Origin of the sequence: Megasphaera sp. ASD88, from assembly GCF_002287425.1 — a bacterium.
GTDB classification, from domain to species: Bacteria; Bacillota; Negativicutes; order Veillonellales; family Megasphaeraceae; genus Megasphaera; species Megasphaera stantonii.
Window position 1 is genome coordinate 1 of record NZ_NQXW01000010.1, and the last position, 57,671, is coordinate 57,671.

Genomic DNA, 57,671 nt, shown 5'->3' on the forward strand with positions numbered 1-57,671 from the left:
GAATTCACAGGAACTGACGCGGCAATGCCGACGCCAGCGGCTGCCGTACTGCGTGTATGATGCAGAGCACAGCTGCCGTATGCCGGGGAGCGAAGGCGCATTACACGGAAGATGGATGAAAGATATCCAAAACAGTGGATATCACCATATACATTAGATACTAAAAGGCCGGATTTACATGCCAAGATGTTTCTGTCAAATATATACCCACAACAACTTGACACTGTCGTTATACAGCGCCGGATTTGACAAAGAAAGGGCCGTATGAGTAAGATGTATATATACGTATGCAACAAGGAGGCATGAAGTATGAAAGCAATGGTACTGTATTACTCTAAAACGGGCCACACGCAGAAGATGGCCGAAATCATCGCCCAGGGCATGGAACGGGTACAGGGCGTCCAGGCCAAAGCCTGCTCTATCGACGATTTGGACGAAGCGTGGGCTGCCGAAAGCAAATGCATCGTCCTGGGCTCGCCTATTTATTTCGCCAGCGTCTGCGCCGACGTCAAGTCCTGGCTCGAAGGGCCATGCAAGAAATGCCAGCTCGCCGGCAAGCTGGGCGGAGCCTTCGCGACGATGGATTATCTCCACGGCGGCGGCGACCTGGGCATCCGCCTCATCCTCGACCACATGATGGTCCACGGCATGATGACTTATTCCGGCGGCGGCTCCTGCGGCGCGCCGGTCATTCACCTGGGGCCTGTAGCCCTGAGCAAGGATCTGGATGGCAGCCGGGAAACCTTCCTGACCTACGGCGAACGCATGGCCGCCAAGGCCGTCGAATTATTCGGAGCCTGATTTCCTGCGTCGCCCGCAAAAAGATTCACGGCGTACAAAACAACATATCCGTCAAAAAGCTGCTGGAAGACGCAATACTTGCGTTTCCCAGCAGCTTTTTTCATCTCTTACAATAGAAAGGTTTGCATGCCGTATTTACAGCAGCAAATCCAACCGACCGGCTTGTATATTCTTTATATTTCGTTGAATCTGCTCTGCCGGCCAGTCCCACCATTTGAGTTCCAGTAGCCGGGCAATCACATCATCTGAAAACCGCCGGCGAATTTCCCTGGCCGGAACGCCGCCGACAATCGTATACGACGGCACGTCCTTCGTCACGACAGCCCGCGCGCCGATAATGGCGCCGTTGCCAATCGTCACGCCGGCCATGACGACGGCCTCATAGCCAATCCACACGTCGTTGCCTATGACAATGTCTCCCTTATGGTCCCAAGCCGACATCACATCGCCTATATCCAAATCCCATTCTTCAAAAAAGATAGGAAAAGGATACGTAGATACAGACGTCTGCGTATGGTTGGCGCTGGCAAATAAAAACTTAGCTCCACAGGCAATAGAACAAAACTTGCCTATCCGCAGCGAATCTCCGTTTATCGGATACTGATATAAGACGTTGTTTTTTTCAAACTGCCGCGGATCGTGAACGAAATCGTTATACATCGTGTAATCGCCGATTTGTATGTTGGGATTCGTTACGACATGCTTTAAGTAGACAGTCTCCTTATCTCCCGTACGGGGATAGATTTTCTCCGGGTTCATACGCGTACTCCTTCTTTCTTCTGCCATAAACCTTTCTTCTGAGTCACAGGGCTTCCAGCTTTACGCGGAACGAAATCATCCGCGCCGTGTCCATGGCGTCGAACTGTACGACATAGGCTTGCCGGTCCATATCGGCGTCGATGACGGTCCCTTCGCCGAAGACGGCGTGCCGTACCCGCTGTCCTGACGCAAAGGTCCTTTCGCCCTCCCGGTCAGGCCAGTATTTGCTGCTGTACTCGATGTAGTCCCGAGTCGCCCGGACGAGGCTGTCCGGCAGCGGATTGTCATACGCCAGCACGTCCGGGCCCATATCCAAGATAAACCGCGACGGATAGCGGACTGCGCCGTCGAAGTGCTGCCCGTCTGCTTCGGACAAATACAAGCCCCTTTCGGCCCGCGTCAGGGCTACGAAGGCCAGACGCCGTTCTTCTTCCATGGCCTGCATCGTCCGCACCTTCCGCGACGGGAAAATGCCTTCGTTCAGGCCGCACAGGAACACGTAGGGGAATTCCAGCCCCTTGGCGGCGTGAACCGTCATGAGCTTGACCTTGTCGTCATCCGGCGCGGCGTCGGCGTTGGTAAGCAAGGCCACGTGGGACAAATAATGCTCCAGCGTGACTTCCTCGCCGCATGTCGTTTCATACTCGTACACGGCCTGCTTGAGCTCGGCCAGGTTGTCCAGCCGCTCCTGGCTGCCTTCGGTACGAAGGACTTTCTCGTAGCCGCTGGCGTCGAGGATTGCCGACAGGACCTCCGACACGGGCCGGCCCTCGTACTCGGCGGCAAAGGACTCGACGAGCTCTGCGAATTGACGGGCCTTCGTCCCCTTAAACAGGCCGTCGTCCATCGTTTCGACCAAGGCTTCGTACAGGGAGCAGCCGCAGACGTCGGCATATTCCTGCAGAAAGGCCATGCGCCGCTTGCCCAAATTGCGCTTCGGCACGTTGGCGATCCGTCGGAAGGACAGGTCGTCTTTATAGGCGATGATGCGCAAATAGCTGAGGGCGTCCTTAATTTCCTTGCGGTTGAAAAACTGGACGCCGCTGTATATGACGTAGGGTATGTGTTCCTTCAGCAGCGCTTCTTCCACAGTCCGCGTCACGTAGTGGGCCCGGTACAGGACGGCCACGTCCTTGTAAGGCACGCCGCGTTCGCGCAAGGCCTTCATGCGCCCGGCCATCCACTGCCCTTCGGCCTGGGGGCTTTCGGCAAAATGGCAGACCACGGCGTCGCCGTCGGGCAAGGTCGGCCGGAGCGATTTGGCCATGCGGCACACGTTGTTGTCGATGAGGGCATTGGCCGCCGCCAAAATCTGAGGCGTTGAGCGGTAGTTATCCATCATCACGATGGTCTTCGTCCCCGGGAAGGCCTTATCGAACTCGAGGAGATACTTCACGTTGGCGCCGCGCCACGTATAAATCGTCTGGTCCGGGTCGCCGACGATGAATAAATTCTTGTGATAGCCCCACAATACGCTCATGAGCTCGTATTGGAGCAGGTCAATATCCTGAAATTCGTCGATCATGATATATTCCAGCCGCCGCTGCCATTTCAGCCGGATGTCGTCGTGTTCCTTGAAAATATACAGGGAAAACTTGATGAGGTCGTTGTAATCGAGGCCGAAGCATTTCTTTTCCTGGTACAAGTAGCCGTAGAAGATGATATCCGCAGCCGACGCGGCTTCGTCGTACTTCCGTTTCAGCCGCTCCAGGGACATCGTAATCATGTCGGCGTAATACTCCGGCTCATGGACGAGCTTACGCATTTCGATCATATCCCGGGCAGCGGAAAAGGTCATATTGCGCAGCGTGAGCCCCCGTTCCTCGTAAATCATCTGGAGCATGGCGTCGATATCGGCATTATCGAGGACGAGAAAATTCTTGGGATACTGGACGGCGTGGCAGTCTTCCTGCAGGACCGATACGCAGAAGCCGTGGAACGTATTGACGTAGCCCGTGTCGTTGTCGCCGGTCAGGTTGTGAATGCGCCGACGCATTTCCGCCGCCGACTTGTTGGTAAAGGTGACGCAGAGGATATGGCCCGGCAAGATGCCCAGCTCGTTGACTAAAAAGGCAAACCGATGAGACAAGGCCCGCGTCTTGCCTGAGCCGGCGCCGGCGATGACCCGCACGCAGCCCTCCGTCGTCGTCACAGCCTGACGCTGGGCGTCGTTCAGCCCCTGCAGCAAATCCATTATCGTATCCTCCCTTTCTGCGAACATTCGTTTTTCTCATTATAACAGGAATTCCGCCGCCGCTCAATACGAAATCCAGCCATTCTCCTTCCGCAAAAACGCAGCCCCCCTCTATTCTTTTAATCTATCTAATGATATAATAAATAAGTTATACAAAAGGAGGCATACATGTTAGAAAAATTTCAAACCTTACAAATTAGCGACGTCATTCTCAACGCCTTAAACGAAATGGGCTTTGAAGAACCGACGCCGATTCAGGCAAACGCCATCCCCGTCGCCATGTCGGGCTGCGATATGATCGGCCAGGCACAGACCGGTACGGGCAAAACGGCAGCCTACGGCATTCCCGTATTAGAAAAAATATTAGCGTCCGAGCCGTCGAAGGAAATACAGGCCGTCGTCCTGTCGCCGACGCGCGAGTTGGCCATGCAGGTCGCCGAAGAGCTTAACCACCTGGCCCAGTTCACCCACATCCAGGCCCTGCCGATTTACGGCGGTCAGGATATGGAACGGCAGCTGCGCCGCCTGCGCAAATCGCCGCAGATCGTCGTCGCCACGCCGGGCCGCCTCATCGACCACATGAAGCGCGGCACCATCAGCCTGAGCCATATTTCGACGATCGTCCTCGACGAAGCCGACGAAATGCTGGACATGGGCTTCATCGAAGACATCAACCTCATCATGGCCGCCACGCCCAGCACCCGTCAGACCCTGCTGTTCTCGGCTACCATGCCCAAGCCCATTCAGCAGCTGGCGGAAACCTTCCTCCATGACCCGCAGATCGTCCGCATGAAGGCCAAGGAAGTGACTATCGACCTCATCGAGCAGTCCTACATCGAAGTGCCGGACCGCCAGAAATTCGACATCCTCTGCCGCCTTCTCGACCTGCAGGAGCCGGATTTGGCCATCATCTTCGTCCGTACCAAGCGCCGCGTCGACGAGCTGTCCGAAGCCCTGAAAAAGCGTGGCTATTCCGCCGAAGGCATTCACGGCGACCTGACCCAAGCTAAACGGGACACGGTCATCCGCCAATTCCGGGAAAAGACCATCGATATCCTCGTCGCCACCGACGTCGCCGCCCGCGGCCTCGACATCAGCGGCGTCACCCACGTATTCAACTACGATTTGCCCCAGGACCCGGAAAGCTATGTCCACCGTGTCGGCCGTACAGGCCGGGCCGGCCAGAGCGGCGAAGCGACGACCTTCGTCATTCCCCGCGAAATCGACCACCTGCGGGCCATCGAACGGCTCATCAAACGGCGCATCGCCCGCCGCAAGGCCCCGACCTTCTCGGAAGCCCTGGAAGGAGCCCAGCAGGCGGCTATCCGCCGTCTCGTCGCCGCGACAGAAGACGACAACTACAGCATCTACCGGGCCAACGCCGAAGAGCTCCTCACCCACTTCGACTCCGTCGCCCTCTTGTCGGCAGCCATCAAGCTGCTCACGAAGGAACCGGACACGACGCCGGTCAATATTACGGAAGAAGCGCCTCTGCGCGTCCACCGCTCCCGCCGTCCCTACGGCGACAAAAACCGCCGCCGCGACTATCGTCACGACCGCAGCGACCGGAACGATCGTTCCGAACGAAACGACCGAAGCGAACGCAGCGGAGACTATCGAAGCGGCAATACGAAACGCCGTCACTTCGCGCCGCGGAAGCAAAACGACAACGCGTCGGGAACGTTCCGCCGCAGCGGCGAAAAGAAGGTCCGTAAGGAGCCGAACCGCTCCGTGTTCAAGCCCTATTTTAAAGACTAATTCGCCTATCAAAAAAACCGTACCCTCTGACGAGGATACGGTTTTTTCTTATTCATATGGCAATATCAAGGATATTATTTGCCTGTGAACGTAGCTTTACGTTTTTCAACGAAAGCGCCCATGCCTTCTTTCTGGTCTTCCGTAGCGAAGCAAAGGCCGAATACTTCGTCTTCATAAGCAATACCAGTGATAACGTCGCAGTTGATACCGCGGTTGATAGCTGCTTTGGAGAGCTGTACGGCGATCGGAGCGTTTTTCGCGATCTTCTTAGCCAATGCATATACGGTATCCATCAGTTCTTCCTGAGGAACAACTTTGTTTACGAGGCCGATACGATATGCTTCCTGAGCGTCGATCATGCCAGCCGTGAAAATCAGTTCTTTGCCGTAGCCGCGGCCAACGACACGGGGCAGACGCTGCGTGCCGCCGAAGCCCGGCGTAATGCCGAGGCCAACTTCGGGCTGACCGAATTTAGCGTTTTCAGAAGCATAACGGATGTCGCAAGCGCAGGACAGTTCGCAGCCGCCGCCCAAAGCGAAGCCGTTAATAGCAGCGATAACCGGCTGCGGCATGTTTTCGATTTCCGTAAACGTATCCTGACCGATTTTGCCGAATGCGCGACCTTCAACTGCATTCTTCGTGGACATTTCAACGATATCTGCGCCGGCTACGAAGGATTTGCTGCCGGAACCCGTGATAACGACGACTTTAATTTCGGAATCAGCGGCGATTTTGCCGACGAGGTCTCTTAATTCCGAAACCGTTTCCGTGTTCAGGGCGTTCAGAGCTTTCGGACGATTGATCGTAATCGTTGCAATACCGTTTTCTGCCGAGTAAAGAATGTTTTTGTAGTCCATAATTAGAACCCTCCCAAAATAATATATTCACACGTAGGACGTGCAAACAAGGGGCGTGAATACTCACGCCCACTGCCTGACAAATATAAATCGCTTGAGTTTACATTGCTTGCTTATAGAGTTGTGTTTGTACTGCTCGCCTATTATTTCGTGTAGTCGTAGAAGCCTTTGCCCGTCTTGCGGCCGAGGTAACCAGCGTTGACGTACGTTTTGAGGAGCGGGCACGGACGATATTTCGGATCGCCGAAGCCTTCATAGAGAACTTCCATGATGTGAAGGACAACGTCGTTGCCGATCAAGTCGCTCAAAGCCAAGGGGCCCATCGGATGGTTGAAGCCCAGTTTGCATACGGAGTCGATATCTTCTTTGGATGCTACGCCTTCCATCAAAGCCTGGATAGCTTCGTTGATCATGGGGATAACGACGCGGTTGCCTACGAAGCCCGGGAAGTCTGCAACTTTAACCGGGGATTTGCCGATTTCTTCGGATACTTCTTTGATTTTTGCGAACGTATCTTCAGAAGTAGCGATGCCGTTGATGAGTTCGATCAATTTCATGACCGGAGCCGGGTTGAAGAAGTGCATGCCGATAACTTTGTCCGGACGTTTTGTAGCTGCGCCGATCTGCGTGATGGACAAAGAGGACGTGTTGCTGGCCAGGATCGTGTGTTCCGGGCAGAGTTCGTCTAATTCTTTGAAGATAGCCGATTTGATTTTCAGATCTTCGATAGCAGCTTCAACAACGAGGTCGATGTCTTTCATGTTGTCGGCCGTGCGGGTAACGAAACCGGAAATGCGGCCCATTACGGCGTCTTTTTCTTCCTGCGTCATTTTTTCCTTGCTGACCAATTTCGTTAAGGCTTTATCAATTTTAGCTTTGCCGCCGGCGATGAATTCGTCTTTAATATCATTCAAAACGACTTCGCAACCGTTAACAGCAAATACCTGAGCGATACCGGAACCCATGGTGCCTGCGCCAATAACCATTACCTTTTTACAAAACATGTTAAACTCCTCCTTATTTCGCGTGATTTTTTTCACGATTCTCTTTCGAAAACTCACGCGCGATATTAAAATAAGTTTCACTGCTTACACTCATAGTATATCACGTTTTCCAAAAAAATCTACCGAAAAAACGCGATTTTTCCAAAAAACTGCATATTATGTATACGTTTTTTTAATACATAAACCATGTCCAATACTTTTATTTCATCATTCGATACCAAAAGCGCCGTTTACTACGTTATATTATGAACGTTGGTCATACCAGATTATGTAATTTTTCACAATTCATTTTTTTGCCCTTCGCCGACGTTTAAGGCCTGCAAGATACGGCGTCTTTGTTCGTATTGCCGCCGGTACATGGCCGTGTTGTCCTTGTTCGGCCCAAAGGTCTTGTGGACAGCGAGCTGCCGCTGGAGGGCCTGCTTGAGGTCGGCAATGTCGCCGGCTCCATAGGCCGCTACAATGCAGTTCGTCGGCACGGCGCCGCCGGCGACGCGCAGCGTTGATACCTGCGTGTCCAGCATGTCAGCCTTGATCTGGTTCCACAAATCGTCGCGGCTGCCCCCTTCCGTAATGGTCAGCGTCGTCAAGTCGATGCCTGCCGCCCGGTACCGGTCGGTGACCTCCATGTAATCGTAGCCGATGCCTTCGAGGACGCAGCGCCACATCGCCCCCTGGTCCGAGTCGAGGGTCAGGCCCGTGAAGGTACCGCGCACATGGGGGAAATCGCCGTTGCCGCCCGTCAGGTAGGGAATGAACATCGCCCCGTCGCAGCCCGCTGGATGGCGTTCCGCTAACTTATCCAGCTCGGCGTAGTATTCGTCGTCTTCGCGGCGGCAGACAGAGTCCTTAAACCAGCGCAGGGCCAGGCCGCCGGTCCGCACCATGCCCCAATAGAAATACGTCCCCGGCAAGGTGCCCGAATTGAAGATGAGGCCGCTTCCCGGTACGGACAATTCGGGGATGATGCCGTCCGTAGCGGCGCAGAACATAGCGCACGTGCCGGCTACGTCGACGGCCTTGCCCGCTTCCAGAATGCCGCTGCCCATCATGGATTCCATCGTATCGCCGGCGCCGGCGCAGATGGGAATGCCGGCGGGAAAGCCCGTTTCCAGGGCGTCGGCTTCGCAGAGACGGCCAATAATGTCCCAGGGCTTGACGATGCGCGGCATGTATTTCTTGTCGATGCCCAGGATGCGCAGCTGCTCATCGGACCACTCCTTGGTCACGACGTTGTAACCCAGGCCCCAGCCGGACATAGCGCCCCAGTCGATAAAGGCGTCTTCTCCCTGCAATCCGGCCAGATGCATGAGGACGTACGGGCAGTTGTGGACGAACTTGACGCCCTTTTCCTTAAAGGCCGGAATATGCTTCATGAACCAGCGGGCAAACATGGCCGGGAACATGACGTTCGGCTCGGCGTTGCCCGTTTCGGCCGCCCAGATATCCAGCTTCAAGGCCTTCAGCCCTTCTACGTCGTCGGCCGTGCGGCTGTCCAGATAATTGACGTACGGCGTCACGGCGTTTCCTTCGGCGTCGATGCCGGCGATGCCGCAGATGATGCCGTCGCCCATGATAGCCCGCACCGCCGCCGGGGAAATCCCCTTTTCTTCCAGCTGGCGGCTGCACGACGCCATGCACTGCTTGATGAGGCGGTAATATTCATCTACGTCCATCTGCACCCAGCCGGGATGAGGATAATACAGCGTCGTCTTAGCCGTATCCATAGCTACGCATTCCATGTCCTCGCTGTACACGGCGACCTTTACGCTCTGCGTCCCGGCGTCAAATCCCAAATAATATTTCTTTTCCATATCCATTACCTGCCCTTCTATCTTGCGGCAAATCAAAAAAAGGCCGGAATACATCCAGCCTTTTCGCACTTGAGAACGGCACGGCAAACACACCTGTGCCACGCCCGAAGTCTTTTCTCATCCAGACTATACTGTCGGTCCCGGAATTTCGCCGGGTCAGCTCCCTCAGGAGGTTGCGGACTATCACCGCCGGTCAGGACTCTGAAAGGATTTCCCTTTCTCACCTTGCCTCAAAGACTAAATATATTAATGTAAATATATTATGTATTTTTTACATATATATCATACTACGATGGAATGGAAAAAACAAGTAAGACGACGGCAAAAGCAAAGCCCGCCCGGTGAAACGCCTTTGTCCAGACGCCGGTGCCCTATTCACCGCGCTGCGCTCCATAGTGCTCCTGCAGATATACTTCCGTAAACTCGATGAACCGTTCCAGCAGCGGCGACAAGAACTGGTTCTTTTTCCAGACCATGTAGCTGCCGTTTTCGATGAACGGCTTCATAGGGCGCATGCACAAGCCCGGCAAGACCGTGTCGAAGTCCAGCCCCAAGGCCAGGCCGACGCCGTTGTCCGTCAGGACCATCTTGTTGTATGCCGACAGATTCATGTACACGGCCAGGCGCACGTCGGACTGCCATCGCCCCAGCCAGGCTTCGACCTGATTTTTTACGGACAAGCGGGCCGGCATGATGAGGCGCTGCCCGGCCAGATCCTGCGGCTCGACGGCCTCCTTCGCCGCCATGGGATGATCCTGCCGCATCAGCACGGTCCAGCGGTCCTTGAGAGGCATGCGCAGGTAGCTGTACTTGCTCACGTCTACGGGCTCAATGAGTAGTCCGAAATCGAGGGTTCCCTGCTCGATGCGCTCCTTCACGTCGTCGGCAATGCCCGTATACAAGGTAAACTGCACCTCTCCATAGGCCTGCTGAAAGGCCGCCATGACCTTGGCCATAGGCTCCAGATTCTTCGTCTCGCCGCAGCCGATGGCGATTTCGCCGGAAATGACCTCGTCCTGCCGCGACACTTCCTTCGCCGTCTTTTCGGCCAGGTCGACGAGCTCCTGGGCCCGGCGGCGCAGTATCATGCCCTCCTCAGTCAGTATGATGCTGTGCTTGCTGCGCTTGAACAGGGACACGCCGAACTCTTCCTCCATCTGCATGAGCTGGCGCGACAAGGTAGGCTGCGTGATGTGCAGCATCTTGGCCGCCTTCGTAATATTCTCTTCTCTGGCAACGACTAAAAAATACTTCAGCACGCGCAGTTCCATGTCCCATTCCCCTTTCGGCAAACATCCCTCGAACCTTGAAGGCCATTCTTAAAATATATACGTAATCGTATCATTTTTCCCCATAAAATTCAATCTTGGAGCTGCTGCAAGGAAAAAGGGCCTTCTCCTCTGCGGGAAAAAGCCCTCTCTCGTTTATTTATTGATGATCTTTCCGATATTCTTCAATTCGATGGAAATGGTGCCGTCGGGATTATTGATAAACTGGATATAGTCCGTGTTTTCGATGTATTCCGACGGGAAAATGATTTCAATGCCCGTGTCGGTCTTGATCTTGTGGCTGCGGCCGGCCCGTTCGGCAAAGGCCTTGGCGATAGGCACGTCGGCAGGCAGCTTGGCCTCCTCCAGCTGTGCGGCAAATTCATTCCGCATAGCCTGCGAACCGGCGAACACCTCGGCCCCCAGATCCTGCGGCGAAAAGGCTTCGGCCGTCTCGGCGTTTTCGACGAGGTAATTCTTGGCCTTCGATAAGACCTCCACCGTATTTCCGCCGTGATCCTCAGCGACCTTGGCGGCAATCTTGCTGACCAGCTTGACGGCATCCCTGGCCGAAATGACTGACGTGCACTGCAGGAGCCGTTCCGGCAGGATATAGACGTCTTCCCCGTCCATCTGCCGCTTCTTGTCGACAAAGCGGATGGAGAAATCGCCGCAGTGTATGAGGGCGTAGGCCTCTATCTTCTGAGACGCGCCGGGCAGGATAGCGTAATGCTTGATAAGCTTGTTGTACACCGCCCCGTCGTCGTCCAATATCTGATGGGTGTAGGCCGTCTTGTTGTCCAGCAGGAGCACGCCGATGCAGCGCACGTCGGCGTCGTCATTGAAATCGACGACGAGGACGTCCAGCGACGACGGCCCGTCACAGTGCGACAAGATGTCGTAGAGCTGCCGCGCCGTCTGCGCGGCGAACTCGTCGAAGCTGATTTCTCCACCGATGAGCTGCTGCAGCAGGGCCTGATAATTACTCGTCGCGTAAAATACGCCCGTCTGCTGGCCTGCGTCCTGCAGGATGCGGTTCATGCGCTTGTCCACGTATTCGTACACGACGTCGCTGCTGAAATCGAGGTCCTTCTGCGACAAGATGCACATGTTCGTATTGAAATCCAATATATGTAAAATCGCTTTTTGTATCATCATACGTATCTGTTGTTTCCTCCTGTTTATCCTTTATGCAGGGTAAAGACCGTCGCCTCGCGGGAGCAGAATACCCGGAAGGGCAGCCAATGGCCCGTGCCGCGGTTGACGTAGCCGTATGAGCCGCCCTGGCGGTACATGCCGCGCAGGTACTTGAAGCCGACGGACTCGACGACAGGCCCGATAAGGGCGAACTGGGCGCCGTGGGTGTGGCCGCACATCGTCAAGGGAATGCGCCGTTCAAAGCCTTCGTCGATGAAATCGGAATGATGCGCCAGCATGACGACGAAGGCCGATTCGGGCACGCCGTCCAAAGCATGAGCCACGTACTCCCGCCGCTGGGCCGTAAAGGCTTCGTCGCCGCGGGCAAAGCTGTAGTCTACGCCGGCAACGTAAAAGGGAGCGGCATCCTGGCCGGACCGTTCGGCCAAGCCCTCTCCCCGCCCGGCCGACGCCTCTACGGCGCTGTTGCGCAAAATGCGTACCGGTGTCGTTTCCAGCAAGGCCGTAATGGCCTCAAGGCCGCGGTAATACTCGTGATTGCCGTAGCAGTAATCTATGCCGTCGGGAAATTTCGCCGCCATCTCCCGCAGCACGTCGCCGCACTGCGGCAGGAGGGACAGCTCGTCGATGAGGTCGCCCGTAATTTCCACGCGGTTTACCCTCTCCGCCGCCAGCGCCTCCAAAGCCTCGCGGAGCCGCTCGGGACTGACGAACAGCCCCAGGTGGACGTCGGAAATCTGGCCGATTTTATAGCCGTCGAGGTAGTCCGGCAGGTCAGGATAGTGCAAGTCGTGACGTGTTACGGCCAGATAGCTCTCGCCAACGAAATTCCCCAATACGCTCGTGCCGGCCGCCGCCACGGGGATGACCGCCGCGACGCCGCGCAGGAAGGAACGCCGCGTAATCCCCCGCCCCTTCTCCGGCGGTACAGGCGGCATAGTCGTCACGCCGCGCCGTTTCTGCTTCCACCGCCGCAGACGCCGCTCGATAAAAACAGCGGCAGAGGCGACGACCAAGACGGGAAAGGCCAGGAAAAACAGGAAAAACCAGCTGATAGCCCCCAAGGATCCGTACATGAGGAGCATCCCCTCGACAGTTCCCTGCACAGCCGGAAACACTCGCCCGTAGTAAGACAGGCCTGCGCCGGCAATAACCGTCGCTGCCGCCACGAAGACGACCAGCGCCAGCCAGCGGCTGCGGCGGTAGATGTAGTTCCACAGCACGGCGGAGCATACGCAGATGCACGACATGATGATCATGAAATTGATAAAAAAGGGTCCCTTCATCTCGCCATCGCAGTGATTTTACCGTGAGGCCCCGCCCAGGGGACCGACGTCACGTCGCGCCTCGGCAGCCACTGCCAATCCTCCTTTTCCATAAGCTCTCCGCCAATCCGGCGGCCTTCGTAAATAGTCATCTGCCATATTTTATGGGAAAAGACGTGCTTCAGCGTCCCTATGGGCTCGTCGTCGACGGCAATCGTCACGCCGACGCCTTCCGTCAGCTGCCGCACGCCGTCCAAACCATCCGTCCCGTTGGGAAATTCCCACATCGACGCCAGCAAGCCCTGCGGCGGCCGGCGGTGGATGAGCCAGCGTCCATTGTCCTCTACGACGACGACCGTCACCGGCTCTGTCGGCACCTTTTTCTTTACGATGCGCACGGGCAGCTCCTGCTCCCGGCCGGCCCGCTTCGCCATGCATATATCTGCCAAGGGGCATTCGCCGCAGCGGGGATGCTTGGGAATGCAGATCATGGCCCCGAAATCCATCAGCGCTTCGTTGAACGCCCCGGCCCGGCCTTGGGGAATCTGAGCCTGCACCAAGGCCGTGATTTCTTTTTTCACCGGCCCCGACAAGATGTTGCCGTCTATATTGTACAGGCGTGCGAAGACCCGCAGGACGTTGCCGTCTACAGCGGCTTCGGCCTCGCCGTAGGCGATGCTCAGGATAGCCCCGGCCGTGTAGTCTCCGACGCCCTTCAAGGCCAGTATATCCTTCTTATTCTTCGGCACCTTTCCGCCGTACGACGCCGCGACCTCGCGCACGGCCTCGTGGAGATTGCGGGCCCGCGAGTAGTACCCCAACCCCTGCCATTGGCGCAGCACGTCGTCCTGCGAGGCCGCCGCCAGCGTGGGAATATCGGGAAAGCGGTCCATCCAGCTGTCGTAATAGGGCCGCACCGCTTCGACCTTCGTCTGCTGCAGCATGATTTCCGACACCCATACCTTATACGGGTCCCGCGGCACGTCGCGCCGCCACGGCAGGTCCCGCCCGTAGGCGTCGAACCATTGCAGCAGCACCGGCGACCACAAGGCCCCGTCCTTCATATCGTTATCCTTCATATATCTACCATCCTTTCGCAGCTTCCCCGTCGCCGGAAAAGCTGTATCTATAATTATATCGCATCATGTTTAAAAAAGGCAGTCCGTATGCTACAATATATAATGAATAAAAAAGGAGCATACACTATGGAACAGAATCCATTGCACCATATTCTTGAATACAATTTAGACATAGGGAAAACGAAGCCCGATACGGTCCACCGCGACGAATCGTACTGCCCCTTCTGCGACGTAGGCCATTTGAAGAACATCATGGATACCAGAGGCCATATGATTTGGCTGGAAAACGCCTACCCCGTCCTGAAGGACTCCTGGCAGACCCTGATTATCGAAACGGACGACTGCGACGGCGACTTTTCCACCTACGACGCCGCCTACGCCGTCGACCTCATCCGCTTCGGACTGGAAAAATGGCGTCAGGTCAAGGCCATGGAACGCTTCCGCCGCGGCTCCGTCGTATTCTACCGCAACCACGGCTACATGTCGGGCGGGACGATTCACCATCCCCACTCGCAGATCGTCGGCTTCGAGCACTACGACTACCACGACGACATTCAGGCCTGCCACTTTGCCGGCACGCCCATCCTCTGCGAAGAAGGCATAGAAGTCAACCTGTCCCTGCGGCCCATCATCGGATTTTATGAAATTAACCTCATCCTTTCCGACGAAGAAAAGCTCCCCCAGTTCGTACGCTATATGCAGCGCACGGCGGACTATTTCATGTTCAAATTCATCCGCAGCAACGACAGCTACAACATCTTCTTCTACGACTTTCCCGGCGACGACAAGCTGTACGTCAAGATCATGCCCCGCTTCCTGACCAACCCCCTGTTCGTCGGCTACATGATCCCCCAAATATCCAATCCGGGCCATCGAGCCCAGTTCATCGAAGCGATGAAACGTCAGCTCGCCCAGCCTTAACTCACCCACTCCCTATAGAAAGGAAAGATACATGCGTTTATTTGCAATCGGAGACTTACACTTATCAGGCCATCCGCCTAAAAAGCCTATGGAAATATTCGGCCCCCGCTGGAAAGACCACTGGAGCCGCATCCAGGAAGACTGGAACAGCCGCGTCACCGACGACGACACAGTACTCATCGCCGGCGACACGTCGTGGGCCATGCACCTCAAGGACGCCCAGGAAGACCTGGACGAAATCCGCGCCCTGCCGGGACGGAAGCTCATCATCCGCGGCAACCACGACTTTTGGTGGGAAAGCGCCGGCAAGCTCAACCGCATGGACGCCGAGAATAACATGCAGTACCTTTACGGCACGACAGTCACCCTCGACGAAGGGCGCATCGCCGTCTGCGGCACCCACGGCTGGGTCTGCCCCGGCGACATCCACTACAAGGAAGAACGGGACGCCAAGCCCTACCGCCGCGAGCTCCTGCGCGTCGAGCGCACTTTGCAGGAAGCGGAAAAACTCGGCTGCGAGCACACCATCCTGCTCCTCCACTATCCACCGGTCTGCGACCTGACCAAGCCCAGCGGCTTTACGGAGCTCCTGGAAAAATACAAGGTGCCCCTATGCATCTTCGGCCACCTCCACGGCATGCAGCCCAATACGATGTTCCCCCGCCGCTACAACGGCACCCTGCTCCACCTCGTATCGGCAGACTATCGGGACTGCAAGCTCCTGGAAATCACCTTTGACGAGGAGGAAGGAACATGAGCCAAATCGCCCAGAAACACCTCCTGGCCGGCATCATCTTCGGCGATGCCGAAACGGGAGAATACATCTACCTGCCCGGCGGCGAAGTCGGGACGGACAATCCCCTTTGCGTCTTCGAACACGACGGCACGAAGGAAGACGTCCCCCTGGAAGAAGCAGGCTATCTCGTCGACCACCTGACCCTGAAACCCTGCGCCCATCCCGCCTTGGGAAGGCGGTCGTTTTAATACAAAAAATATAAACCCAGCATCATAAAGCGCATACACCTTTCATGATGCTGGGTTTTCGTATATGACAGAACCTTCTTCTGCAGCTGTTTCTTCGGCATCGTTGCCGACAACAAGTCCTGTATCAAGGCAGTTTCTTCCTCAGCAGCTCAACCTCTGTTTCAGCCAAGCCTGTCGCCTTGGCAATCAGGGAGATATCCATACCCATGCGCAGCATGTTAACGGCTATGAAAGATTTTTCTTCACGTCGAGCCTCGGCCATGTCGCTGCGGTAATCCCGCAGGGCTTTTTCCCGCTGCGCGTACTGACGCCGCATGATTTCGTCTTCTGTAAAAGCCATTTCGGCATTGACGACTTCCTTCATGATCGGGTCGCTCATGGCTAATTCCTCCGTTTCTTCGGCGCTGCAATTGGAAACATAGGCATTCCATTTTCCTAAGCAGCATTTTTTGAAAAAACAGACGCCCGCAGCGCGAGCGCCTGTTTTACTAAATGCATATATTACCTCTTAAAAAATCCCTTAACCATTAATGCAATAAAACCTAATCCACTTAATCCTGCAAACGTAATATTTCCTAGGTACAAACTATACAATACGATTAAAAGAACAGCTATACATATCACAAATGCCATCCATTGACCACGTCTATCTATATTCCCTTGTATTTCTAATATTTCTCGCTGACGAATATGCTTAGAGTTTTCTTCAAATTCCCGCAATATAATTTCTGGTGCTTGCGTATAAATCCGCTTGTATTGTTCTAACATTGCTGGCGTAGGAATCGGCCCTTGATACGATTCTTGATGAACAACAGAAACTCCAGATGGATGTTCTGTTGTTTTTCCATTCACTGTCTCTTCTGGAACGGAATGATTTGAAATGGGTTGCTTATGAATTTCCGTTTCTTTTTTGCTCAGTCTTCCCTCCTGCCTCTCCTATGACATTCCATAATATTTGTCCGGTCTTATGCCAACTGTCATTGGTAATAGACTGTGCATCTTCATGCATCCCTTTTGAGTAATCCGTTTGTGGAAAAAGAGAAAATGTCGAGAGGCCGCACATGATCATAGCAAACAATGCTTTCATTTTCATATTGAATGTTTTTGCCATATGGCTACCTCCTGTTTCATATTATATGTCCATAAATTCCCTTATTTTATGACCATAAATTCCCTCATTTTATGGCCATATATTTTATAATTGTATTATACAGCATTTTATCATATTTGCCAGTGCAAAAATAATATAGCCAAACATATATCTACGTACTATAAACAAGACGCCCGCACTGCGAGCGCCTGTTTGTACTTTCCATATGAGATTAGAGTTCCATGCCGCCGTCGACGAAGTTGATTTCCGCTTTCCGTTCGCGGAAGTCGCGATTGCGGTCGAATGGCGCGTCGCTGTAGAGGTAATCCCAACGGCCGCCGGGGAATTCCCAAGCAGGGATATCGGGCATGGCTACTAAGTCATAGCCTAGCCAGTTCGGATTTCCATTGCCAAACCTAATCTGCTCAGACCATAAGTAGTTTGACTCTGTACCCATGCCGGAGAAAATTAAACCTCCTTCAGCATTGTAATGAGCGTTAAACCCATCAGCCGCGCTAACAAGCTGGCCTGTAGCAGGGTCATAGAATGCCTTTGTCAGGAACACCTTCAGCAGCGGCGTGCCATAGCCGTCATAATTCTTCCAAATTCTGCCGCCGTCGTTGTCAAAATCAAATCCATCATACGATCCATGGTTTTTCCATTCCTGAGTATCTTCTGCGACATAACCATTCTGCGCCAGAGAACCATTACCAATCAACTTTCCTGTAACAGTAGCATATACATTCTTCACAGCATTATCATTTTGTCCGACCAGATTTCCCACGGTGTTCGTGCCGCTGACTTGACTCGTATTATACGCATTACTCAATACGCCTGCATTCCAACCGACTAACCCACCGACGTTCGTACCGCCGTTAACCATACCATCCTTGCCGTTACTATCAAAAATGGTATTGAACACCTGGTCTATCGTGCCGCGGTTCGTACCGGCAATGCCGCCGACATTCGTGCTGCCATTGCCGTTGACAACGCCCGTGTTATACGCCGCCGTGATTGCGCCATTGTTTGTGCCGACGAGACCGCCGATGTTCTGCCCATTTTGAACTACAGCAAATTCGCCTTCGTCGACGATGCCGTCGCCGTCACTATCATGCCACGTTCCAGCATTGACGACGCCGTTGTTGTAGACCTGATACTTATAGTAGCTGTCTGCTGCGTCGCGGCCGCCGCTGACCTTACCTGTGTTGATACCGATGAGGCCGCCGACGTTCTGCGTGCCCATGACCTGGCCGGAAAGTTCGTTCGTCAAGCTGGAATGGATGATGTCGCCGTTGTTGACGCCGACCAGGCCGCCTGTACCGGCAGTAGCGCTGTCCTTAGAATCTGTGCCGGAAACGATGCCTGTATTGGAAATGTGGGCATATTCGATTTTTCCTGCATTGACGCCGAAGATGCCACCGGCTCCGCCGCCATGGGCGATGACGACGCCGGAGTTGGTAATGCCGACCATTTCTTCAGCCGTCCCCGTAATCGCCGCATCATTTAAGCCGGCTACGCCGCCGACGTAGGTGTTCCCTTCGACACGGCCTTCATTGCTGTTGCCCATGCCCGTAAGGACGCCTTTTGCCGTATTCCAGCCGACAATACCGCCAACGTAATCAGCGTTTTCAGCAATGACGTCGCCGCGGTTCGTCGCGTTAGTAATCGTCCCTGTTGCTGCTTCATTCTCACGAGTACTAGGATCATCTACACGGCCGTTGATACCGGCAACACCGCCGAAAAACTGGGCGTCTTGGTTTTCATCGGCTACATGAAGGGTGACGTCGTTTTTGACGTATTCAATAGTACCGATATTTTCACCGGCTACGCCGCCGACGTAGTTTTGTCCCGTAATATCGCCGCGGTTAACCAGCGTTTCCTGTTCGTCAGCCGTAATCTTGCCGGCGTTCGTCCCGGCAATGCCGCCGACGAAATTTTCGCCCGTAATGGACGCGGAGCTGTCGTTGACGAGATTGGTCAAAACAGAATCTGCGCTGGCATTGCTGCCGACAAGGCCGCCAACGTAGTCGTGGCCATTAATTTCGCCGTTGTTTCGGCCGTTGGTCACGCTGCCACCGTTAGAGCCGACGAGGCCGCCGACGTAGTCGTTGCCGTCGACGCTCGTAGCATTGACGACATTTTCAACAGTATTCGCATCACCTTCAACAGTATTTGTATCACCATTTTTGCCGATGATGCCGCCGACGTTGTCCTGGCCGCTGACGATGCTTTCGTTGTAGCCACTGTACATCTTGCCTTCATTGATGCCGATAATGCCGCCGACGTTGCTGCTTCCCGTCGCACCACCGTTGGTCACGCCGAGACTGTCAACAAACTGCACATCTCCTGTATTGCTGCCGACGACGCCACCGAGGCCACTAGAAGTAGTAATCCCAGTAGTAACTGTTACGGCGCTGTCACTATAGCTATTACCCAGAGAGCCTTCATTCGTTCCCACTAGTCCGCCTGCAACAGTATTGCTTCCAGCAATAACGCTGCCCGTACTTTCCACGTCATAAACACCGCTACCAGTCAATAATCCATCTTCATCAAAATTGCCTTTACCCTTATTCATACCTGCAATACCGCCGGCGTTGCCGTCAGAAGTTACAGTATTGCCAAAGGTTACGACGCCTTCAATACGGCCTTTGTTGACGCCGGCGACAGCCCCGGCAGCACTTGCACCGGTAAAGTTGCCGCTGTAAATATTGACGTCTTTCACCGTGCCACCTTCTCCAACGGTATCAAAGATGCCGGCGTTGCCCTGATCAGAATTGACATTCAGACCGATGATACGATTGCCGCGGCCGTCAAAGGTGCCTGTAAAGCCGCTGGTACTTCCCGTACCGATGGCTTCGTAATCTTTTACGCCGCTGGCGTTGATGTCGCCCATGAGGGCGTAATTGTAGCCGAGGGCATCTTTACCGGCTGCTTGTATTCCCTTCAGTTGTTCGCCGTTGCTTACTTCTACGTAGACAAAATCTTTAGCATCCTTCTCTTTACCGTTGATATAAAATTTTAAATTATTAAGTTCTGCTTGGAATGTGTGGTTATTATTATCGTACTTCTTAAAATCATAGGCGCCGTCATCCCACATGTCGACAGTCAGTTTTGCGCTGCCCGATTCTGTTACATTCAAGTCAATCCGATTATGTGTATCCGTGTTAAAGCTATGCATAAAATCATGCATATACTCAACAGCGATTGTTTCGTTCAGCTCATCAACAGCTTGAATCGTCGTCTTCCCGTTTTCAACAGAAGAAATCAATGCGTTGGCAATTTTCTGAGCCTCATCTTCAGTAATTCCTTCTACTTTACCTACAGCCGTCAAAATATTACTTACCAATGTATCTTTGTTGTTACTAGTAATTTCCTGCCCATTAATAGCGCTTTCAACAGCTTCCGTGACGCGGTCAGCCTGCACCTTACCGATATTGGTCAGCGTCAGTAGTACTTCGCCGTTCGCACCTTTGCTGGTTAGTTTCATATTGCCGCCTATGTCGAGGTCGCTGTCGACGAATACGTCACCTTGGGCTTCAACCTTTAAACTGCCGCCGGCAGTTATCAGACCTTGTTCCTGATTGCCAAAGAAAAGGTTGACATTGCCGTCGATGATATTCCCTGCATCATCTTTTTCCGTACCATTCGCAACAATGGTAATGTCGCCGTTTTGTTTGGATTCACCGGTTGTATAGGCAAAGCGATCGCCAATGTCGGACATGGCCTCATACGGGTCGCCGACAGTGCCGGGCGTCCAGCCTTCGGCCATGGAATCGATACCGGGAATAGAGAAAGATTCTCCTTCGGCTGCCGCCGTGAGCTTGCCGTAGACATCGACATTACCAGCGTTGATTATAATGTTTGGATCGTTGTTCGTATTCCCCGTGGCCGTCACGGTGCCGTAAATGACGACATCGCCGTCGGCGTTGATGGAAACGGACGAGCCATAGAGCTGAGAACTGCTGCCCAAGGACACATCGCCTGTCACCTTGTCTTTATTGGTATCAGTTACATTAGCATTGATATTCAGTGCGCCGTCGCTGTAAATGAGGCCGCCGAAGTAGCCGCTGCCACCGGTAGCTTTGAAGTCGTCTAGCGTAAGGCCTGCGCCGTACACGGCAATACCGGCGTCGTTGTTGATGCCCAAATCCTGCCAGTTAAAGTTCAAATCATTTTTCGAACCATCAGCCTTGATGATCGTCAGCAAGGGGTCATAGGCCGTGCCGTACTGGATAGACCCGATACCGCTTAAATCAGGCGTAATTCTATCTTTTTCCCCGGAAAAATAATCTTCGCTATGTGGAAGGAAGGCATTGAGTATCGGTGTGGAATTATCATACCAGCGCCATCCCCTGTCCTCGTTGTCAATATTTGCATTTTTATCGCCACTAGTAGTAGTAAAGTCAAAACCATCATACTCATATTTATCAAATCGACTATCATAAGTAATTAACTTAGTATGATGACCTTTACTTAACTTCTGAAATGACTTGGAATCTGGCTCAATGTAATATCCATTTGTGACCTTAAAACGACTGGTAGCACCGGCAGCTACCTCGCCTATAATAGTGCCTAAACCATTTGTCACAGAATTGCCATCTTTATCTTGAGCATATAAGTTTCCTGTCGTATATACGTTTGTAATATTAAGTTTCAACTCAGTCTGAGAGTTTCCTGTACCATCTCCCGCTATATAGCCGACAATGCCACCAACCGTATTTTCTTTTTTATCTTGGTTTTGGAAACTCCGAATTGTCCCTAAATTATAGGCATTTTCAATATATGAATATTCGTCCCACAGTTCCCAACCTCTATCACCATTCAAATCACTCTTATTTGCATACATCCCAACAGCGCCGACAATACCGCCGACCTGACTGCTAGCTTCTGTATTGTTGTTGACTACAGTAATATTACCAGTATTAAAAGAATTGCTGATACCGCCCTTGTAGAACCAGCCGGCTATGCCGCCGACGACGTTGTAGCCGTTGTAAATAGCCCCAGCGTTATAAGCCTTGTCGACGTATCCGCTGAGACGGCCGACGATACCGCCGACGTGGCGAGCATAAAACGTATAGGTTTCATCGCCAATTTGTCCTTTGTTATATACGTCGTACAAAACAACGTGGGCCGACGTTTGTTCCGTAGTATCGCCGACGATGCCACCCATATTGACGGAAACACGTTTCGTAGCCGCATCTGCTACATCACCGGTTCTTCTAGTCGTATTAATCGTCCCTAAATTATAGGAACCTGTAATTTCCCCATTGTACATCATGCCAGCTACGCCGCCGACGCCCATGTAACCGCGGACGTCACCCGTATTATAACTGTCGCTGACGGCAGCTTGTTTCGTCCCATTTTTTAATTCATCAAGAGAAGCCGTCTTGTTGCGATCGATTTTACCGACGATACCTCCCGTATTAGCAGCCTTACTAGCGTCGCTGACGTTAGCACCATCGGTAATATCTAAAGAATGGACAGTGCCGCGATTGGCTCCGGCTTTGATATATACGTTGTCACCGTCTAAATAGCCGACGACGCCGCCCATATTGCCGACGATGTTTTCTTCACCGCCTTGATCGCCAAAACGTATTAATTCTTTTACATACTCCTGTCCATTGCGCGCGCCTGTCGCCATAATATCTCCGCCATTATTTGCGCTGGATTGGACAGTATATGAACCAGAGCTATCATTGCTGCTGCCAAAATAACCAACTACGCCGCCGACATTATGGGCGCCGCGGATATCGTTTTCCCTGTTTATCGCATTTTCAATATTCGTATCAACGGCCTTGCCGACGATACCGCCGACGTTGCCGGCGTCATAAAAATCATTCCCAGCTTGCTGATTACTATGAGCATCGCCGCTGTTCGTTACATCTTTTAATGTACTGGCAGAAACGTTCCCGGCTATGCCGCCGATATTTGCAACATGTACCCCTGTTATATCCTGCGTTGTCTCCCCTTTATAATGATTCGTATGGAACGTATACGTTTCTTTGTCATACCCGGTCGCCGTCACGTTGCCGCTGTTTTCGGCATTTTGAACCGTGCTATCTTGCTCCATCTTGCCGACGATGCCGCCGACGTTGTAGGCTCCCGTCACGTCGAGGCGGTTGTAGACAAGTTTTTTTCCGTCGCCAATAGTCGAATTAACGGCATGTCCGACTAAGCCGCCGACGTTATACCCGTCGCCGGACACGTTGCCGAGGTTGTAACTGTTACCATATAACATACCATTATACATATAACCGATAAGGCCGCCGACGTTGCTGATAGCACCGCTATTATTATCAGAGCTACCATTACTTCTAATCGTCCCCGTATTAATCAAGTTTTCAAAAGTCGCATCTGTTTTTACCGGTTGCGAAGCATTTGAATTACCAACGTTATCTATTTCATTACCTGTATAGCCGACGATACCGCCGACGTCTGTATTACCAGTTACGGCAGCGCTGTTCGTCGCATTGCTGATGTGAGTATTTCCGATAGCCGCACCGACTACGCTGCCTACGACGCTGCCGCCAGTAATAGAACCGCTGACTAGAGTAACATTATTGATAGTCGCATTATGGGCAACGCCGAATAAACCGACATTCACTTTATTAGGCTGGTTAATGGTCAAGCCGAAAATATTGTAATCCATGCCGTCGAATTTCCCATAAAAGCCGTAGTTTCTATTTTCAACATTGACTTTGCCTGTGTTACTATCTAATCCGATAGGATTAAAGCCAGAAGCCGCCGTTCCCGTCGCGTCGATGGAGTTACGTAGGGCGTAGTTGCCGCCGAGGTTCGTGTTGATGGCTTGGAGCTGGTCTACGTCTTCGACCCACATGTAGCCGTCTTGTTTTGTAAATGTTCCATTATTGACTGTGGCAATAGCGTCACCGTTGTTTTTGCCCGCATAGCCTCCATTTGTTTTATCATAAGCGTCGTAGCCTACGATCAAGTTGCTGGTATCATCAGTAGTATTTACAATAATTTTGTCAGCAGATAGCTTTTCATGACCGCTTACATCTTTCAGCCGTTCCGTATCGATGACGATACGGCCATCGCCTTCAAAGGTGACATTTGTCGCGTTGATGTTTCCGAGGCTCATGAGTTCGGCACTAGTAATCGTTCCCTTGTTCATTATATCTTGAACAGTTTGGTTTGGTTGAATCTTCTTAATTGCATCGTCCAGATTTTTGTTCGATACGTACAAACTGCCGACGTTGATCTGGGCGCTGTTGCCGATCTGCACGCCTGCCGGGTTTACGATGTAGATGTTGCCGTTATTGTTTGCATTGATCGTGCCGTATATTTGAGAAATATTGCCTGTATTGACATAATTCAGCGTATTGTACTTGGCGTCAGGGCCATTGAAATTGACCGTCGCGCTACCGCCGACGCTGAAATCCTCCCATTTAATGACGGCATTATGTTCATTTTGAACAACGTTCATCTGCAAATCGTTCGGCCTCGTAATACTGCCGTTACCGTGAACAAACTTCCCGCCGCTCGGCAGCGTGTTATTGGCAATAACCGACGTCGCCGCAAAAGCCATCGGCGCGGCCGAGAATAAAGCCACCCCCGTTATGAGGCACAGGCCGATTTGCCGTTTTAAGCGTGTATATTTCTCATGTTTACTCATGTATATTCCTCCATCATTGGTCTATGGTATTGGTTAAAACATCTTATAGAGTTGGAACCAAATGCGGTCGTCGTGGTCCGTCGGCTCGGACAGGTCGCGGCGGCCGTCGATTTTGCGGGCCCAATCAAGCTGGGCGTGCCAGTCGTTGGGCAGGCTGTAGCGAAGGCCCAGGCCCCAGCCGTACAGGTGCTCCGTGGCAAAATCGTTCGCTTTATTGTTGACGTAGCCAGCATCAATAAAGGCCGCGGCTTCTAATCCTTCAATGCCTGTCTGGCGGCGGATTTCAGCGCTGCCCAGCCAGCCGGCATCGCCGTAGCCTTCGCCGTTGCCATAGGCCCGGACGCCGTTAATCCCGCCGAGGTAGAACTGCTCGCTGCCATCCAAAGCGCGATTGGCTAACTGTCCCTGGAAGCGGACGCGGTAGTTCCACGGGCCGTCGTACCATATCTTTAGGACGCTGCCCGTCAGCTTGTGATAGGCTCCGTCGTAGTATGCGCCGGCGCCGTCGCCATCGCTCTGAATATCGCCGTACCAGTAAATCAGGTCATATTGGGTGAACTCATTGGGATAATACTGGCTTCCGCTGATGCCGACATGCCATACGTCGGCGTCTTTTTCCGTCTTATATTCGGGAGCATTAAACCAGTTATTGAAATTTAACCGGTCTTCAATGCGGCGGCGGTCGTAGCCGTAGATAGCCGTCAGGCGGTTCATACGGTCGCGGTACAAGGGCGTCATGCCGTAGATGCTGATGCCTCTCGATTTGCCCAAGGAATTGTAAAAATCATTCGTATGGAGCTCATACATGCTCTGGCTGTAAGCGATGCCGACGCGCGTTCCGTCGTACCCTACTGGCGTTTCATAGCGGACGCTGTAGCTCTTGACGTCGTGGCTGGACAGCATGCCGCTCAGGGTAATCTTGTCGCCGTTATGGCTGAGGTTGTTGATTTCCGTGTTGAAGCCGTAACGGTAGCGGCCTGAATAGTAGCCACCCCCATTATCAACAAAGACATAGTTGTTCCACACCGGCCGGTCTTGTACCTGCACGTCGACAGCCGTCGTTCCCGCTTCCTTTCCGGGACGGAGAACGGCGCGGGCCGTCACGCCGGGCAGGTCGTTGAGGTTGTTCATGGCCAATTCCAGATTGCGGTCGGTCATGACATCGCCGGCCTTGAGCTTGTGCAGATATCCCTCGAGAACGGAATCTGCCACGTCGGACGTGTTCTGCGTCACGCGGATTTCATCGTATTTCGCTACGTATACTTTAATCTCCAAGCTGCCGTCAGCGATCTCCTGCGGCGGCACGACAGCCTGAGCAACAGTATAACCATTGTTCTTAGCATAATCTGTAATCTTATCTGTCAGCTCCTGCAGCTCTGCTACCTTTACGCTGCGGTTGCTATATGCCTGTAATATTTCTTGCAACTGCCCTTGCTTATCAGGCAGAATAAATCCTGTCAGAGTAATTTTCCGCACATAAAAAGCCGGCACTTCTTCTGTACCGGTATTACCGGGCTGATAGCCGTCCGGCACAGCTTGATCTACGACAACGTCCTGCCGGCCCGTCCGATAATATGGATGGGTCGTCACTGCTTCTTTATCAAACGTCGGAATTGGCGACTGGGCCCAAGCCGAACAACTCATCAGCAGTCCTAAGACAATCGTCAAATGAAGAGTTTTTGTCATAAATACACCCCTCTAATACCATATAAAATATGATCATTAATAAATAATTACAGATATATAATATATCACCACCCCATTATTTGGCAATATCCCCTATGAAAAATTCCCATCTCTAATACACATAAATATACTTTCGTATATTTACCAGCCAGCGGAAATACTATAAAAAAAGAGCGCAGCTTCTGAAGAAACTACGCTCACTATATTAGTATTTTTTCTCTTTTATTTCAGCAGGCCCTTTTCTTCAATAAAATCCGACACCATATCGGCAGCCGTCGCCGTAATGCGGATGCACTGCTTGCGGTATTCCGGCGTACCGAAGCTCAGGCGGTTGAGAGCGCGGCAGCACGTCGTGCCGAAATGAGCCTTAAAGCGGTCGTGAAATTCATGGGTATATTGATATACTTCGGGCAATTCCTTTTCCGACGGGTCGAGACGGCCGACCAGAGAGCTGATAATCAGACAGGAACCGCTCAGTGCGCCGCATACGCAGCCTGAGCGGCCGATACCGCCGCCTAAGCCGCAGGCCATGCGGATGGCCACGTCGGGAAGATTCAGATTCATGCTGTCATTGCAGGCCTTGACGACCGATTCGACACAGTTATTTCCTTCTAAATGATATTTTTCGGCAAGCTTGTATACACTTTCCAATTCATAACCCCTCCTATGGTATAATCAGGGTTCATTATACCATGAAGGACGATTACTTGCCAAACAAGGCCGCCGCGTCGGCCATATTCTGCCGAATATCGACGGCAAAGGGACATCGCGTTTCACAGGCGCCGCACTGGATGCATTCCGATGCCGTATGAGGCAGTACGGCGTAATGCTCCCGTACCGTTTCAGGAATATCGCCCTGAGCCTTGCACAGGTTGAGGAATTTTGTCACTGCCGCCACGTCAATCCCCTGAGGGCAGGGTGCGCAGTGGCCGCAATACATGCACTGGCCCTTCCAGCTGATGTTCGGGAAGGACGCCAAGGCCGCGGCATAGTCTTTTTCTTCATCTGACGCGTCTTCATAGGCCAGATTCCGCTTCATTTCCTCTACAGTCCGCGCGCCGTTCATAATAGACGCCACGGCCGGCCGGTCCAAGGCATAGCTCATGCACTGGAACGGGGTCAACGCCTTTCCGGCCGGCGAAATATCGCCGCGGAGCAAGTCTCCGCCGCCGAAGGCTTTCATGACAGTAATGCCTACGCCCAGCCGCTGGCACGTTTCATACAGCAGTTGCCGCTGCGGGTCCATATTGAGCAGGGGCTTTTCATAGCTTTCGGGAGCCCACAGGAGCTCCAAGTTTTCGTTGCCGGGCTGCAGGTCGTAGCAGGGATTGACGCTGAACATAAGCACGTCAATGAGACCGCTTTCAACAGCTGCCAGGGCCGCCTGCGGGTTATGGCTCGACAGGCCGATGCTGCCGATGACGCCGGCTGCTTTCAGCTCCAAGGCGTATGCCATGACGTCTCCCTCCTGAATGCGCTGCCAATCCGACAGGGAATCGACGTAATGAACCATGCCGATTTCCAGATGATCCGTCTTCAGCCGCTTCAGCTGGTCTTCAAAGCCTGCTTTGACATCTTCTATATCACGGGTCCGCTTATACTGCCCATCCTTCCAAATCGTGCACAAATGAGCCTGCAAGACGAACTTGTCTCGCCGCCCCTGCAAGGCCTTGCCCAACGCGTCGCGAAATGCCGGATGGGGCGCATACAAGTCGATGCAGTTAGCCCCCTGTTCTTCCATAACATTGATAAAGTCTTCTGTCCATTCGGGATGCTCTACCATGCCTTCACAGCCAAAACCGATTTCTCCGACGGAAAGGCCTGTCCGTCCTAATACTCTGTATTTCATCCTATCCTACCTCCTGACTATATCCTTTCCTAATGTTGTAAGCATAGCATATAGAGTCCACTTTAAGTCAAGCCGTTTCTTACAAGTCCTTCTGCATGAAAATAGCCGGAATAGGATTGTCATAGTACGGCGGGATTTCGTAAAATCCATATTCTTTATACAGGCTCATTGCCGCCGTCATAAACGGCAAGGTGTCCAGGCGCATGTACTGGTAGCCAATCCGCCTGGCATCGCCGATACATTGCTCCATGAGAAGCCGGCTGAGTCCCTGTCCCCTGTATTCCGGCCGGACATACAGCCGCTTCAGCTCACAGCACCTTTCGTCGAGACGATGAATGGCCGCACAGCCTGCGAGCTGCCCGTCGTCACGGCACAGGCCGTACAGCCGCCCGTCGGGCAGGCCGTATTTTTCCTCTACATGGTCCAGCTCATCGCCGTAGCCCTGCGCTGCCAGACAGGATTTCACCGTCTCGTCTGTCTCGACCAGCATAGCCGTATATTCGCAAAACAGCTGCCGTATATCGTCCAGTCTATCATATGCCAATACAATCTTCATATCCATACCCTCCCCTGCAGGCATTCGGTCTATACCTGTATTATAACAGAAATCTGCCGATTTCTACCGGTAGCGTTTCACATATAATATACAAACGGCGCATCGCCAAAGGCCAGGCTCACATCGGAAGCTGCCGCAACGCAAAAAATCTGTCTCCTTGCAGAGGCTATCTGACAAGAAGACAGATTTTCATAACGATAGGCCGTTAAGACCTTAAATCAGCCCAGCAGCATGCTGCACGATGAGGCTGACTACAGACACGCTGAACCAGCAGACCAAGCCCAGCAGGATAGGACGAAGGCCATTGCGAAGCAATGAGCGCAGGTTGGTGCGCAGACCGATAGCCGCCATGGCTGCGATGATCATGAATTTCCCCAGCTGGCCCAGAAAATGAGATACGTCGGCCGGCAGGATGCCTGTCGTGTTGACGATGGAGGCCGCGACAAACCAGGCGATAAAGAAGGGAAATACTTTTTTTAGGCTGAATGTACTGCCCTGGGCGTCATTCTGCTTGCGCCGGGCCACGATGACGGCCATGACCAGACAGACCGGCACGATCATAAGAGCCCGGGTAAGCTTCGTAATAGTCGCCAGGCTGCCGGCTGCATCGCTGTAGGAATAGCCTGCGGCGACAACGGACGACGTGTCGTTAATGGCTGTGCCGGCCCACATGCCGAAGCCGGCGTCGCTCATGCCCATGAGGTGGCCCAAAAAGGGAAAGATAAAGACGGCAGCGATGTTGAACAGGAAAATCGTCGAAATGGAAAAGGCCACGTCTTTTTCCTTGGCTTCGATGACCGGCGCTACGGCGGCGATAGCCGAACCGCCGCAGATGGCCGTGCCGGCGCCGATGAGGGTCGTCGTCTTAAATTCCAGGTCGAGAAGCCGGCCGACGGCGATGGCTACGAGAAAGGCCGTCGCCAAGGTGCAGACCATGACCGACACCGATTTCGCTCCCGTATCCAGCACATGGTATAAGTTCATTTCAAAGCCGAGCAAAATAATCGAATACTGGAGCACCTTCTTGCCCGTATAGGCAATTCCCTCTTCCAGCACGGCAGGCCGCCGGACGGAGGCAAAGACCATCCCCAGCAGAATCCCGAATACGGGCCCGCCGATGATGGGGAAATACTGACCCAGAAAATAGGCCGGAACAGCAAACACGAGGGTAAAGGCCAAGCCTTTCCATACATTCATGCAGATACACTTCCTTCATATCGTATTTGAAAACGTCATGAAAGAAGTGTATCATGGTATTATGTATATGTAAAATTGTATTATTTTATCGTTTTAATAGGTGATTCATTATGGATATTTCTATGACGCTGCGCCATCTATCCGTCTTTCTCGCCGTCTGCGAGGAAAACAGCATGACCGGCGCGGCCAAGCGGCTGCACATGACCCAGCCTTCAGTCAGCCAAACTATCAAGGAATTGGAAGATGCCTACGAGGTCTGCCTCTTCGAGCGGCTGGGACGGCGGCTGCACATCACGCCGGCTGGACAGAGCCTCCTGGCCTATGGACGGCAAATCTTGTCGCTGACAGCCCAGGCCGAACAGGCCCTTCACTCCTTCAGCCGCACGGCTCCCGTGCGCATCGGCGCCAGCGTGACTATCGGCGAGGTATTCCTCGTCGAGCTGCTCCAGCAGTTAAAGAGCCGTCATCCTGCCCAGGAAATCTTGTCGGAAATCCACAACACGAGCGAGCTGGAGCACATGCTCCTGCGCGACGACATCGATCTGGCCCTGGTCGAAGGGGACATTTCGTCGCCCTATTTATTGTCTTCACCCTTCATGGTCGACGATCTGGTCGTCGTCGCGCCGCCGTCCTGTCCCCTGGCCCAGCACGCCTCCCTTTCGGTACAAGAACTGTGCGGCCTGACCATGTACCTGCGCGAGGAAGGCAGCGGCACGCGGGATCTCTTTCTTCAGACCATGGAGCAGCATCACGCCGCCGTGCGCATTGCCGGCTCGTTCAACAATACGGAAGCCCTGAAAAAGGTCGTCATGGCCGGCCTGGGCGCTACCATCCTGTCGCGCCGCCTCGTAGACGAAGACATCGCCGCCGGGCGCCTCGCCCTCCTGCCGGTAGACCGCGTCGCCTTCAAGCGCATCTTCAAAATCGTCCGCCACAAGGACAAATTTATCACGCCGCCCCTGCAAGCCGTCATTCAGGCCTGCCAGCAGCACGACCAGTGGTTTTAAAAAGCCCATATAAAGGTATATAGAACAAAAGGGAAACGCCTGCGAACAGGTCGTTTCCCTTTTGTCTACTGGGGATGATATATCAGATATATTGACATACGACGTCGGTCATCGTATGGGTATCTGCTTTTTTGAAGCCCTCTTTATACAGGTCGGCTGTACGCCAGCCATCGGCCAGAGCCTTGTCGACAGCAGCTTCGATAGCGTCGGCAGCGGCGTCTTCGTCCAAGGAATAGCGCAGGAGCATGGCTGCCGACAAAATGGTAGCGCAGGGATTGGCAATGCCTTGTCCGGCAATGTCCGGCGCCGAGCCGTGAATGGGCTCGTACAGGCTGGTAAGCTCGCCGATGGAAGCCGAAGGCATCATGCCGATGGAACCGCCCAATACGGCTGCTTCATCGCTCAGGATGTCGCCGAAGAGGTTGCCCGTGACGATGACGTCGAACTGCGTCGGGTCCAGGGCCAGCTGCATGGCGCAGTTGTCGACGTAGTAATGATTCAGGGCGATGTCGGGATAGTCCTTGGCGACGTCTACGACGGTGCGCCGCCACAGGCGGGACGTAGCCAGAACGTTGGATTTATCGACGGACGTGACCTTGCCGCGCCGTTTCCGCGCCGCTTCCATGGCAAAGCGCGTAATGCGCTGTACTTCGGGCACGCTGTAGTTTTCCAAGTCCCAGGCTCGTTCGACGCCGTTATGGATTTCCGATTCGCATTTGTCGCCGAAGTAAATGCCGCCGATGAGCTCGCGGACGATGACGATGTCCGTGCCGGTGACGATGTCCGGCTTCAAGGGCGAATACTCGGCCAGTACGGGAGATACCTTGACGGGACGGAGGTTGACGTACAATCCCAAGGCCTTGCGCAGGCCCAAAACGGCCCGTTCGGGACGGAGGGACGGTTCAACGTTGTCCCACTGGTCGCCGCCGACGGCACCGAAGAGGACGGCGTCGGCCTTCTTCGCCGCTTCGACCGTATCGTCGGGCAGTGGCGTGCCGTATTTGTCATAAGCCGTGCCGCCGGCGTCCTTCGTCTCGAAGGTCAGGCCGATATGAAATTTGTCGTCTATTTTCTGCAGCACCTTGACGGCTGCGTCGGTAATTTCCTTGCCTATCCCATCGCCGGGAATGACTACGATATGCTTAGACATGCTTATTTATACTCCTTCACATAGTTGATTAATCCGCCGGCCTTGGCGATATCCTGGATAAAGCCCGGCAGGGGCGGCGCCTGGAAGACGTCTCCTGTCGTCTTATCGACGATTTTCCCCGTGGACAAGTCGACGTCCAGCACGTCGCCGGCCTTGATTTTCTCCACGTCGTCGCCGATTTCCAGTACGGGCAGGCCGACGTTGATGGCGTTGCGGTAGAAAATGCGGGCGAAGCTGGCGGCGATGACGACGGGCACGCCGGATGCCTTAATGGCGATGGGCGCGTGTTCCCGCGACGAGCCGCAGCCGAAGTTGTGGCCGCCGACCATGATATCCCCTTCCCGGACATTATCTGCAAAGGATTCGTCAATGTCCACCATGCAGTGCGACGCCAATTCCTTCGGGTCAAAGCTGTTCAAATACCGGGCCGGGATGATGACGTCCGTATCTATGTTGTCGCCGTAGCGCCAAACCTTTCCTTCTAAACTCATGTTACTGAACCTCCTTCGGTGCGGCGATCTTGCCGAGAATTGCGCTGGCAGCGGCGACCTGCGGCCCTGCCAGATAGACTTCGCTGTCGACGTGACCCATGCGGCCGCGGAAATTGCGGTTCGTCGTGGACACGCATTTTTCGCCGGCTGCCAGGATGCCCATGTAGCCGCCCAGACAGGGGCCGCACGTCGGCGTAGACACGGCGCAGCCCGCCGTGATGAAGGTTTCGATATAGCCGGCCTTCATGGCGTCCATGTAAACCTGCTGGCTGCCGGGGATGACGATGCAGCGGACACGGGGATGAACCTTGCGCCCCTTCAGGATCGACGCGGCGATTTCCAAATCTTCCAGACGGCCGTTCGTGCAGGAGCCGATGACGACCTGGTCGATGGCGATGTCGCCGAAGGTACCGATGACCTTCGTATTGCCCGGCAGATGAGGGAAGGCTACGACAGGCTTCAATTCGGACAGGTTAATTTCTACAGTCCGGCAGTATTCGGCGTCTTCGTCGGCTGTGACGGCGTCGTATTCGTAATTGATGCGGCCTTTTTCATAGGCTATCGTCTGTTCGTCGACGGGGAAGATGCCGTTCTTCGCGCCGGCTTCGATAGCCATATTGGCAATGGTCAGGCGGTCGGTCATGGTGAGGGCCGCCACGCCGTCGCCGGTGAATTCCAGCGATTTGTACAGCGCGCCGTCGACGCCGACCATGCCGATGAGGGTCAGCATAACGTCCTTGCCCGTAATGTCATCGGGCTTTTGTCCCGTCAGGTGGACGTTGATAGCTTCGGGCACCTTGAACCACGCTTCGCCCGTGGCCATGGCCACGCCCAAATCGGTCGAGCCGACGCCTGTGGCAAAGCCGCCTAATGCGCCGTACGTACAGGTATGGGAATCAGCGCCGATGGTCAGCATGCCCGGCCCTACGATGCCCTGTTCGGGCAAGAGGACGTGCTCGATGCCGACGCGGCCCACTTCAAAGTAATGGGTAATTTCGTGTTCCCTGGCAAAATCGCGGACGATTTTCGCCAAACCTGCCGATTTAATGTCCTTGTTCGGCGTAAAGTGATCCGGTACCAAGGCGATTTTGTCCTTATCGAAGACGGGCCGGCCGATTTTATTGAATTCGGCGATAGCCGGCGGCGCCGTAATGTCGTTGGCCAGTACCATATCTAACTTGCATGTAATCAAATCTCCTGCTTTGACAGAAGGAAGACCGGCATGCTTTGCCAGTATCTTCTGCGTCATCGTCATTCCCATGTGAGTCTATTCCTCCTCTGATAGCAATATAGTGGGCGCGCCGTCGCCGGCGCACCCCTGCGTTGTCGGTTTAGTGTTGTCCTGCAATAGCCTTGAATTCGCTGACCGCTGCCGGGTCGGAAGTCAGGTGGCGGAAGCGGACGCGCTGGGCCATGCCCTCCATGCGGTTGATCGCCGTGATGAAGGCGAAAATCGAAGCGGTCATCGTATCCGTATCGACGCCGGCGCCCCAGATCGTGCGGCCCTGCTTGTCCGTCAGGCCGAAGTAGGCGATGCCGCGCGAGTCAGAGCCGCGGTCCAAATCGTGTTCGCTGTACACGAGGTTGTCGATTTCGATGCCGTAGGCTTCGCAGATGGCGTTGCTGATGGCATTGAGCTGGCCGTTGCCCCGTCCTTCCAGGATGACCTCTTCTTCGTCGGCCTTGACTAAAATCTTGCCGATCCACTGACCGCCGAATTTCTGTACGAAAAAGTTTTCAACCTTCAAGGGCCAGCCTACGTTCAAGTAATTCTGCTCGAATACGTCGTAGATTTCAGCCGGCTTGAGCTCCTGATGCTTGTGATCCGATACGCTCTTGACGAAATAGCTGAAATCTTCGCGCATCTTCTTGGGCATGTCGATGCCGTAGTTCTGCTCCATGATGAAGCCTACGCCGCCCTTGCCGGACTGGCTGTTGATGCGGATGACGTCGGAGTCGTAGGTACGTCCCACGTCGTGGGGATCGATATACAGATACGGGCAGGTCCAGTACTGCTCGTTTCCTTCTTCGCGGAAATGCATGCCCTTGGCGATGGCGTCCTGATGGGAGCCGGAGAAGGCGGCAAAGACCAGCTGGCCTGCGTAGGGCTGTCTGGGATGAACATGCATGCGCGTCACCCGTTCGTACGTGTCGACGAGCTTGGGCATGTTGGAAAAATCCAGCTGCGGGTCGACGCCCAAGGCGAACATGTTCATGGCCACGGTGACGATATCGACGTTGCCCGTCCGTTCGCCGTTGCCGAACAATGTCCCTTCGACGCGGTCCGCCCCGGCCAGGAGGGCCATTTCTGCGTCGGCTACGCCCGTGCCGCGGTCGTTATGCGGATGGACGGACAAGACGACGTTGTCGCGGTATTTCAGGTTCTGCGACATATAGGCGATCTGGGCGGCGAAGACGTGCGGCATGGACATCTGCACCGTCGACGGCAGGTTGATGATGGCCTTGCGGTCAGCCGTGGGCTTCCATACGTCCAGAACGGCGTTGCACACTTCCAAGGCGTATTCCGGCTCGGTACCGGTGAAGCTTTCCGGCGAATATTCGAAGCGGTAGTCGGCGCCGGCTTCGTCTGTCAGGCGCTGGAGCAATTTCGCGCCGTCGACGGCAATCTGCTTAATTTCTTCCTTGGACATGCGGAAGACCTGCTGCCGCTGGGCGAAGGACGTCGAGTTGTAGACGTGGACGATGGCGTTTTTGACGCCCTGCAGGGCCTCGAAGGTCTTGCGGATAATGTGCTCCCGGGCCTGGGTCAGTACCTGGACGGTCACGTCGTCAGGAATCATGTCGTGCTCGACGAGGTAGCGCAGGAATTCGTATTCCGTCTCCGACGCTGCCGGGAAGCCTACTTCGATTTCCTTAAAGCCCATGGCTACGAGGGTCTTGTAAAATTCGATTTTTTCATCAAGGCTCATAGGAATGATGAGGGCCTGGTTGCCGTCGCGCAAATCGACGCTGCACCACACGGGAGCCTTGTCGGGGCAATCCTTGTATGCCCACGACATATCGACGACAGGGGGCATGTAATACCCTTTTTTGTAATGTTCTACGTTTCTCATACTTCCATCTCTCCTTGATCATGAAATACATACGGCAAATATAACATAATCAAAATAAAAAAATCTTCCGCCTCGTTAAGAGACGAAAGATATCCTTACGCGTTACCACTCTCATTCATGCCCAAAGGCATGCTCTCTATAGGTACGGACATATCGTCGATACCCTCCTGTTTGTTAACGGCCAGGCCCCGGCTCCACCTACTGTCGTTTCAGCGAGCTGCTTAGAGACGAGTTCACTTCCATTCCGTTGCTGCTTCTCACCGGCCAGCAGCTCTCTGCAAACTTTCTGGAACCTACTATTTCTCTTCAACGCATTTTTATTTTGACTTGTTGATGTGTATGTTATCACAAGAAAAACATCTTGGCAAGGGAATTTCTTAAATTTTACAAAAAATTATTAAGTTAAACCTTTTACTATTACTGATATATTAGGTATTCCACCGTAAAAATGACAGTTTCTGCAAAAAACAAATCTGTCTCTTGTATTTTCCGGCAAAACGTGATAGACTAATAAAGTATTCGCCGAGAGCCATACATGCGCCTATAGCTCAGGGGATAGAGCACCGGTCTCCGGAACCGGGTGCGTAGGTTCGAATCCTACTAGGCGCACCACCTATGAAGCAGCCGTAAAGGCTGCTTTTTGTATATCCCGCCATTTAAAAGGAGGTTATCGTCATGTCTCAATTACCGGGCCTGCACCTGCGCGAGTCCCATCCGCAGCTTTGCCTCACCCTGCGCGGCGAAACGATCGAAGAGCTCAGCAACGCCGTCCGCGCCTTGTCGGAATATCCGGCCGACGTCATCGAATTCAATGCCGCAACCTTTAACGGCGTCAGCAATTTCTCTCAAATCGGCAATGCCCTGCTCCTCATCACCAGTCCGCTCCGCGACCAGCGGGTCGTCTTTTCCTGCCCCATGACCGAGCTGCCGGAATATTACCAGACGCAGGACGACTACTACGACATCTTATTTTTCGCCATCCGCACGGGCCTCATCGATGCCGTGGAAATCGAATCGACGCTAGACATAGACAAGATCGACGAGCTGGCCGACGAAGCGACGGAAGCCGACATCATGCCTATCCTCACCATCCGCTGCGATGGCCCCTTTTCAGAATCGGATTTTGCCGACAAGCTGTTCTCCGTCGTATCGGAAGATATTTTCGCCTACCACATCATCTGCTCTCCCCAGTCGGACGAAGAGTTGGCGGAAATCATGGAATGCCTGCACAGCTGTGAGGCCGTCCATGAGGACACGCAGTTCATCATCGAAACGAGAGGTTCATACGGGAAAGAAGCCCTCAAAAACGGCAACACCTTCTCGTCGCCTATCCTCTACGCCGCGCCGGAAGAAACGGAAGACAGACTGTCCATCGCCGAACTGCACGACATTCTTCAGGCAAAATAACATAGATAGCCATACAAAAAGCGCCTCGCCGCAGCGTATCATAGCTGCCGGCAAGGCGCCTTTTTCATAGGATTATATCGTTTCAAAGAGGGACTGGTTTTGGCGGCCCCGGCGGTGGTATATGCCGATGCGGCGGGCCAGCATCATGTCCGCGTCCAAGGGAATGCCGAACTGCTTGCCCAGCACTTCCCAGACCTGCTGGGGCTTGACGGCCCCTTCATCAGTCTGCAGGATGCCGATGCGCAGGGTCAGCGTTTTGCCGTCAGTCTTTCCGGAAAGAGGTTCGACGACGTGATGCTTCACGTTGATGAGGCGGACCTTGCGTGCATCCTTAGGAGATACCTTTTCGTACATGACGTCGGAGGCATCGTTGAAGGCCTGCAGAGCCTGCTGCAGGGCATCGTCGCCGTATCCGTCCTGTATGGGACCGGTCAGGCGATACACGGCGTAATTGGCCATCGCCATGAGCTTAGGCGCTCTGGCGTCGACGTATTTACCGCCCAGGACGACAAAGCCGTCCGGCGACTGGGCGTTCATCTTCTCGACGACGCCTTCTACAGGCAGGCGCTCGCGCAGCTCCATATCCAGATATTCTTCGTCGGCCGTTACGCCGACGCCGAGAGCCGAAGCGAAGCTCAGCTTCATGTGGGGATTAAAGCCTTCGGAATAGGCAATGGGCAGGCGGGCCCGGATGATAACGTAGCGGACGGCCCGGGCAAAATCCAGGTGGGACAAAAATTGCAGAGCCCCGTCCTTTTTAACAGCTAAACGCAGTCTTTCCACGGCCGGCACCTTCCTTTCTGTCGATAATTTCTACGCCTAAATTCGGGCATACGCCGCATCCCGTACAGCTCAGATGCCGGCAGTCGTGGGTCAGCTCGCCGCCTACGGCCTTCTGCCATTCCCGTCGGAGGAAGGCTTTGGACGCGCCGTTGCTCAGGTGGTCCCACGGCAGGGGCTCGTTCACATCGCGCTGGCGGGCGGCGAAGTAATCGGGATCGACGCCAGCCTTGGCAAAAGCTTCCATCCACTTGTCGTAGTCGAACAGCTCCGTCCAGCCGTCGAATTTGCAGCCCAGCTTCCACGCTTCGTAGAGGACCTGGCCCATGCGGCGGTCGCCGCGGGCGAAGGTCGCTTCCAAATAGCCCGTCTTGGCGTCGTGGTAGTGGTACGAAATATGCTTATCCCGGATGAGGCTCTTCAAATAGGCCTGCTTGCGCTGAATTTCTTCAACGGGAAGCTGGCCGAACCATTGGAAGGCCGTGTGGGACTTGGGTACGAAGCTCGACACGGACACGGTGACCTTGCCGTTGTTCTTCTTCGTCACCGTGCGGTACAGGTTCAACACCTTATAGGCCAGGTCGGCAATCCCAGCCAAATCTTCGTCTGTTTCCGTCGGCAAACCCATCATGAAGTACAGCTTGACTGTAGACCAACCGTTTTGGAAAGCGTTTTCGCAGGCCTTCAGGAGATTTTCCTCTGTCACGCCCTTGTTGATAACGTCGCGGAGGCGCTGCGTCCCCGCTTCGGGCGCGAAGGTCAGGCCGCTCTTGCGGACCTGCTGGACCTTCTTGGCAATATCGACGGAAAAGCTGTCGACGCGCAGCGACGGCAGGCTGACGCTGACCTTCTGATCCTTAAATTCTTCCAGCAGCATGTCGACCAGCTCGGGCAGGCAGGAATAGTCGGCCGAGCTGAGGCTCATGAGGGAGATTTCGTCGTAGCCCGAATTGGCGACGATTTCCTTCGCCAGCTGCACGAGGCGCTGCGGCGATTTTTCCCGGACAGGACGATACAGCATGCCGGCTTGGCAGAACCGGCAGCCCCGGCTGCAGCCGCGGAATAATTCGAGGACGGCTCGGTTATGGACGATGTCGATATTCGGCACGAGGGGCTTCGTCGGAAAAAAGGCGTTCTCCATGTCGGCGACGACGCATTTTTCAATGTGTTCCTTCGCTTCCGGCTCCGTCGGCACGAGCCCCAGGAAATTCCCCTGCTCGTCATACTGGGCGTCGTAAAAGGCCGGTACGTAGTTTCCCTGCTGCTGGGCCAGCTGCTTCAGCAGCCCCTTCTTGCCGCCGGGCTTGCCCTGCTCCTTCCAGGCGATAATCGTATCGGCCGTCAGCTGCGTCGACTCTTCCGATTCGCCGAGGAAGAAAACGTCGACGTAATCGGCCAAAGGCTCGGCATTGTAGGCACAGGGACCGCCGGCGGCGACGAGGGGCATATCCTCTCCCCTGTCCTTGGAAAAAAGGGGAATGCCGGCCAAATCCAGCATATTCAGGATATTGGTAAAGCTCATTTCATACTGAAGGGTGAAGCCGACCATATCGAAATCGGCGACAGGCGTCTTCGTCTCCAGGGAAAAGAGGGGATAGCCCTTCTGGCGCATGACCTCTTCCATGTCGGGCCACGGCGCGTAGACGCGCTCGGCCGCCACGTCGTCCCGCTCGTTGAGCAGGGCGTAAAGAATACGCAGGCCTAAATGGCTCATGGCTACTTCATATACGTCGGGAAAACAATAGGCAACGGTCAGCTTTACGTCGTCGTGGTTCTTGACGACGCTGTTCCATTCGCCGCCGACGTAGCGGGCCGGCTTGCTGACCTTGCTGAGCAAAATCGGATCTATCGAAACAGTACGGGACACTGAATTTCCTCCTAATCGCTAAAAAATCATAGTCTGCTGGCGCATGTACACGCTGAGCAAAATCCCCAGGCCTACCATATTGGTCGTCAGGGCGCTGACGCCGTAGCTCATAAAGGGTAACGGAATCCCCGTGACCGGCATGATGCCGCAGGTCATGCCGACGTTGACCAGAATCTGGAAGGTCCACATGGAAATGACGCCTGTAGCCAAAAGCATGCCGAAGGGGTCCTTGCACTCCTTGGCGATCATGAGGCCGCGGTAAATGAGCACGAAATACAAAAACAGCAGAAATACGCAGCCTAAAAAGCCCAGCTCTTCGCCGATGACGGAAAAGATGAAGTCCGTATGGTTTTCCGGCAGGAAGTTCAGCTGGCTCTGGGAGCCCTGGAACAGGCCCTTGCCGAAAAGCATGCCCGAGCCGATGGCAATTTTAGACTGGATGATATGATAGCCCGCGCCGAAGGGATCGGCGTTGGGGTCCAAAAATACGGTAATGCGGGCCTTCTGGTAATCCTTCAGGAAGTGCCAGCCAATAGGCGCCAGGACGACGCCGACGGCGGCGATATTGCGCAGCAGGGACAGCTTAATGCGCGATACGAAGACCATGCCCAAGCCGATAGCCAAAAAGACGAGGCTCGTCCCCAAGTCGGGCTGCTTCAATACGAGCAGGAAGGGAATGCCGATGAATAAACCGACGGGCAGCACGCTGCGGAACGTATTGAGCTGTCCGACCCGTTCCGACAGCAAGGCCGCCGTGCAGACGATCATGATGATCTTGGCAAATTCCGACGGCTGCACCGTAATCGGCCCGACCTGAATCCACCGCTGGGCCCCTAAGGCCGACGTGCCGACAAACATGACGGCCAGCAGCATGAGCAGATTGACGACGTACAAGGGCTTGGCGAAGCGCTTGAGCCGCGTGTAATCGTAATGGCAGAAAAACAGGACAATGGCCAGGTTGATGATAAAACCGATGCCCTGACGGATGACGAAATCGTAATTGATGATGCCTTTGTTAATGTGCGTGGCGCTGCCGATAATGCATAAGCTGACGCCTATGATGAGAAAGCTGACGACGAGCAGCACTTTATCTAAATTTTTCCATTCTCTTTTCAACATATATAGGAACTCCTATCGGCGATAATGTCGCCAGGCCGCAGACTGGTCGCGCCGCCGCCGTAGGGACAGGCCCCTGGGCCGGCAAGAGATATCCTCGTCTGCCGCGTCTTCTTCTGGTTCTTCTTCGGGTTCGGCCGCTGTGCCGTTCAGAATAGCCGCCGCTTTCTGCAGCTCCGCTACGGCCAGGGCCTTCATGCAGCCGAGGGACTCTTTTTCTTCCTCGTCGGCGACGGGCAGGCACTCTCTTTCCGCTGCGCCCGCTCCTTCCGCCGTCGGCAGCAGGGCCGTCAGGCTGTCGATGTTCGGAACTGCTCCCCTTTCGACGTAAGCCGCCGTCTGGGCCAGGGCCTGCATAAAGGGGCTCTCCGCCGCATGCAGGAGACAGCCCTCGTGGGCCGCCCGGTGCACCGCCGGGTCGTGAGGCAGAATGCCGGCGACGGTTTCGGGATTTAACATCTGCAGCATATCCTGCACCGGCACGTAACCGGGTACGCCGCTGTAGAAATTATTGAACAGCACGTCGTAATTGAAGCGCTTGCGCTTGTTGCAGAACTGCATGACCCGGGCGGCGTCGCGCATAGACGACCACGTCGGCTCGACGACGAAGAAAATGCGGTCGGCAATGGCCGTGGCGTCCTTGTAGGCCCGCCCCCGCCCCGGCGGACAGTCGATGAGGGTATAGTCGTGGTCTTTAGACAAGGTTTCGACGATATAATGGTACGTCGGCGCGTCGACTTTTTCCCACGTATGCTTCTGGCTGGCCGCTAAAAAGTCCAGCTTGCCGGCAACAGTCATGACGGCTTCGCCGGCGCGGCAGCGTCCCTTGATGACGTCGCCTATATCGTACAGGACGTCGTCCTGCATGCCAAACATGAGATCTAAGTTGCGCAGGCCCATATCGGCGTCGACGGCCAGTACGGAATGGCCGCGGCGCTGCAGGGCGATAGCCAGGGAGGCCGTGACCAGCGTCTTGCCGACGCCGCCCTTACCCGAGGCGATAGCTATGATGGTTGACATGAGAACGACTCCTTTCTGTACAATACGAAATTACAAATCCTATTCTGCCGGCTCGGCGTCCTGGGCCGCCGCTCCGTCGGCGCCTGCCTTCTGGTCCTTCTCTTCGTCCTTCGGCATGCCGGCGGCGTATTTGCCGACGTGGAAAAATTCTTCCAGCATTTCCTTAACAATCGGCGCGGACGCGCTGGAACCGTACCCGCCCTGTTCGACGAGAACGGCGATGACGATGCGCGGATGGTCGAAAGGCGCGTAGGCTACGAACCAGCCGTGGTCCTGGCCGCTGTAGTTTTCAGCCGTGCCGGTCTTGCCGGCGACCTGGATGGGGAAATCGGCGAAGATATATCCCGCCGTCCCTTCTTCCGTAACATTGCGCATGCCTTCGCGGATCAAATCGAGGGTCGACCGGGAAATGGACAAGGTGCCGATTTGCTCCGGCGCAAAAATCTTGTACGGCGTGCCGTCGAGGTTGTCGATGCGGCTGACCAAAAAGGGACGGTACTGGATGCCGCCGTTGGCCACTTCGCTGACGATCAGGGCCGCCTGGAGTGGCGTGACGAGCTGGAAGCCCTGGCCGATAGCCGAGTTGAACGTATCGCCCAGATACCAGTCTTCGCCAAAGGTATCCATCTTGTATTTTTCGCTGGCAATGAGGCCCGACGACTCGCCGCGCAGGTCGATGCCCGTCTTCTTGCCCATGCCGAACATGGCCGCGTATTCCGCCAGCTTGTCGATGCCGACGCGGCGGCCCATTTCATAGAAATATACGTTGTCCGACTTGGACAAGGCTTCGGTAAAGTTAATCCAGCCCAGGGCTTCGCCGCCGGCATTGCGCATGTCTACGAGCCAGTGGCGGCCGCTGTCGAAGATCAATTCGTCAGGCGTAACCTTTTTCAGTTCCAGGGCGGCGGCGCCGGTAATGATCTTAAAGGGCGAGCCCGGCGGATATTCGCCGGCGATGGCCCGGTTTTCCATGGGGTGATAGGGATTGTCGTTGATCTGGGACCATTCGGCTTCCGTAATCCCCCGGGTAAACCAGTTCGGATTGTACGACGGGCGGCTGGCCATAGCCAGCACGGCTCCCGTATTGGGGTCCAGGGCGACCATAGCGATGCCCGCCGTGCCGATGCCGTTGGCAATCTGAGAGTCCATAGCCTTTTCCGCCGCCTGCTGCAGGTTCAGGTCGATGGTCAAATGAATGTTGTGACCGGCTACGGGATTCTTTCGTTCCATTTCCTTGACCGGACTGCCCGTAGCGTCGACTTCGACCTGCCGGCCGCCGTCCTTGCCCCGGAGCAGGTCGTCGTAGTACGCTTCCAGGCCGGCCCGGCCGATCTGGGTGATATTGGACACGCCTTCCTGCCCTTCGAGGCGCTGCTGGTCGTCCTCGTCTATCTGTCCGACGTAGCCGAAAATCTGAGCGGCCATTTCATTGTACGGATAGTAGCGGATCGGCTGGACGTCGATGGAAATCCCCGGCAGCTCGTTGCGCCGTTCTTCAATTTTAGTGACAATATCCTGGGTCAGGTCGTTGGCCAGGACCGTCGGGATATAAGAGCTCTTTACTTTATCTATTTTTTCCCGCAGCTTGGCTTCCGGGATATTCAGCAGCTGCGACAATTCGTTCAGCTCCGCGTCGGACATGCCGTCCTTCGTCGGTACGTAGGTCACCATGAAGCTGGGCCGCGAGCCGACGAGAATCTGGCCGTTCCGGTCGTACATGACGCCGCGCATGGCCGCGATGGGGACGGCCCGCAGCCGGTTTCCTTCGGCCAGGGAGTGGTAATACTCCCCTTCTACGAGCTGCAAATAAGCCAGCCGGCAGACCAGTATGGCGAAGATAGCGATGATGACCCAATACAAATACCGGAAGCGGCCGTCATCGCTCTTTTTTTTCATTAACGCTTCAAGCATCTGTGCGTTCCTCCATCTACCAACGATATCCCATGTGGCCGTAGTACAACTCGTCGCGGCGCAGCCGCCAGACGACGCGGTCTACCGGCAGGGCCAGTATGCCGTGATACGCCAGCATGGGAATACTGAATTCAAACAAATAGGACGCCCCGTTGATGAACTGGCCGGAAATAAACAGGACGGCGCAGGTCAGAATCAGGCAGCACTCCGTCGCTCCCAGGACGATGAGCTCCGTCAATATCCACTGGTCCTTGTCGATGCCGCGGCCTATGTAGCTGCAGGCAAAGGCGATGACGAGATACGGCAGCAGGTGGACGCCCAGGAAATTGCCGATTACCACATCCTGGCAGACGCCGCCAATCAGGGCCGTAACGACGCCGACGCGCTGGCCGTAATGAAGGGCCATGAGGACGACGAAGAGAAATACGAGGTTCGGCTGGGTAATGCCGTCGCATACAAAGGGCAGGACGGAGCTTTGCAGGATGAATACGATGAACGCCGTCATAAGGCAACTCAGCTTTTTCATAAGGCTGCCGCTCCTTTGATTCCTTCTACTTTATCGCGGTTCGTCTGGGGAACGAGCTTCGGCGCGACGCCGGGCTTGTCGTACGAACCGGTATCAGACGATTTCAAGATGACGAATACTTCTTCCAGCTTGGAGAAGTCGACGCTGGGACGGATGACGGCGTATTTGACGAAATCGTTGTCGTTCTGGTGAATCGACACGATGGTGCCGACGTACAATCCCTTGGGATAAATGGAGCCGAAGCCCGACGTGACGAGGGTATCGCCCTCCAGAATATCCGCGTCTTTGGCGATGTTGACGAACTGTGGTTCCGACGGCACGTTGCCGTTGCCGCGGACGACGGACGATACGCGCGATTCCGGCCGCTGTACGATAGCGCCGATGCTGGTGCGCGGGTCCGTCAGGAGCTGGACGCGGGCCGAATGGGGATAGGCCTCGCTGATAAAGCCGACGACGCCGCTCGGCGTAATGACGGGCATGTCCTTGGCGACGCCTTCGTTCGTGCCGGCGTCGATGATCATCGTGTTGCTCCACGTACCGTAATCACGGGAAATGACGACTGCGGCAACCATCTGGTATTGGCCGTGGGATGCGCGGAAGTCGAGGAGCTGACGCAGGCGGTCGTTTTCGGCCACCAGCTCGTCGTAGTCGACAGTGCGGCTCTTGAGCTCGGCGTTTTCCCGTTCCAGCGCTTCCCATTCAATGCGGTTTTTTAAACTAATATCGACGATGTGAAAAGCCGACGCCAAGGAATTCATGATACGGCTCGCCCCGTATTCAAAGGGGGCCGCAGCCATCTGTAGCGGCTTGGCTACGAAGGGCAGCGATTCGCGCTGCCGCCAGGCCCAGCCGACGACGGCGATGAGGACAAAGAGTATCAGCACGATGACGACGCTTTTTTTACCTAACGAAAACAATTTTAAAATCTCCTCCTATAAATGCGCTGCGCTCCTTCAATGACCGGGGCCAGCTTTTCCCGTTCCGCTACGGCGATGCCGATGCCCCGCACGACGGCCAGCTCCGGCTCGGCGGCCAGGACGACGGGAACGCCCAGTTCCTGAGAAAAGAGCTGTTCCATGCCCTTGAGCTTGGCGCCGCCGCCGGTCAGCACGACGCCGTGCTCCATAATATCGGCCGACAACTCCGGCGGCGTTTCCTGAAGGGCCGACCGCACCAAGTCGAGTATTTTCATGAGGGGCCTGCCGATGACCTGATAGAGCTCGCTGGCCTGGACGGCGCATTCCTTCTGCAGTCCGTCGTCGAGGCCCCGGCCTGTGAAGTAATAGCCCCGGTCTTCCAGAGGCAGTACAGCCGAGCCGTTGGTAATCTTCATCTCTTCAATGGTCATGTCGTCGGTGACGATATCGTATTGGCCGCGCAGGTAATCTTTAATCGCTTCATTGAAATCGAGGCTGCCCAGGTGAATGGACTTGGACACGACGATGCCGCCCAAGGAAAGGATAGCCACATTCGTCGTGCCGCCGCCGATGTTAACGACCATGTTGCCTACGGGATCGTATACGGGCATGTTGACGCCCATGGCCGCGGCAACGGCCGTGTCGACGAGGTAGGCTTCCTTGGCTCCGGCCTGATAGACGGCTTCCATGACGGCCCTCTTTTCGACGTTGGACGCCGCAGCCGGCACGCCGACCATGATGCGCAGGCGCTGGACGCTGCGGACGCATTTGCTGAGGATATAGCCCAGCATCGTCCGCGTCACGCCGTAGTCGGCGACGACGCCGTTCAGCAGGGGCCGATGGATCTTCACCGTTTCCGGCGACTTCGACAGCATGCTTTCCGCCCCGTTGCCGATGGCTACGAGCTTGCGGTTCCGCTCGTCCGTCGCCACGATGGAAGGCTCGGAAAAGACGACGCCCCGCCCTTCTACGTAGACCTGGGTCGTGCACGTTCCCAAGTCAATACCTATATTTTTAGTTAATGGAGAAAAAATCGAAGCCATGCCAAAACCCTTTCCTATACTATGTAATCATCTTCATATTTTAGCACACCAAGGCGATTTTCGCACTATATTTCATATTATTAAATATCTTCTATATTCTTTTATTCAAATAATTAAAGGATTTATTTTTTTATTATGTTTTTTATATATTAATCCTGATAAAAAAAGTTATTTGCTATCATAATATAAGTAAAGTTCATCCATAGATACGCTCATATAAATAATTAATCCCTTTTTATCTACTCCAAATTCCAACTCTCTATCTTGATCATAATCAAATATATTTTTATTTTTATATATACAATAATACTCTATTGCAGGTTCTATATTTCCCACCGTCAATGGAAGTCTTATTTCATTAGCATTCCCATACAGTTGTTTTACGTCAGAAAGAGTAGATAATCCAATTACTATCCCTCTAGAAGAAGATATTCCTTTTTTGAAAGTTGAAAAATGATATATTTTTCCATTGCATACGTTGATGCAGCTATCATCAAAATAATAAGTCATTCTAGATTTATCAATTTCAATTCCACTTCTAACATAATCGTTTCTTTTTATTTGTCCTAGTATCATTTTAGAAGTATCTTCAGAAAATTTATCAGCAAGACAAAGACCATTGATGGAAAAATCTTTATTTGACAGCTTTCTTTTTCTTTTAGCAATCACCTTATAGATGCAATAACAGATCGTTATTGTCATCCCAGAAATATAAAATAAAGCTTCTAAAGATAATACATAACAAATTATATACATTGCCACTACTATACTAGCAGGTATCATACATAGAATCATATACATAAGATTATTATCTTTTCTAGATAAATTGGGATAGAATTTATCTAGAAAGTGGCAAATTGCAGATAGTATAAGACAGAAATAACACCCTATAGAAATCATAGAAAAGACATCCTCAAATCCTCTCATTAAATTCATAAAATCATCTCGCCTTCTATAAGCATTTCACTTAAAATATTTTATTCTTATACATTAATTATGGCTAGTAACGCAAAAGCGGCGTCGAAAGCCTTCCCTCTGCCGGGTCCGGTTTCAGCGCCGCGCCGCGTCTTATTCTTCCGTATCTTCTTTTAAGTACGTCCAGCCTTCTTGCTGGTAGATTTTCTGTTCCTTCATGAGATGGCCCAGGGCCCGCTTGAACGCGGCCTTGCTCAGGCCGAACTTCGTCTTGATGACCGCCGGCGCCGTCTTGTCGCCATAGGGCATCTTCCCCTTCCGCTGCTTGAGGAAGGCCAGGATTTTTTCGCTGTCCGGGTTGATAGCGTTTTCCTTGGTCTGGCGCAGGGAAATGTTGATGCGGCCGTCTTCGCGCAGGTACGTGATGCGCCCCTTGACCATCTGGCCGATGAGGATGGGGCCGCTGAATTCGCTGCGGTGCAGAAAGGCAATCCACCGTTCCCGCGTCATGAGGTAGGCTCCCTGGTCGGTCATGTTGTAGACCGCCCCTTCGACCCAGTCGCCGACCTTGGCGTCCGTCGCCGCCCTGGAGGCCCGGCGCATTTCGTCTTCTACTTCCATAGATACGGCCAGGCGATGGGACTTGTCTTCATACAGCTTAACCCATACGTATTCCCCTTCCTTGGGGCGTCCCTTCATTTCGGCAAAGGGCATGAAGATGCCCCGCTCCGTACCGACGTCGACGAAGGCGCCGAAGCGCGTCGTGTTGATGACCGGCGCATAGCCGATCTGGCCGACCTTGATTTTCGGCAGGCGCATACTGGCCGTCAGGCGGCCCGACGGGTCATGATACAAGAAGACCGTAACCTTGTCGCCGACATGGACCTCTTCGGTCTGCTGATTTTTATGGAGCAGTATGTCGTCGTTCGTATTGCCCGTGCCGCCGTTTAAAAATACGCCCATGTCGCTGGTGCGCAATACTTCCAGCGTGGCAATGCTGTTTTCCTGCAGTACCTGCATCTTACTCACCTTCGAACGGAATCCGTTCGGCGTCGCACCACAAGTTTTCCAAATCATAGTAGCTGCGGTCCTGTTCGACAAATACGTGAGCCACGACTTCACCGGCGTCGATGAGTATCCACTTGCCTTCGCGGTAGCCTTCGACGTGGCGCACGTCGTAGCCATGCTTTTCCATTTCTTCTTCAATGTTGTCGGCAATGCTCTGGGCCTGCTTGTTGTTGCGGGCGCTGCAGATGACGAAATAATCGGCCATCATGGACGACTGTTCCATGTCGAGGATGACGATGTTCCAGCTCTTTTTGTCACTAGCGGCCTGGGCCGCAATTTCATAGCTTTTCAGTTCTCTTTCTTCTTTCGTTGTCTTTATGGTAATTGGCATTCTGTGTTCTCCTTCTCTGACTCTGCCTTACGGCGTGTTGCTGGGCGGTTCGGGCGCCGGCGCGATGGCGTTGTTCGTCGCGCCGATGATTTTCTGCCCTTCTACGGGGTCGTAGCTCCACAGCGTTTTGCCGCCTGTCGCCCCGTCGTTGGTATTTTCGCCGGGCAAAATATAAAAATGAATGTCTTCAGCCGGCACGTGGCGGAAGCTGAAGGCCAGGGCCGCTATATCCTTTGCGGAAATATTCGAATCTACGTTGTTCCAGAAGCGGTATAAAAACAGCATGTTGGAAATACCGAAGTGCTGCTGCCGGTCGGCGTAAAACAGCTTGACCAGCCGTTCCTGCCGCTGGGTTCGCGACAGGTAGCCGTCTTCGTCGATGTAGCGCATGTAGCCTGCCGCTTCCTGCCCTGTCAGGGTCTGATACCCTTGAAACAGGTTGATATCCGTCGCGCCCGTTTCGTCGGCGTGGTACATGTTTTCTTCTACATACATGGGCAGTCCGCCGCTCATGTCGATCATCTTCACGAAGGTATCTTCAGAAAATTCGACATAAAAAGGAACGGGAATGTGGAACATATCTTCCACGACGGCCTGAACGAGCGTCCGGCCGCCTTCGGTATACACGTCCTGAAGCTCCTGAATCCCCTTTTCCTTGCGGCCTTCAATCTTCGTATTGTCCGGCAGCATGATGAAATCGATATGCTTCTTTTCCTTATTGACCGCCGCCAGGCCGACGAAGTTGACCTGCTGCGGCGTGTTGCCGTCGCGGCCGATGACCAGTACGTACAGGGGCGTATCGGGACTGATCTGCTCAAAGGAACCAGACGCGCCGTTCTGCACGGCGTCGAGGCGGTTCTGAAACTGCTCGGCCCGGGACGTCTGGTAGTGCCGCCACGCCGTCACGGACAAGAACAGGACGGCTGCGACGGCGACGATGCCCGCCAGCAGGTGCAGCAGCTTTTTGCGCCGCTCCCGTTCGCCCGGCATGGCATGCTTTTTCTTCGGACGGTGAAACCATTTCTTCTTATCCATGATGGGTCCGATCCTTCTTCATCGACAAAATATGGGCGTTCCGATTGGTCACCGTGCCGACGTAAATCGTCTTGCCCTGCTCCAGCAGATGGAATATGGTCGAATCGTAGCCGGCCAGCACGGCTTTATCCAGGTCTTCCGCAGCCAGGCGGCGCAGCTTGTCCACGCCGTCGAAATCGCGGTTGACCTCGATATAATCGGCCATAAAAATAATTTTTTCCAAGAGGCTCATATGCTCGGCCCCCGTCGTATGATGGGCCAGGGACGCCAGGAGGTCGGCGTCGTCAATGCCGTACTGCTCCCGGGCTATGGTCACGGCGGCGTAGCCGTGAAGCAGGCTGCCGATAGAGACGATCGTATCGGGCAAGGTGCTGCCGAAGCTACGCCAGGCCAGCTTCTGCATAGCCGGCAGATCCATCTGCTTGGCCGCGTCGTGCAGCAGGCCGGCGACCTCGGCCTGATCGGCATCGCCGCCGTACTTCTCGGCCAGCTGGCGCGCCGCCTGGGCCACGCCCAGTACGTGCTGGTACCGGTGCTGGCTCAGCGTCGCTTTTAAATGTTCTTTAATGGTTGTCTTGAGTTCTTCGCTGTACATTGATATACTCCATGTTTTTCGATATATTCTATAACGACTTTGGGCATCATGTATCGGACGGACAGTCCGCTGCGTATACGGTGCCGCAGTTCAGTCGAAGAGATTTGCATAGTCGGCACGGTCAGCTTTAAAATGTGCTTTCCCAGCTCGCCGAAATGCTCGACGACCTGACCGATGGACTGCGTGCCGTCAGGCCGCGTCGCGCCGACAAACTGGCACAGCGAGAGGATTTCCTCCGGCTTGTACCACTGCGGCAGATCCTGTATCGTATCGGTTCCCGATATAAAATACAAAATATACGACGGGCCGTAAAATTCCTTTAAAAAGCGCAGCGTATCGACGGTGTACGACCGTCCCTTGCGGCGTATTTCCAAATCGCTGACGGCAAAATAGGGATTGTCGGCCGTCGCCAGCCTGGTCATGGCCAGGCGCTGCTCCGCCGTCGCGCCGTCTATATTTTTATTGGGCGTTATGTACGAAGGGATGAATAGCACCCTGTCGAGATGAAAGGTCTGCCGCGCTTCTTCGGCGATCATCAGGTGTCCCAGATGAATGGGATTAAAAGTTCCCCCCATGATCCCCAGCCTAGTGATTTCCATGGTACAGATAAATTCCTCCCCACACCAGCGCCAGCGTCAGGCCGTATAACAACAGCCAGATGGCGTAGTGCTTGTATTCATAGCGAGTCTTCGGCGCTGACAGGTACTGCCGCAGCGTCCGCATGTAGGCCTGCACGACGCGCTTCATTACCGGATCTGGCCCTGACCGCGGACGACGTATTTATAGGATACGAGGGCTTCCAGCCCCATGGGGCCGCGGACGTGCAGCTTCTGCGTGCTGATGCCGATTTCTGCGCCGAAGCCGAATTCAAAGCCGTCGGTAAACCGCGTCGATGCGTTGACGTACACTGCCGCCGAATCGACGCTGCGCAGAAAAGCTTCAGCCGTTTCCGGATTGTCCGTCACAATGGCTTCAGAATGATGCGTGCTGTAGCGGCGGATGTGCGCCAGCGCTTCGTCCAGAGATGATACGGTTCGGATAGACATGACGAGGGCGTTGTATTCCGTTTCCCAATCGGCTTCTTCTGCGGCGAGGACGGCGCTGTCGACGCTGCGCGCCAAGTCGTCGCCGCGCATTTCGACGCAGTCCTGCTTCATGACCGGCACGAGCTTTTTCATCAGCGGGGCCAATACGCTTTCATGAACCAGCAGCGTTTCCATGGCGTTGCACGTAGACGGCCGGGACACCTTGGCGTTTTCGATGATGCGGACGGCCATGTCCAGGTCGGCGTCCTTGTCGACGTAGACGTGGCAGACGCCGCTTCCCGTTTCGACGCAGGGAACCGTCGCCGTTTCGACGACCATGCGGATGAGGCCGGCGCCGCCGCGGGGAATGGCCAGGTCGATGTACTGACGCAGGGTCAGCAGTTCCTTTACCAAGGCCCGATCTGTATTTTCCAGCAGCCCTACGACGTCGGGATTGAGGCCCGCCGCTTTGAGAGCCTCCTTAATAACGGCGACCAAAGCCGTGTTGGAATGAATGGCCTCGCTGCCGCCGCGGAGGACGCAGGCGTTGCCCGACTTGATGCACAGGGCCGCGGCGTCGACGGTGACGTTGGGCCGCGATTCGTAAATGATGGCGATGACGCCCAACGGAACCGTTACCTTGCAGATATGCAGCCCGTTGGGCCGGTCCCATTCTTCAAGGCAGCGGCCGACCGGGTCGGGAAGCTCGATGACCTGGCGCACGCCGGCAGCCATGTCGTGAATCCGCTGTTCTGTCAGCTTCAAACGATCCAGCATGGCTTCACTCATGCCGTTGTTCCGTGCCGCGGCAATATCAAGATGATTGGCTTCTATAATATAGGCGGCCTGCCGTTCCAGCTCGTCGGCTAAATACGCCAGGGCTTTGTTTTTCGTATCCGTACCGACCAGGGCCAGCTCCTGTGCCCCGGCCTTAGCCGCTCTGGCTTTGACTAATACTTCTGATTCCATAGCAATCCCTCCTCACTGCATGACGACGAGGTTGTCGCGGTGAATGACTTCTTCATATACGCCTTCGTGGCCGAGAATCTTGGTGATGTCATCGGTCTTATGGCGCTTGATGGCTTCGACGCTTTCGCTGTTGTAGTTGACGATGCCCTTGGCAATGACGAGGCCTTCGTACATGACGTTGACGATGTCTCCTTCGTGGAACTCGCCCTCTACGGCGGCGATGCCTACGGGCAGTAGGCTGGAACCGTGCTCGACGAGGGCGTTGCGGCAGCCGCCGTCTACGATAAGGCTGCCCCGGGCCTTGCCTCCCGACAGGAGCCAGCGCTTTTTCGTATGCAGGTTCGAATCCTTGGCCGTAAACCAGGTACCGACTTCCTCACCCTGGCAGATGCGGCGCAGGACGCCGTCTTCGCTGCCCGAAGCGATGACCATGTCGACGCCCGACGAGGTAGCGATGGACGCAGCCTGTATCTTCGTGTACATGCCGCCCGTGCCGATAGACGAGCCGGCTCCGCCGGCAATGTCGTAGACGTGCTTGTCTACCTCCGTCACGACGGGAATGATGCGGGCCTCGGGATGGGTCTGCGGATTGGCCGTATACAGGCCGTCCACGTCGGAGAGGATGATGAGCAAGTCCGCTTCGATGAAATTGCTGACCATAGCCGACAAGGTGTCGTTGTCGCCGATTTTAAACTCGTCGATGGCTACGACATCGTTTTCGTTGATGATGGGGATGACGCCCATCTGCAGCATCGTCAGCAAGGTATTGCGCGAATTCATGAACTTCTTGCGGTCCTGGGCGTCCATGCGCGTCAGCAGTACCTGGCCGACGTTCTGCCCGTATTCGCGGAACATCTTTTCATAGGTGTGCATGAGGACGCCCTGCCCGACGGCGGCGACGGCCTGCTTTTCGCGGATCGTCTTGGGCCGCGCCGACAGCCCCAGCGGCCCCATGCCGGCGCTGACGGCGCCTGACGACACGAGGACCATTTCCTTCCCCTGATTTGCCAAATCGGCGATTTCCATTGCCAGCCGCTCGATGCGGTGGTAGTTGAGCTTCCCTGTCTCATGGGTCAGGGTGCTCGACCCTACCTTGACGACAATGCGATTTTTCTTTTGCAGCAATTCCCGGTTACCGGCCATGTTATCCCAACCTTACATCGTAATAAAATCGAAGTGCGATTTTTCGTCTTTTTTCTTGAACAATACGCCGTAGTGGCCGATGACCTGCACCAGCTCGGCGCCCAGCATATCGGCCAGGTCTTCCATCGTTTCCCGCGTGTCCAGATTGGCGTTGTTCAGGACGTGGACTTTGATGAGCTCCCGCGCCGTAATGGCCGCCCTGGCGCTGTCGATGACGGCGTCGCTCAGCCCTTCCTTGCCGATCTGCACGACCGACGGCATGAGGCTGGCCATTGCTTTTAATTTCTTCTTATCTTTATTGTTCACTCTCGTTGCTCCTTTTATTCGTGATATTCAAATTCCATTTCGCAGATGCGGACGGTGTTGCCGTCGCAAATGCCCTTTTCCTTCAGCAGCTTATCCAGCTCCATGTAGCGCCAGATGCGCTGGAAACGGCGCAGGGACTGGTCGTCGTCGAAGTTCGTCATGGCTACGAGGTTTTCAATACGGGGCCCCGTGACGACGAAGGCTCCGTCGTCGGCCCGCTTGACTTCGAAGTCCGGCTTATCCTGAGCCTTGTAGACGACTTCTTCGGCGATTTCTTCCGGCTCTTCGACATACGTTTCCAGCAGATCCCACAGCCGTTCGAGAAGGACTTCCAGCCCTTCGCCAGTCATGGCGCAGATAGGGTATACTTCCTGTCCCCGTTCGTCCATATAGGCCTGCAGCCGTTCCAGATTGTCCGAATCGCCGAGCATGTCGATTTTATTCGCCGCGATGACCTGCTTTTTCCGCGACAGCTTTTCGCTGTATTTGCGCAGCTCTTCGTTGATTTTTTCGTAATCCTCGATGGGGTCGCGGCCTTCCATGCCCGACACGTCGAGGACGTGGACCAGTATCTTCGTCCGCTCGATATGGCGGAGGAAATCGTGGCCCAGGCCTACGCCTTCGCTGGCTCCTTCAATGAGGCCGGGAATGTCGGCCATGACGAAGCTGCGGTGGTCGCTCAGGTCGACGACGCCGAGAATGGGGTTAAGCGTCGTAAAGTGATAGGCCGCTACTTCCGGCTGAGCCGCCGATACCTTGCGCAGGATACTCGACTTGCCGACGCTGGGATAGCCTAACAGGCCGATGTCGGCCAATACCTTCAGTTCCAGGCGGAGCCACCGTTCTTCGCCCGGTTCGCCCCGTTCGGCAAAGGTCGGAGTGCGGTTGGAGCTGGAACGGAAATGCCAGTTGCCCCGGCCGCCGCGGCCGCCTTTGGCTACGATGGCCTGCTGGCCGTCATGGCTCAGGTCGGCAATGATCTGACCCGATTCTTCGTCTTTTACGATCGTGCCTAAAGGAACCGTAATGAGCAGGTCTTCGGCGTTGCGGCCGTAGCAGTTCGCCCCCTGGCCCTTGCCGCCGGGCTTGGCCTTGAACAGGCGGCGGAAGCGGAAGTCGACGAGGGTGTTGACGTTGCGGTCGGCTACGAGGACGACGTTGCCGCCGTGGCCGCCGTCGCCGCCGTCAGGACCGCCCTTGGGGACAAATTTTTCGCGGCGGAAACTGCTCATGCCGTCGCCGCCTTTTCCGGACTGTACAAAAATTCTGGCTCTATCGATAAACATATTTCACCTCATTGAATACGAAATGTCTGAAAAGGACGCTATATACAGAAAGAGACACAGCATACATATACCATGTCTCCTGTCTATCTGTCCTGCTATATACACTTAAAACGGTACTGTTCAAATTTTAAAGCAAAACGGCTCGTCTGTAAAGTCATTTTGCGCAAGAAATTCAATTCGTTTACGGCTTCTGCAATAGTTCCAGCCCTTTTTCCAGCTGATAGTCGACGGGATCGTTCGGCTGCAGGGGCACGACGACGTCGGGCTCGATGCCCTTGCCTTCGACCTCCCGCCCCTTCGTCGTCCGATACTTGGCTACGGTAACCTTTACGGCGTCGTCCTTCGTAACGGGATAGACGCCTTGGACGGTTCCCTTGCCGAAGGTGCGGACGCCGACGATGGGTCCCAGCTGCAGGTCCTGCACGTCGCCGGCGACGATTTCCGACGCGCTGGCTGAATTTTCATTGACCAGCACGACGAGGGGAATGACCTCATCTGTCCCGTCGGCGACGAACTGCTGTTCCTGGCCGTCGCTGCTCGTATAGGACACGACGACGCTGTTCTTCGGCACGAAGTTGCTAGCCACCAGCGTCGCCTGGTCGACTAGCCCGCCGGGATTATTGCGCAGGTCGAGAATCATCTTTTTCATTCCCTGAGCCCGCAGGGACTGATAGGCTTCGGTAAATTCCCGGCCCGTATCCTCGCTGAACAAGGCGATGCGGATGTAGCCGATATCCGTCCCTTCGATCATCTCGCCGGCCGCCGTCTGCATGTGGATATTGCGGCGTATCAAGGTCATGTCCCTGTCGGCGCCGTCGCGGCGAATCGTCAGGACGACGGACGTATTTTCCGGGCCGCGGATGGACAGGGATACGTCTTCCAGCTCCATTCCCGCCGTCAGCTGGCCGTCGATAGCCATGATGACGTCGCCCCGCTGCAGCCCCGCCTCGCTGGCCGGGCTGCCGTCGATGACGCCGGCAATGAACACGCCTTCCTCGGCCTGGCTGATGTACACGCCGATGCCGGCATAGGAGCCGGTCATCTGCTCCGTAAACATCTTGAATTCGTCGCCAGTCAAATAGGTCGAATGCTTGTCGCCCAACGTGTCTACGACGCCCTTCATGGCCCCGTCGAGCAGGGCCTTCTTGTCGATGTCGCCGGCATAATGGTCCTCTACGACGGCAATGGTGCGGAAGAATTTAAAAATTCCCATATAATCGCCTGTCAGTTCGTACGACAAGGCGGCCAGCAGAAGAAGAACTGAGGCGACGACCGTCGTAATCCACTGGAAAAAGGGCTTTGCTTCCTGAAAAAAACGCTTCATAGACTCTTTCATCACAGCGCCGCCTTATAAGTAGGCCATGGGGTCTACAGGGTCCCCGTTGGAACGCACTTCAAAGTGAACGTGCGGCCCCGTCGAATTGCCCGTCGAGCCGGCATAGGCGATGGTCTGCCCTTTAGAGACAGACTGGCCGGCCGATACGGCCAGGGATTCGTTGTGGCCGTACAAGGTCGACAGGCCGTTGCCGTGATCGATGATAACGGCGTAACCGTAGCCGCTGATCCAGCCGGCTTCCACGACGTAGCCGCTGTCGGCAGCCGCTACGGGCGTGCCGTAATCGACGCCGATATCCATGCCGCTGTGATAAATAGTCGAGCCGAAAATAGGATGGACGCGGTAGCCGTATTCGGACGTAATGACGCCGTTGACCGGCCACATCATAGCGCCGGATCCGCTGACGGGCTGATAGCTCGTGTATCCGCCTCCTCCCGACGACTGCTGGGCCGCCGCGGCCGCTGCCGCTGCCGCCCGTTCGGCCGCGCGCTGGCGGAGCATTTCGCCGATGGCTGCTGAAGACGCTTCCAATTCGCGGTAAGCCGCTTCTGCCGTGGCCTTATCGTTTTCAGCCTGATACAGAATAGCTTGCTGTTCCTTCTTATGTTCTTCAATTTCAGCCTTCTTCTGTTCCGCTTCGGCCTTCAGCTGTACCTGATGCTGCCGTTCCGCTTCCAGTTCCTGCCGGGCCTGATGGATGATATCCCGCTGTTCCCGAATGGACGAAATCAGCTCCATGTCGGCGGCGACGACTCGGCGCAGCAGTTCGACGCGGTTGGCAAAGTCATTGAAGTCCTTGGCTCCCAAAATGACGTCGAGATAATTGAGCTGGCCGTGCATATAAATATCGCGGATGCGGACGCTGAACACGTCGAGGCGCTTGTCGAGCTTAGCCTGTTCGGCTGCCAGCCGGGCTTCCGTATCCCTGATTTTGGCTTCCGTCTGGGCCAGCTGGTCGGAAATCGACTTGTATTCCGCTTCGGCGGCGTCGAGGTTTTCCTGGATGACCCGCAGCTTTTCAAAGACGCTGCCGATGACCGCTTCGGCTTCATTCTTCTTTTGTTCCTGTTCCGCCATCTGCTGCTGCACGTCGGCCAGCTGGTTCTGCAAATCCTCGTCTTCGGCGAAGGACGCGAAGCACGGGCTCAGCAAGGCCGATATGACCATGGCGGCTACGTATTTTTTCTGTTTCGTAAACGTAACCATACCTTACACCTTCATATACCGCTTCAACGAAATCGTACTGCCGATAGCCCCGATGACCATGCTGATGAGCAGGAGGACGCCCCCCATTTGATACATGAAGGGGTACATGCCGACCATGGGCAGGAACGCCAGAGTACGGTGAATCGTCACCGTAATGAATTCATAGAACTGCAGCAGGGCCAGGTCGGCGATGACGCCGCCGATAAAGCCCAGGAACAGGCCTTCCAGCAGGAAGGGCCAGCGGATAAACCAGTTCGTCGCGCCGACGTAT

General features: G+C 54.7%; 51 protein-coding genes, 1 tRNA gene, 1 riboswitch and 1 other annotated feature (1 of these 54 running past the window's edge). Of the genes, 8 read left to right on the plus strand and 44 right to left on the minus strand.

Annotation, left to right across the window (positions count from 1 at the left end; all coding sequences use genetic code 11):
* Window positions 1–309: 309 nt before the first annotated feature.
* Complete coding sequence (locus CJ260_RS06755) at window positions 310–801, plus strand: flavodoxin family protein (protein WP_095629648.1); 492 nt, start codon at window positions 310–312, stop codon at window positions 799–801.
* 135 nt (window positions 802–936) lie between these two features.
* Here CJ260_RS06755 and CJ260_RS06760 read toward each other — a convergent pair whose 3' ends face one another.
* Window positions 937–1,560, minus strand: coding sequence for a CatB-related O-acetyltransferase (locus CJ260_RS06760; RefSeq protein WP_095629649.1), 624 nt, complete (start codon window positions 1,558–1,560; stop codon window positions 937–939).
* Between the two features lie 43 nt (window positions 1,561–1,603).
* Window positions 1,604–3,754, minus strand: coding sequence for an ATP-dependent helicase (locus tag CJ260_RS06765; protein ID WP_198947414.1), 2,151 nt, complete (start codon window positions 3,752–3,754; stop codon window positions 1,604–1,606).
* Window positions 3,755–3,922: 168 nt separating this feature from the next.
* Here CJ260_RS06765 and CJ260_RS06770 point away from each other — a divergent pair, with 168 nt between their 5' ends.
* Window positions 3,923–5,512 carry a DEAD/DEAH box helicase gene (locus tag CJ260_RS06770; protein WP_095629650.1) on the plus strand — a complete coding sequence of 530 codons (1,590 nt, stop codon included), beginning with the start codon at window positions 3,923–3,925 and terminating at the stop codon, window positions 5,510–5,512.
* A gap of 74 nt (window positions 5,513–5,586) precedes the next feature.
* On the opposite strand, the gene CJ260_RS06775 is transcribed toward CJ260_RS06770, so the two are convergent.
* The 7 genes from CJ260_RS06775 to mutY all read right to left on the minus strand — a co-directional run bounded on the left by CJ260_RS06775 (window position 5,587) and on the right by mutY (window position 13,957).
* A complete protein-coding gene (locus CJ260_RS06775) occupies window positions 5,587–6,369 on the minus strand; it encodes a short-chain-enoyl-CoA hydratase (protein ID WP_087477467.1) in 783 nt (260 codons plus the stop codon).
* 143 nt (window positions 6,370–6,512) lie between these two features.
* Window positions 6,513–7,373 carry a 3-hydroxybutyryl-CoA dehydrogenase gene (locus CJ260_RS06780; protein ID WP_087477468.1) on the minus strand — a complete coding sequence of 287 codons (861 nt, stop codon included), beginning with the start codon at window positions 7,371–7,373 and terminating at the stop codon, window positions 6,513–6,515.
* A gap of 278 nt (window positions 7,374–7,651) precedes the next feature.
* The gene (locus CJ260_RS06785) at window positions 7,652–9,193 is read right to left on the minus strand and encodes an FGGY-family carbohydrate kinase (protein WP_233127911.1); all 1,542 of its coding nucleotides are present in this window, start codon (window positions 9,191–9,193) and stop codon (window positions 7,652–7,654) included.
* A 99-nt stretch (window positions 9,194–9,292) separates the two neighbouring features.
* Window positions 9,293–9,429, minus strand: a riboswitch (FMN riboswitch).
* A gap of 129 nt (window positions 9,430–9,558) precedes the next feature.
* Window positions 9,559–10,458 (minus strand): LysR family transcriptional regulator, encoded by a 900-nt coding sequence (locus tag CJ260_RS06790; protein ID WP_095629651.1) that lies wholly within the window; start codon window positions 10,456–10,458, stop codon window positions 9,559–9,561.
* A 153-nt stretch (window positions 10,459–10,611) separates the two neighbouring features.
* Window positions 10,612–11,613: a nucleoid-associated protein gene (locus CJ260_RS06795; protein WP_095629652.1), complete on the minus strand. Its 1,002-nt coding sequence runs from the start codon at window positions 11,611–11,613 to the stop codon at window positions 10,612–10,614.
* Window positions 11,614–11,636: 23 nt separating this feature from the next.
* The gene (locus CJ260_RS06800; RefSeq protein WP_233127912.1) at window positions 11,637–12,872 is read right to left on the minus strand and encodes a metallophosphoesterase; all 1,236 of its coding nucleotides are present in this window, start codon (window positions 12,870–12,872) and stop codon (window positions 11,637–11,639) included.
* A 23-nt stretch (window positions 12,873–12,895) separates the two neighbouring features.
* Window positions 12,896–13,957 carry an A/G-specific adenine glycosylase gene (mutY, locus tag CJ260_RS06805; RefSeq protein ID WP_233127913.1) on the minus strand — a complete coding sequence of 354 codons (1,062 nt, stop codon included), beginning with the start codon at window positions 13,955–13,957 and terminating at the stop codon, window positions 12,896–12,898.
* A gap of 126 nt (window positions 13,958–14,083) precedes the next feature.
* Here mutY and CJ260_RS06810 point away from each other — a divergent pair, with 126 nt between their 5' ends.
* Genes CJ260_RS06810 through CJ260_RS06820 form a run of 3 tightly spaced genes read left to right on the plus strand, consistent with a single transcriptional unit; the run spans window position 14,084 to window position 15,862 of the window.
* Window positions 14,084–14,878: a DUF4931 domain-containing protein gene (locus CJ260_RS06810; protein ID WP_095629654.1), complete on the plus strand. Its 795-nt coding sequence runs from the start codon at window positions 14,084–14,086 to the stop codon at window positions 14,876–14,878.
* Between the two features lie 31 nt (window positions 14,879–14,909).
* Entirely contained in the window at window positions 14,910–15,635 is a 726-nt protein-coding gene (locus CJ260_RS06815) for a metallophosphoesterase (RefSeq protein ID WP_095629655.1), read from the plus strand.
* Window positions 15,632–15,862, plus strand: a complete 231-nt coding sequence (locus CJ260_RS06820) for a hypothetical protein (RefSeq protein WP_095629656.1) — start codon at window positions 15,632–15,634, stop codon at window positions 15,860–15,862. The genes CJ260_RS06815 and CJ260_RS06820 overlap by 4 nt, the downstream gene beginning before the upstream one ends.
* A gap of 124 nt (window positions 15,863–15,986) precedes the next feature.
* On the opposite strand, the gene CJ260_RS06825 is transcribed toward CJ260_RS06820, so the two are convergent.
* From CJ260_RS06825 to CJ260_RS06865, 9 genes are all read right to left on the minus strand, one after another.
* Window positions 15,987–16,241, minus strand: coding sequence for a hypothetical protein (locus tag CJ260_RS06825; RefSeq protein WP_095629657.1), 255 nt, complete (start codon window positions 16,239–16,241; stop codon window positions 15,987–15,989).
* A 122-nt stretch (window positions 16,242–16,363) separates the two neighbouring features.
* A complete protein-coding gene (locus CJ260_RS06830) occupies window positions 16,364–16,714 on the minus strand; it encodes a DUF2335 domain-containing protein (RefSeq protein ID WP_198947415.1) in 351 nt (116 codons plus the stop codon).
* Between the two features lie 37 nt (window positions 16,715–16,751).
* A complete protein-coding gene (locus CJ260_RS06835) occupies window positions 16,752–16,973 on the minus strand; it encodes a hypothetical protein (RefSeq protein ID WP_095629658.1) in 222 nt (73 codons plus the stop codon).
* 211 nt (window positions 16,974–17,184) lie between these two features.
* Window positions 17,185–24,588: a filamentous hemagglutinin N-terminal domain-containing protein gene (locus CJ260_RS06840; protein WP_095629659.1), complete on the minus strand. Its 7,404-nt coding sequence runs from the start codon at window positions 24,586–24,588 to the stop codon at window positions 17,185–17,187.
* A 33-nt stretch (window positions 24,589–24,621) separates the two neighbouring features.
* Window positions 24,622–26,274, minus strand: coding sequence for a ShlB/FhaC/HecB family hemolysin secretion/activation protein (locus CJ260_RS06845; RefSeq protein WP_095629660.1), 1,653 nt, complete (start codon window positions 26,272–26,274; stop codon window positions 24,622–24,624).
* A 222-nt stretch (window positions 26,275–26,496) separates the two neighbouring features.
* Window positions 26,497–26,925 carry a C-GCAxxG-C-C family (seleno)protein gene (locus CJ260_RS06850; protein WP_087477479.1) on the minus strand — a complete coding sequence of 143 codons (429 nt, stop codon included), beginning with the start codon at window positions 26,923–26,925 and terminating at the stop codon, window positions 26,497–26,499.
* Between the two features lie 52 nt (window positions 26,926–26,977).
* Window positions 26,978–28,123, minus strand: coding sequence for an aldo/keto reductase (locus tag CJ260_RS06855; protein WP_087477480.1), 1,146 nt, complete (start codon window positions 28,121–28,123; stop codon window positions 26,978–26,980).
* A gap of 79 nt (window positions 28,124–28,202) precedes the next feature.
* Complete coding sequence (locus CJ260_RS06860; protein WP_198947416.1) at window positions 28,203–28,679, minus strand: GNAT family N-acetyltransferase; 477 nt, start codon at window positions 28,677–28,679, stop codon at window positions 28,203–28,205.
* Window positions 28,680–28,892: 213 nt separating this feature from the next.
* Entirely contained in the window at window positions 28,893–29,876 is a 984-nt protein-coding gene (locus CJ260_RS06865) for a YeiH family protein (protein ID WP_095629661.1), read from the minus strand.
* A 110-nt stretch (window positions 29,877–29,986) separates the two neighbouring features.
* Between CJ260_RS06865 and CJ260_RS06870 the strand changes: the two genes are divergently transcribed.
* Window positions 29,987–30,883, plus strand: a complete 897-nt coding sequence (locus CJ260_RS06870) for a LysR family transcriptional regulator (RefSeq protein ID WP_233127914.1) — start codon at window positions 29,987–29,989, stop codon at window positions 30,881–30,883.
* A gap of 82 nt (window positions 30,884–30,965) precedes the next feature.
* On the opposite strand, the gene leuB is transcribed toward CJ260_RS06870, so the two are convergent.
* The 4 genes from leuB to CJ260_RS06890 form a co-directional block, all read right to left on the minus strand.
* Window positions 30,966–32,033 carry a 3-isopropylmalate dehydrogenase gene (gene leuB / locus CJ260_RS06875; RefSeq protein WP_095629662.1) on the minus strand — a complete coding sequence of 356 codons (1,068 nt, stop codon included), beginning with the start codon at window positions 32,031–32,033 and terminating at the stop codon, window positions 30,966–30,968.
* 2 nt (window positions 32,034–32,035) lie between these two features.
* Window positions 32,036–32,524, minus strand: a complete 489-nt coding sequence (locus tag CJ260_RS06880; RefSeq protein ID WP_087477484.1) for a 3-isopropylmalate dehydratase small subunit — start codon at window positions 32,522–32,524, stop codon at window positions 32,036–32,038.
* Window position 32,525: 1 nt separating this feature from the next.
* Window positions 32,526–33,785 carry a 3-isopropylmalate dehydratase large subunit gene (leuC, locus tag CJ260_RS06885; RefSeq protein ID WP_095629663.1) on the minus strand — a complete coding sequence of 420 codons (1,260 nt, stop codon included), beginning with the start codon at window positions 33,783–33,785 and terminating at the stop codon, window positions 32,526–32,528.
* A gap of 70 nt (window positions 33,786–33,855) precedes the next feature.
* A complete protein-coding gene (locus CJ260_RS06890) occupies window positions 33,856–35,598 on the minus strand; it encodes a 2-isopropylmalate synthase (RefSeq protein WP_095629664.1) in 1,743 nt (580 codons plus the stop codon).
* A 75-nt stretch (window positions 35,599–35,673) separates the two neighbouring features.
* Window positions 35,674–35,917 (minus strand) — a binding site (T-box leader).
* 218 nt (window positions 35,918–36,135) lie between these two features.
* Here CJ260_RS06890 and CJ260_RS06895 point away from each other — a divergent pair.
* Together CJ260_RS06895 and CJ260_RS06900 are read left to right on the plus strand one after the other, a co-directional pair.
* Window positions 36,136–36,210 (plus strand) — tRNA-Arg (locus tag CJ260_RS06895).
* Between the two features lie 63 nt (window positions 36,211–36,273).
* Window positions 36,274–37,005, plus strand: a complete 732-nt coding sequence (locus tag CJ260_RS06900) for a type I 3-dehydroquinate dehydratase (protein WP_095629665.1) — start codon at window positions 36,274–36,276, stop codon at window positions 37,003–37,005.
* A gap of 72 nt (window positions 37,006–37,077) precedes the next feature.
* Here CJ260_RS06900 and CJ260_RS06905 read toward each other — a convergent pair whose 3' ends face one another.
* The 22 genes from CJ260_RS06905 to ftsX form a co-directional block, all read right to left on the minus strand.
* On the minus strand, window positions 37,078–37,788 hold the full coding sequence (locus CJ260_RS06905; RefSeq protein ID WP_095629666.1) for a TIGR03936 family radical SAM-associated protein: 711 nt from the start codon (window positions 37,786–37,788) through the stop codon (window positions 37,078–37,080).
* Complete coding sequence (locus tag CJ260_RS06910; protein ID WP_095629667.1) at window positions 37,763–39,652, minus strand: TIGR03960 family B12-binding radical SAM protein; 1,890 nt, start codon at window positions 39,650–39,652, stop codon at window positions 37,763–37,765. The genes CJ260_RS06905 and CJ260_RS06910 overlap by 26 nt, the downstream gene beginning before the upstream one ends.
* Before the next feature lie 18 nt (window positions 39,653–39,670).
* Entirely contained in the window at window positions 39,671–40,771 is a 1,101-nt protein-coding gene (gene rodA / locus CJ260_RS06915) for a rod shape-determining protein RodA (protein WP_095629668.1), read from the minus strand.
* A 12-nt stretch (window positions 40,772–40,783) separates the two neighbouring features.
* Window positions 40,784–41,788: an AAA family ATPase gene (locus tag CJ260_RS06920; RefSeq protein ID WP_095629669.1), complete on the minus strand. Its 1,005-nt coding sequence runs from the start codon at window positions 41,786–41,788 to the stop codon at window positions 40,784–40,786.
* Between the two features lie 39 nt (window positions 41,789–41,827).
* Window positions 41,828–43,699 (minus strand): penicillin-binding protein 2, encoded by a 1,872-nt coding sequence (mrdA, locus tag CJ260_RS06925; RefSeq protein ID WP_095629670.1) that lies wholly within the window; start codon window positions 43,697–43,699, stop codon window positions 41,828–41,830.
* Window positions 43,700–43,715: 16 nt separating this feature from the next.
* On the minus strand, window positions 43,716–44,225 hold the full coding sequence (gene mreD / locus CJ260_RS06930) for a rod shape-determining protein MreD (RefSeq protein WP_095629671.1): 510 nt from the start codon (window positions 44,223–44,225) through the stop codon (window positions 43,716–43,718).
* Entirely contained in the window at window positions 44,222–45,142 is a 921-nt protein-coding gene (gene mreC, locus CJ260_RS06935) for a rod shape-determining protein MreC (protein ID WP_087477494.1), read from the minus strand. The genes mreD and mreC overlap by 4 nt, the downstream gene beginning before the upstream one ends.
* A 2-nt stretch (window positions 45,143–45,144) precedes the next feature.
* Window positions 45,145–46,185 (minus strand): rod shape-determining protein, encoded by a 1,041-nt coding sequence (locus CJ260_RS06940; protein ID WP_087477495.1) that lies wholly within the window; start codon window positions 46,183–46,185, stop codon window positions 45,145–45,147.
* Between the two features lie 168 nt (window positions 46,186–46,353).
* Entirely contained in the window at window positions 46,354–46,968 is a 615-nt protein-coding gene (locus CJ260_RS06945; protein ID WP_233127915.1) for a hypothetical protein, read from the minus strand.
* Between the two features lie 285 nt (window positions 46,969–47,253).
* Window positions 47,254–48,120 (minus strand): S1 RNA-binding domain-containing protein, encoded by an 867-nt coding sequence (locus tag CJ260_RS06950; protein WP_095629673.1) that lies wholly within the window; start codon window positions 48,118–48,120, stop codon window positions 47,254–47,256.
* A gap of 1 nt (window position 48,121) precedes the next feature.
* Window positions 48,122–48,499, minus strand: coding sequence for a ribosome silencing factor (gene rsfS, locus CJ260_RS06955; protein WP_087477497.1), 378 nt, complete (start codon window positions 48,497–48,499; stop codon window positions 48,122–48,124).
* 27 nt (window positions 48,500–48,526) lie between these two features.
* Complete coding sequence (locus tag CJ260_RS06960) at window positions 48,527–49,534, minus strand: LCP family protein (protein ID WP_233127916.1); 1,008 nt, start codon at window positions 49,532–49,534, stop codon at window positions 48,527–48,529.
* Entirely contained in the window at window positions 49,527–50,129 is a 603-nt protein-coding gene (yqeK, locus tag CJ260_RS06965) for a bis(5'-nucleosyl)-tetraphosphatase (symmetrical) YqeK (RefSeq protein ID WP_095629674.1), read from the minus strand. Before yqeK ends, CJ260_RS06960 begins: the two co-directional genes overlap by 8 nt.
* Window positions 50,087–50,728 (minus strand): nicotinate-nucleotide adenylyltransferase, encoded by a 642-nt coding sequence (gene nadD / locus CJ260_RS06970; RefSeq protein ID WP_095629675.1) that lies wholly within the window; start codon window positions 50,726–50,728, stop codon window positions 50,087–50,089. The genes yqeK and nadD overlap by 43 nt, the downstream gene beginning before the upstream one ends.
* On the minus strand, window positions 50,715–50,876 hold the full coding sequence (locus CJ260_RS12960) for a hypothetical protein (protein WP_162860315.1): 162 nt from the start codon (window positions 50,874–50,876) through the stop codon (window positions 50,715–50,717). The genes nadD and CJ260_RS12960 overlap by 14 nt, the downstream gene beginning before the upstream one ends.
* Window positions 50,876–52,123, minus strand: a complete 1,248-nt coding sequence (locus CJ260_RS06975; RefSeq protein ID WP_095629676.1) for a glutamate-5-semialdehyde dehydrogenase — start codon at window positions 52,121–52,123, stop codon at window positions 50,876–50,878. Before CJ260_RS06975 ends, CJ260_RS12960 begins: the two co-directional genes overlap by 1 nt.
* A 12-nt stretch (window positions 52,124–52,135) precedes the next feature.
* A complete protein-coding gene (gene proB, locus CJ260_RS06980) occupies window positions 52,136–53,266 on the minus strand; it encodes a glutamate 5-kinase (RefSeq protein WP_095629677.1) in 1,131 nt (376 codons plus the stop codon).
* A gap of 12 nt (window positions 53,267–53,278) precedes the next feature.
* The gene (locus tag CJ260_RS06985; RefSeq protein ID WP_087477502.1) at window positions 53,279–53,572 is read right to left on the minus strand and encodes a YhbY family RNA-binding protein; all 294 of its coding nucleotides are present in this window, start codon (window positions 53,570–53,572) and stop codon (window positions 53,279–53,281) included.
* Window positions 53,573–53,586: 14 nt separating this feature from the next.
* Entirely contained in the window at window positions 53,587–54,858 is a 1,272-nt protein-coding gene (gene obgE / locus CJ260_RS06990) for a GTPase ObgE (protein WP_095629678.1), read from the minus strand.
* A gap of 181 nt (window positions 54,859–55,039) precedes the next feature.
* Entirely contained in the window at window positions 55,040–56,194 is a 1,155-nt protein-coding gene (locus CJ260_RS06995; protein ID WP_095629679.1) for a S41 family peptidase, read from the minus strand.
* Between the two features lie 12 nt (window positions 56,195–56,206).
* Window positions 56,207–57,400, minus strand: a complete 1,194-nt coding sequence (locus CJ260_RS07000) for a murein hydrolase activator EnvC (protein WP_087477505.1) — start codon at window positions 57,398–57,400, stop codon at window positions 56,207–56,209.
* 3 nt (window positions 57,401–57,403) lie between these two features.
* A protein-coding gene (gene ftsX, locus CJ260_RS07005) for a permease-like cell division protein FtsX (RefSeq protein ID WP_087477506.1) crosses the window boundary here: on the minus strand, window positions 57,404–57,671 show its final stretch. 620 nt of this gene lie beyond the right edge of the window; 268 of the gene's 888 nt are visible here — the last part of the coding sequence; the start codon falls outside the window, past its right edge — the gene reads right to left on this strand; the stop codon is at window positions 57,404–57,406.

Excerpts from the sequence above, each read along its gene's own strand:
- CJ260_RS06920 (WP_095629669.1), bottom strand. The coding sequence starts at position 41,788 with ATGTCAACCATCATAGCTATCGCCTCGGGTAAGGGCGGCGTCGGCAAG.
- CJ260_RS06780 (WP_087477468.1), bottom strand. The coding sequence starts at position 7,373 with ATGTTTTGTAAAAAGGTAATGGTTATTGGCGCAGGCACCATGGGTTCC.
- CJ260_RS06775 (WP_087477467.1), bottom strand. The coding sequence starts at position 6,369 with ATGGACTACAAAAACATTCTTTACTCGGCAGAAAACGGTATTGCAACG.
- CJ260_RS06995 (WP_095629679.1), bottom strand. The coding sequence starts at position 56,194 with ATGAAAGAGTCTATGAAGCGTTTTTTTCAGGAAGCAAAGCCCTTTTTC.
- leuC (WP_095629663.1), bottom strand. The coding sequence starts at position 33,785 with ATGGGAATGACGATGACGCAGAAGATACTGGCAAAGCATGCCGGTCTT.
- CJ260_RS06845 (WP_095629660.1), bottom strand. The coding sequence starts at position 26,274 with ATGACAAAAACTCTTCATTTGACGATTGTCTTAGGACTGCTGATGAGT.
- rodA (WP_095629668.1), bottom strand. The coding sequence starts at position 40,771 with ATGTTGAAAAGAGAATGGAAAAATTTAGATAAAGTGCTGCTCGTCGTC.
- CJ260_RS06795 (WP_095629652.1), bottom strand. The coding sequence starts at position 11,613 with ATGATGATACAAAAAGCGATTTTACATATATTGGATTTCAATACGAAC.
- CJ260_RS06940 (WP_087477495.1), bottom strand. The coding sequence starts at position 46,185 with ATGGCTTCGATTTTTTCTCCATTAACTAAAAATATAGGTATTGACTTG.
- CJ260_RS06790 (WP_095629651.1), bottom strand. The coding sequence starts at position 10,458 with ATGGAACTGCGCGTGCTGAAGTATTTTTTAGTCGTTGCCAGAGAAGAG.
- CJ260_RS06865 (WP_095629661.1), bottom strand. The coding sequence starts at position 29,876 with ATGAATGTATGGAAAGGCTTGGCCTTTACCCTCGTGTTTGCTGTTCCG.
- CJ260_RS06960 (WP_233127916.1), bottom strand. The coding sequence starts at position 49,534 with ATGGATAAGAAGAAATGGTTTCACCGTCCGAAGAAAAAGCATGCCATG.
- CJ260_RS12960 (WP_162860315.1), bottom strand. The coding sequence starts at position 50,876 with ATGAAGCGCGTCGTGCAGGCCTACATGCGGACGCTGCGGCAGTACCTG.
- CJ260_RS06785 (WP_233127911.1), bottom strand. The coding sequence starts at position 9,193 with ATGGATATGGAAAAGAAATATTATTTGGGATTTGACGCCGGGACGCAG.
- CJ260_RS06835 (WP_095629658.1), bottom strand. The coding sequence starts at position 16,973 with ATGGCAAAAACATTCAATATGAAAATGAAAGCATTGTTTGCTATGATC.
- CJ260_RS06975 (WP_095629676.1), bottom strand. The coding sequence starts at position 52,123 with ATGGAATCAGAAGTATTAGTCAAAGCCAGAGCGGCTAAGGCCGGGGCA.
- CJ260_RS06820 (WP_095629656.1), top strand. The coding sequence starts at position 15,632 with ATGAGCCAAATCGCCCAGAAACACCTCCTGGCCGGCATCATCTTCGGC.
- nadD (WP_095629675.1), bottom strand. The coding sequence starts at position 50,728 with ATGGAAATCACTAGGCTGGGGATCATGGGGGGAACTTTTAATCCCATT.
- CJ260_RS06890 (WP_095629664.1), bottom strand. The coding sequence starts at position 35,598 with ATGAGAAACGTAGAACATTACAAAAAAGGGTATTACATGCCCCCTGTC.
- rsfS (WP_087477497.1), bottom strand. The coding sequence starts at position 48,499 with ATGCCAATTACCATAAAGACAACGAAAGAAGAAAGAGAACTGAAAAGC.
- CJ260_RS06945 (WP_233127915.1), bottom strand. The coding sequence starts at position 46,968 with ATGATACCTGCTAGTATAGTAGTGGCAATGTATATAATTTGTTATGTA.
- obgE (WP_095629678.1), bottom strand. The coding sequence starts at position 54,858 with ATGTTTATCGATAGAGCCAGAATTTTTGTACAGTCCGGAAAAGGCGGC.
- proB (WP_095629677.1), bottom strand. The coding sequence starts at position 53,266 with ATGGCCGGTAACCGGGAATTGCTGCAAAAGAAAAATCGCATTGTCGTC.
- CJ260_RS06860 (WP_198947416.1), bottom strand. The coding sequence starts at position 28,679 with ATGAAGATTGTATTGGCATATGATAGACTGGACGATATACGGCAGCTG.
- CJ260_RS06800 (WP_233127912.1), bottom strand. The coding sequence starts at position 12,872 with ATGATCATCATGTCGTGCATCTGCGTATGCTCCGCCGTGCTGTGGAAC.
- yqeK (WP_095629674.1), bottom strand. The coding sequence starts at position 50,129 with ATGTACAGCGAAGAACTCAAGACAACCATTAAAGAACATTTAAAAGCG.
- CJ260_RS06855 (WP_087477480.1), bottom strand. The coding sequence starts at position 28,123 with ATGAAATACAGAGTATTAGGACGGACAGGCCTTTCCGTCGGAGAAATC.
- CJ260_RS06770 (WP_095629650.1), top strand. The coding sequence starts at position 3,923 with ATGTTAGAAAAATTTCAAACCTTACAAATTAGCGACGTCATTCTCAAC.
- CJ260_RS06810 (WP_095629654.1), top strand. The coding sequence starts at position 14,084 with ATGGAACAGAATCCATTGCACCATATTCTTGAATACAATTTAGACATA.
- mreD (WP_095629671.1), bottom strand. The coding sequence starts at position 44,225 with ATGAAAAAGCTGAGTTGCCTTATGACGGCGTTCATCGTATTCATCCTG.
- CJ260_RS06825 (WP_095629657.1), bottom strand. The coding sequence starts at position 16,241 with ATGAGCGACCCGATCATGAAGGAAGTCGTCAATGCCGAAATGGCTTTT.
- CJ260_RS06900 (WP_095629665.1), top strand. The coding sequence starts at position 36,274 with ATGTCTCAATTACCGGGCCTGCACCTGCGCGAGTCCCATCCGCAGCTT.
- CJ260_RS06755 (WP_095629648.1), top strand. The coding sequence starts at position 310 with ATGAAAGCAATGGTACTGTATTACTCTAAAACGGGCCACACGCAGAAG.
- CJ260_RS06950 (WP_095629673.1), bottom strand. The coding sequence starts at position 48,120 with ATGCAGGTACTGCAGGAAAACAGCATTGCCACGCTGGAAGTATTGCGC.
- mutY (WP_233127913.1), bottom strand. The coding sequence starts at position 13,957 with ATGAAGGATAACGATATGAAGGACGGGGCCTTGTGGTCGCCGGTGCTG.
- leuB (WP_095629662.1), bottom strand. The coding sequence starts at position 32,033 with ATGTCTAAGCATATCGTAGTCATTCCCGGCGATGGGATAGGCAAGGAA.
- CJ260_RS07000 (WP_087477505.1), bottom strand. The coding sequence starts at position 57,400 with ATGGTTACGTTTACGAAACAGAAAAAATACGTAGCCGCCATGGTCATA.
- CJ260_RS06760 (WP_095629649.1), bottom strand. The coding sequence starts at position 1,560 with ATGAACCCGGAGAAAATCTATCCCCGTACGGGAGATAAGGAGACTGTC.
- CJ260_RS06870 (WP_233127914.1), top strand. The coding sequence starts at position 29,987 with ATGGATATTTCTATGACGCTGCGCCATCTATCCGTCTTTCTCGCCGTC.
- CJ260_RS06880 (WP_087477484.1), bottom strand. The coding sequence starts at position 32,524 with ATGAGTTTAGAAGGAAAGGTTTGGCGCTACGGCGACAACATAGATACG.
- mrdA (WP_095629670.1), bottom strand. The coding sequence starts at position 43,699 with ATGCTTGAAGCGTTAATGAAAAAAAAGAGCGATGACGGCCGCTTCCGG.
- CJ260_RS06840 (WP_095629659.1), bottom strand. The coding sequence starts at position 24,588 with ATGAGTAAACATGAGAAATATACACGCTTAAAACGGCAAATCGGCCTG.
- CJ260_RS06815 (WP_095629655.1), top strand. The coding sequence starts at position 14,910 with ATGCGTTTATTTGCAATCGGAGACTTACACTTATCAGGCCATCCGCCT.
- CJ260_RS06765 (WP_198947414.1), bottom strand. The coding sequence starts at position 3,754 with ATGGATTTGCTGCAGGGGCTGAACGACGCCCAGCGTCAGGCTGTGACG.